This window comes from Bacteroides sp. 2_2_4 (genome assembly GCF_000157055.1).
In the GTDB taxonomy this organism is placed as follows: domain Bacteria; phylum Bacteroidota; class Bacteroidia; order Bacteroidales; family Bacteroidaceae; genus Bacteroides; species Bacteroides ovatus.
Genome location: NZ_EQ973362.1, coordinates 173015 through 230685, shown reverse-complemented (window position 1 = coordinate 230685; position 57671 = coordinate 173015). Strand labels below are relative to the sequence as shown.

Annotated in this window: 34 protein-coding genes and 1 pseudogene (1 of these 35 cut by a window edge); 27 read left to right on the top strand and 8 right to left on the bottom strand. The window is 42.6% G+C overall.

The features are described from left to right. The 7 genes from BSCG_RS10175 to BSCG_RS10205 all read left to right on the top strand — a co-directional run. Positions 1-2146 carry the 3' portion of an alpha-L-arabinofuranosidase C-terminal domain-containing protein gene (locus BSCG_RS10175; RefSeq protein WP_008776463.1) on the top strand. 320 nt of this gene lie to the left of the window's left edge, so the window shows 2146 of its 2466 coding nt (coding positions 321-2466); the start codon falls outside the window, past its left edge; it ends in the stop codon at positions 2144-2146. 35 nt (positions 2147-2181) lie between these two features. Continuing rightward, on the top strand, positions 2182-4128 hold the full coding sequence (locus BSCG_RS10180) for a glycoside hydrolase family 97 protein (protein ID WP_008776462.1): 1947 nt from the start codon (positions 2182-2184) through the stop codon (positions 4126-4128). Positions 4129-4336: 208 nt separating this feature from the next. After that, on the top strand, positions 4337-5197 hold the full coding sequence (locus tag BSCG_RS10185) for a TonB family protein (RefSeq protein WP_008776461.1): 861 nt from the start codon (positions 4337-4339) through the stop codon (positions 5195-5197). A gap of 949 nt (positions 5198-6146) precedes the next feature. Then, entirely contained in the window at positions 6147-9146 is a 3000-nt protein-coding gene (locus BSCG_RS10190) for a SusC/RagA family TonB-linked outer membrane protein (protein WP_008776460.1), read from the top strand. Positions 9147-9167: 21 nt separating this feature from the next. Beyond that, entirely contained in the window at positions 9168-10781 is a 1614-nt protein-coding gene (locus BSCG_RS10195) for a RagB/SusD family nutrient uptake outer membrane protein (RefSeq protein ID WP_008776459.1), read from the top strand. A 141-nt stretch (positions 10782-10922) separates the two neighbouring features. After that, entirely contained in the window at positions 10923-12914 is a 1992-nt protein-coding gene (locus BSCG_RS10200; RefSeq protein WP_008776458.1) for a beta-L-arabinofuranosidase domain-containing protein, read from the top strand. Positions 12915-13021: 107 nt separating this feature from the next. Continuing rightward, positions 13022-15892, top strand: a complete 2871-nt coding sequence (locus BSCG_RS10205) for a two-component regulator propeller domain-containing protein (protein ID WP_050428046.1) — start codon at positions 13022-13024, stop codon at positions 15890-15892. A 48-nt stretch (positions 15893-15940) separates the two neighbouring features. Here the strand turns inward: BSCG_RS10205 and BSCG_RS10210 are convergent, their stop codons facing one another. The 3 genes from BSCG_RS10210 to BSCG_RS10220 all read right to left on the bottom strand — a co-directional run bounded on the left by BSCG_RS10210 (position 15941) and on the right by BSCG_RS10220 (position 19807). Next, positions 15941-16513 carry a hypothetical protein gene (locus BSCG_RS10210; protein WP_008776456.1) on the bottom strand — a complete coding sequence of 191 codons (573 nt, stop codon included), beginning with the start codon at positions 16511-16513 and terminating at the stop codon, positions 15941-15943. A 91-nt stretch (positions 16514-16604) separates the two neighbouring features. Continuing rightward, on the bottom strand, positions 16605-18611 hold the full coding sequence (locus tag BSCG_RS10215; protein WP_008776455.1) for a glycoside hydrolase family 127 protein: 2007 nt from the start codon (positions 18609-18611) through the stop codon (positions 16605-16607). Between the two features lie 191 nt (positions 18612-18802). Continuing rightward, positions 18803-19807, bottom strand: a complete 1005-nt coding sequence (locus tag BSCG_RS10220; RefSeq protein ID WP_032849592.1) for a family 43 glycosylhydrolase — start codon at positions 19805-19807, stop codon at positions 18803-18805. Between the two features lie 217 nt (positions 19808-20024). Between BSCG_RS10220 and BSCG_RS10225 the strand changes: the two genes are divergently transcribed. The 4 genes from BSCG_RS10225 (at position 20025) to BSCG_RS10240 (ending at position 30335) form a co-directional block, all read left to right on the top strand. Continuing rightward, the gene (locus BSCG_RS10225) at positions 20025-22028 is read left to right on the top strand and encodes a DUF2264 domain-containing protein (protein WP_008776453.1); all 2004 of its coding nucleotides are present in this window, start codon (positions 20025-20027) and stop codon (positions 22026-22028) included. A 55-nt stretch (positions 22029-22083) separates the two neighbouring features. Further along, entirely contained in the window at positions 22084-23823 is a 1740-nt protein-coding gene (locus tag BSCG_RS10230) for a BNR repeat-containing protein (protein ID WP_008776452.1), read from the top strand. A gap of 58 nt (positions 23824-23881) precedes the next feature. Further along, positions 23882-26125, top strand: coding sequence for a S9 family peptidase (locus BSCG_RS10235; protein ID WP_008776451.1), 2244 nt, complete (start codon positions 23882-23884; stop codon positions 26123-26125). A gap of 70 nt (positions 26126-26195) precedes the next feature. After that, positions 26196-30335: a hybrid sensor histidine kinase/response regulator transcription factor gene (locus BSCG_RS10240; RefSeq protein ID WP_008776450.1), complete on the top strand. Its 4140-nt coding sequence runs from the start codon at positions 26196-26198 to the stop codon at positions 30333-30335. 33 nt (positions 30336-30368) lie between these two features. Here the strand turns inward: BSCG_RS10240 and BSCG_RS28865 are convergent. Then, positions 30369-30633, bottom strand: a pseudogene (locus BSCG_RS28865) (AAA family ATPase); the annotation flags it as partial. A gap of 426 nt (positions 30634-31059) precedes the next feature. Here BSCG_RS28865 and BSCG_RS10245 point away from each other — a divergent pair. From BSCG_RS10245 to BSCG_RS10275, 8 genes are all read left to right on the top strand, one after another. Beyond that, entirely contained in the window at positions 31060-34248 is a 3189-nt protein-coding gene (locus tag BSCG_RS10245; RefSeq protein WP_008776448.1) for a SusC/RagA family TonB-linked outer membrane protein, read from the top strand. A 32-nt stretch (positions 34249-34280) separates the two neighbouring features. Further along, positions 34281-36299: a RagB/SusD family nutrient uptake outer membrane protein gene (locus BSCG_RS10250; RefSeq protein ID WP_032849591.1), complete on the top strand. Its 2019-nt coding sequence runs from the start codon at positions 34281-34283 to the stop codon at positions 36297-36299. A 19-nt stretch (positions 36300-36318) separates the two neighbouring features. After that, positions 36319-37659, top strand: a complete 1341-nt coding sequence (locus tag BSCG_RS10255; RefSeq protein ID WP_008776446.1) for a BT_3987 domain-containing protein — start codon at positions 36319-36321, stop codon at positions 37657-37659. Between the two features lie 177 nt (positions 37660-37836). Then, on the top strand, positions 37837-38388 hold the full coding sequence (locus BSCG_RS0127575; protein WP_008776445.1) for a DUF4488 domain-containing protein: 552 nt from the start codon (positions 37837-37839) through the stop codon (positions 38386-38388). Between the two features lie 9 nt (positions 38389-38397). Continuing rightward, entirely contained in the window at positions 38398-40296 is a 1899-nt protein-coding gene (locus BSCG_RS10260) for a family 43 glycosylhydrolase (protein WP_008776444.1), read from the top strand. Between the two features lie 169 nt (positions 40297-40465). After that, positions 40466-41506: a glycoside hydrolase family 43 protein gene (locus BSCG_RS10265; RefSeq protein WP_008776443.1), complete on the top strand. Its 1041-nt coding sequence runs from the start codon at positions 40466-40468 to the stop codon at positions 41504-41506. A gap of 9 nt (positions 41507-41515) precedes the next feature. After that, positions 41516-42811 carry a BNR repeat-containing protein gene (locus tag BSCG_RS10270; protein ID WP_004322201.1) on the top strand — a complete coding sequence of 432 codons (1296 nt, stop codon included), beginning with the start codon at positions 41516-41518 and terminating at the stop codon, positions 42809-42811. 4 nt (positions 42812-42815) lie between these two features. After that, positions 42816-43949 carry a glycoside hydrolase family 88 protein gene (locus BSCG_RS10275; protein ID WP_004309679.1) on the top strand — a complete coding sequence of 378 codons (1134 nt, stop codon included), beginning with the start codon at positions 42816-42818 and terminating at the stop codon, positions 43947-43949. A 91-nt stretch (positions 43950-44040) separates the two neighbouring features. Here the strand turns inward: BSCG_RS10275 and BSCG_RS10280 are convergent, their stop codons facing one another. From BSCG_RS10280 to BSCG_RS10295, 4 genes are read right to left on the bottom strand one after another with little or no spacing between them, the layout of a single operon-like run. Continuing rightward, entirely contained in the window at positions 44041-45057 is a 1017-nt protein-coding gene (locus tag BSCG_RS10280; protein ID WP_032849590.1) for a GNAT family N-acetyltransferase, read from the bottom strand. A gap of 13 nt (positions 45058-45070) precedes the next feature. Further along, positions 45071-45988 (bottom strand): DUF2156 domain-containing protein, encoded by a 918-nt coding sequence (locus BSCG_RS10285; RefSeq protein ID WP_004305058.1) that lies wholly within the window; start codon positions 45986-45988, stop codon positions 45071-45073. Positions 45989-46044: 56 nt separating this feature from the next. Further along, on the bottom strand, positions 46045-46740 hold the full coding sequence (locus BSCG_RS10290; RefSeq protein WP_004305057.1) for an LrgB family protein: 696 nt from the start codon (positions 46738-46740) through the stop codon (positions 46045-46047). Next, positions 46737-47180, bottom strand: a complete 444-nt coding sequence (locus BSCG_RS10295; RefSeq protein ID WP_004305056.1) for a CidA/LrgA family protein — start codon at positions 47178-47180, stop codon at positions 46737-46739. The genes BSCG_RS10290 and BSCG_RS10295 overlap by 4 nt, the downstream gene beginning before the upstream one ends. A gap of 196 nt (positions 47181-47376) precedes the next feature. On the opposite strand from BSCG_RS10295, the gene pta reads away from it, so the two are divergent. The 8 genes from pta (at position 47377) to BSCG_RS10335 (ending at position 57590) form a co-directional block, all read left to right on the top strand. Further along, positions 47377-48396 (top strand): phosphate acetyltransferase, encoded by a 1020-nt coding sequence (gene pta, locus BSCG_RS10300; protein ID WP_004314422.1) that lies wholly within the window; start codon positions 47377-47379, stop codon positions 48394-48396. A 40-nt stretch (positions 48397-48436) separates the two neighbouring features. Further along, complete coding sequence (locus tag BSCG_RS10305; RefSeq protein WP_004314424.1) at positions 48437-49636, top strand: acetate kinase; 1200 nt, start codon at positions 48437-48439, stop codon at positions 49634-49636. Between the two features lie 204 nt (positions 49637-49840). Beyond that, on the top strand, positions 49841-50776 hold the full coding sequence (locus BSCG_RS10310; RefSeq protein WP_008776441.1) for a tyrosine-type recombinase/integrase: 936 nt from the start codon (positions 49841-49843) through the stop codon (positions 50774-50776). A gap of 374 nt (positions 50777-51150) precedes the next feature. Beyond that, on the top strand, positions 51151-53847 hold the full coding sequence (locus BSCG_RS10315) for a PL29 family lyase N-terminal domain-containing protein (RefSeq protein WP_008776440.1): 2697 nt from the start codon (positions 51151-51153) through the stop codon (positions 53845-53847). 497 nt (positions 53848-54344) lie between these two features. Continuing rightward, complete coding sequence (locus tag BSCG_RS10320; protein WP_008645146.1) at positions 54345-55334, top strand: glycosyltransferase; 990 nt, start codon at positions 54345-54347, stop codon at positions 55332-55334. Between the two features lie 250 nt (positions 55335-55584). After that, on the top strand, positions 55585-56280 hold the full coding sequence (gene radC, locus BSCG_RS10325; protein WP_004314429.1) for a RadC family protein: 696 nt from the start codon (positions 55585-55587) through the stop codon (positions 56278-56280). A 181-nt stretch (positions 56281-56461) separates the two neighbouring features. After that, the gene (locus BSCG_RS10330; RefSeq protein WP_004314431.1) at positions 56462-56773 is read left to right on the top strand and encodes an iron-sulfur cluster assembly protein; all 312 of its coding nucleotides are present in this window, start codon (positions 56462-56464) and stop codon (positions 56771-56773) included. Between the two features lie 52 nt (positions 56774-56825). After that, positions 56826-57590: a UDP-2,3-diacylglucosamine diphosphatase gene (locus tag BSCG_RS10335; protein ID WP_004314435.1), complete on the top strand. Its 765-nt coding sequence runs from the start codon at positions 56826-56828 to the stop codon at positions 57588-57590. Positions 57591-57671 lie beyond the last annotated feature (81 nt).

The window sequence follows — 57671 nt, the reverse complement described above, 5'->3', positions numbered from 1 at the left end:
ATACGGCCAAGCTACTTCCAAGGATTTAATCAACTGGACCAGTCAGAAATATCCCCGTACTACGCCGGATTTTGACGGAGTGAGAGTGAAAGCTATTGTTGCCGGAGAAGAGCAGAAAGGAAATATCAACCGGGTAGTTTGGACCTTGGTGGATGGATTGGATAAAAATTATGGCTGGAATCAATATCGGAACTCATTACATGGAGAACGTCCGATACAGGATGGAGAACGTTTTGCCGGTTTGAAGCCTGTAAAAGCAACGGTCACTGTACAACCGGAAGGCGCAAAAGCCATTAGTGATGTATTGCTGGGCGCTTTTTTTGAAGACATCAATTATTCGGCAGACGGAGGACTCTATGCAGAACTTATCCAAAACCGCGACTTCGAGTACGACCCTTCGGACAGGGAAGGAGATAAGAACTGGAACAGCACTCATTCCTGGGCACTGAAAGGAGAGAAAACGACTTTCACTATTGATACTACCGACCCTATTCATATCAATAACCCACATTATGCCGTGCTGAATGTAGAACAACCGGGAGCTGCATTAGAAAATACAGGTTTTGATGGAATCGCACTGAACACCGGAGAGAAATATGATTTTTCCATCTTCGCCCGGGTTCCGCAGGCTAAATCAAATAAATTGCAGGTTCGTCTGGTAGATGGAAAAGGAAATGTGTGTGGAGAGACTTCTCTAACAGTGTCTTCCCGTCAATGGAAAACATATAAAGCGGTAATAACTGCTAAAGCTACTGCGGACACTCATCTCGAAATCATCCCTCAATCTGTTGGTGAATTGAATCTGGACATGATTTCCCTATTCCCGCAGAATACATTTAAAGGACGTAAGAACGGGCTTCGCAAAGATCTGGCTCAAGTGTTGGCTGATATTCATCCCCGTTTCATCCGTTTCCCCGGTGGCTGTGTGGCTCATGGTGATGGCTTGAAAAACATTTATCAATGGAAAAATACAGTAGGTCCGTTGGAAACAAGAAAAGCACAGCGTAACCTTTGGGGATACCATCAAAGCATGGGATTGGGTTATTTTGAATATTTCCAGTTTTGCGAAGATATTGGTGCGGAACCGCTTCCAGTGCTGGCGGCCGGTGTTCCTTGCCAGAACTCTGCCTGTCACGGCGACTTGAGAGGAGGACAACAAGGTGGTATCCCGATGAGCGAAATGGGAGCTTATATTCAGGATATTCTTGATCTGATAGAATGGGCAAACGGTGACGCTAAGAAGACCAAATGGGGAAAGGTACGTGCCGAAGCCGGGCATCCGAAACCTTTCAATCTGAAATACATCGGTATCGGAAATGAAGATCTTATCACTGATATCTTCGAAGAACGCTTCACAATGATCTTCAATGCCATCAAAGAAAAATATCCTGAAATGATTGTTGTCGGTACAGTGGGACCGTTCAATGAGGGTACAGACTACGTGGAAGGATGGAAGCTGGCGGACAAACTGGGTATTCCGATGGTCGACGAACATTATTACCAGACTCCGGGATGGTTCCTGAACAACCAGGATTTCTACGACAAATACGATCGTTCGAAAAAGACAAAAGTATACTTGGGCGAATATGCAACTCACATACCGGGACGAAAGGCGAATATCGAAACAGCACTGACAGAAGCTCTTTATCTTGCTGCCTTGGAACGTAATGGAGATGTTGTACACATGACTTCCTATGCCCCTCTTCTCGCAAAAGAAGGACATACCCAGTGGAATCCGGATTTGATTTACTTCAATAACCGGGAAGTGAAACCTACCACCGGCTACTATGTTCAGAAACTCTACGGACAGAATGCCGGAAACGAATATTTGCCGTCAAAGATCACTCTTGATAATAGAGATGATCAAGTGCGGAAACGCATTGCCGCTTCTATTGTCCGTGACTCGGCAAGTGGCGACGTGATTGTGAAGCTGGTCAATTTACTTCCCGTAGAGGTGAATACGAATGTCGACCTTTCCGGAATCGGTGCTATACAGTCTTCTGCAAAAAGAACCGTACTGACCGGCAAACCGGCCGATACCCCGCTACCTGTTGAAGACACAATGGAAGTAGCAGAAAAGTTTGACTATCAATTACCTGCCTATTCTTTTACGGTGATCCGCATAAAGAAGGCAAATGAGAAATAACAGAAAAAAGTGAAGATAATAACGACATAAATAATATGAAGAAGATAATAAGTACCCTGCTGGCTAGTTGCTGTCTGACTTCTCTGATAGCACAGGAAGTGGTAGTGAAAGGGCCGGATGAAAAACTGCAATTGGTTGTATCTGCTTCTCCAGCCGAAAAGCCAAGTTATTCGATTACCTACAATGGAAAGACAATGTTGGAGAAATCTCCTTTGGGTATGAATACGAATATCGGTGACTTTGTAAAAGGAATGAAACTGACAGGACACGCTGTTACTCCGATTGACACTGTCTATCATCAGGATCGTATTAAAACCTCCAAAGTGCATTATCAGGCAAACGAACTGATTTGTAATTTTGAGAATTCGAAAGGGCAGAAAATAGATGTAGTCTTTCGTGTCAGCAATCACGATGTAGCTTTTCGCTATACTCTTCCGCGTCAGGATGGAAAAGGAAGTGTAACGGTAACTGCCGAAGAAACCGGCTTTCGCTTTCCGCAACAAACAACTACTTTCTTATGTCCGCAAAGCGATGCCATGATAGGTTGGAAGCGTACCAAACCCAGTTATGAGGAAGAGTATAAGGCAGATGCTCCCATGAGTGACCGTTCGCAGTACGGGCATGGCTACACGTTCCCTTGTCTGTTCCGTATCGGTGACGATGGTTGGGTATTAGTCAGCGAAACAGGTGTAGACAGTCGTTATTGCGGTTCTCGTTTGAGCGATGTAAGCGAAGGTAATCTGTATACGGTTGCTTTCCCGATGGCAGCAGAAAATAACGGTAACGGAACTTCTGCTCCGGCGTTTGCCCTTCCCGGTGCTACTCCCTGGCGTACCATAACTGTTGGCGAAACCTTGAAACCGATTGTGGAAACAACCGTTATCTGGGATGTCGTACGTCCTCTTTATGAAACGAAGCATGACTACCGTTTCGGACGCGGCACATGGAGCTGGATTCTCTGGCAGGATGGTAGTATTAACTATGACGATCAGGTGCGCTATATTGATTTTGCAGCTGCAATGGGGTATGAGTATGCCTTGATCGATAACTGGTGGGATACGAACATCGGCCGTGACCGCATGAAATCTTTGATAGAATACGCACGAAGCAAAGGAGTTGAACTCTTCTTATGGTATAGCTCTTCCGGCTATTGGAATGATATTGAGCAGGGGCCGGTGAATCACATGGACAATGCTATTATCCGCAAACGTGAAATGAAATGGTTGCAAAGTCTTGGAGTGAAAGGAATCAAAGTTGATTTCTTTGGTGGCGACAAGCAGGAAACGATGCGCCTGTATGAAGATATTTTGAGTGATGCTGACGACCACGGTCTGATGGTAATCTTCCACGGTTGCACCATCCCTCGCGGATGGGAACGTATGTACCCGAACTATGTAGGCAGCGAGGCTGTACTGGCCTCCGAAAATATGGTTTTCGGCCAGCACTTCTGTGATGAAGAGGCTTTCAATGCCTGTCTGCATCCGTTTATCCGCAACGCGGTGGGTTGCATGGAATTCGGTGGTTGTTTCCTGAACAAACGGCTGAATCGCAACAATGACGGAGGAACTACCCGCCGTACTACTGATATATTTCAATTAGCCACTACCGTATTATTCCAGAATCCGGTACAGAATTTTGCGCTTGCTCCCAACAACCTGAAAGATGTTTCCCCTGTTTGTGTGGACTATATGAAAACGGTTCCTACCACGTGGGATGAAACACGTTTCATTGACGGATATCCGGGGAAATATGTAGTCTTGGCACGTCGCCACGGTGACACCTGGTATCTGGCTGCTGTGAATGCCGGGAAAGAAATCGTAAAGTTGAAACTGGATTTAGATATGTTTGCCGGAAAAACCGTTTCTCTGTATAAGGATGATAAAAAAGGAGAACCTCAACTTGTGACGTTGAAAGTAAAAGAAAGCGGAAAAGTGCAACTGGAAATCCTTCCACAGGGAGGTGTTGTATTGGTGAACAACTAGATGATATTTCTTTTGGATGTGAGTTCGGGATAAATACCCTTATCCCGAACTCACATTTTTATTTGTTATTTACTTGTGGCTTGGTGGCAACAGTATTTATTGTGCAATAAATAACTGCTGTGTATGAGGAAAATAAACGATTTTTTTGTTGGTCTTTTAGCGTAAAGATGTTATCTTCGTTTATTGTTCAACCTTAAAACGGAAAACCATGCATACAAAACTAGTAAGTCTTTTCATAGTGTTGTTTCTGTGTTTGCCATTGTTTGCACAGAAAGAGTCAGTCCCCAGAATAGATAGTGAGGGAGTTTATTTAATTCCCGATGAGATGCCGAAGTTTCCGGGAGGCATGCAAGCCATGATGAAATACTTGGCAACTAACGTAAAATACCCTGTCGAAGCCCAGAAGAAAGGAGTTTCCGGTCGGGTGATTATCCAGTTCGTAGTGATGGAAGATGGAACGCCGGGACAGGGAAAGGTAGTGAGAGGAGTTGATCCCCTGTTGGATGAAGAGGCTTTGCGCGTGGTGAAAACAATGCCTAAATGGTCACCCGGAATGGCGGATGGCAAGGCTGTCAAAGTGCGTTTCACTATTCCTGTAATGTTCAGCCTGTCGAAAAAGCAAAATGGCAATACTCCGAATATGAATATTCCAGAACTTACTGTCCCTAGCGGTCAGGAAGTCACTAATAAGAGTCTGGAGGGAGTATGGCAAAGCTGTCTTGTGCAGCCCGGTGCACATGATTTTCGGATTGCATTATTACCGGTCTTAAAAGTAATTTCTGCCGATAAAACATTTATAAACATCATGACACGTGGCAGGGATGCGAAATCGAATGCCATTATATTTTCCCAGGGAGAGTATCGTTTGCCTTCAGACAGCGTGTATGTCGAGATATTGGGAAAATCGTCCGATCCTGTTTTCGTTCCGGGAACAGAGAATGAAATTAGTGTTGAACGTCTCCACGACAATCTGATTAAGTTATCGTTCTCAATGCCCGATAAAGAAAAACGATGGGTGGAGTATTGGTTCCGTGTTCCGTCGCCTGATGTGAAGATAATGGCTGATTGATAATTTCTCTCTGTATAGATTTGTCATTGTTGAAGGAAGAGTACATTCGTTTTAGAAGACTTATTTGAAACGATAGTTCCCGGAAAGTTCCGTTTTGAATCGTTGCGGGATCTTATGGAAATTCAAGAAAATACCCTTCACCTTTCACAATGCCCTATTCATCGGCATTAGCGGGTGAAGGGCAGGCTTTCACTTTCCTTTCACCTTTCTATCCGGGCTTTTACAGCTTGTCTAGTCTGCTAAATCTTTTATCTATAGTTGGCAGGAGAAGTATTAATAGATGGCTTCCGGACTATTATAGGAAAACTTTTTTTCTATAAGGGATAAACTTCCTTTGTATAGGACCTAAACTTTCTTTGCATTATAAGAAAACTATAAATGTAAGCTTTGATTATATAAATGAAACTTGCATTTATATAATCAAAGCTTTTGTTTTTATAAACGCAACTTGCAATTATAGATTGCATTTAATGAAAAACAAGTTTACATACTGGTAATAGGAAGTTTACCTATAATCAAAAGAAAGTTTGTTATTAATGAAAGAGAGGGTAGTTAGTAATGGATAAGGAAGCAGGTCAGGTATGTCTTCAGAAGCATAGATAGAGAAGTGCCATGTAGGATTAGGAAACCGATGGGTGAAAGACGGGTGAAAGTACAGCCTTCACCCACTAATGCCGATGAACAGGGCATTGTGAAAGGTGAAGGCTGTTCTTGTAAAATTGAGAAATAGGTGTTTGAGGAGATTTCTAGAAATAGCGAATACTCTGGGGAGTAATGATTCAAATAACGGGGAATAATGAATCAAAATCCCTCTGCTTCATTATTCCCCGTTTATTGGAACATATCTATGAATGTATTAATTTAGAATTTGCTTTTCTTTGTTGCAAAGAGATGAGCGGCCGTCATCCTTTTCAGAAGTAAAGAAATTGTTGATTTTAAACTTGATTTCATGAAAAACTATCATTTAAAGAACTTGTCTAAGAAAAGAATCTTTTCTATGATGATGATTTCAGCTCTTTGTACAGCTTATCCGTCATCATCTTTTGCAGATGTAAGTGAGGTACAGATAACTATGCAGACTGTTGCGCTGAAAGGGCAGGTCGTAACAGAAAGCGGAGAGCCGGTGATTGGGGCCAGTGTCATGCTGAAAGGTACATCCAACGGCACTATAACGGATCTGGACGGTAACTTTATCCTTAACGGAACGTCGAAAGGTACACTTGTTATCTCTTTCATCGGTTATATCACGCAAGAAATCCCGATGAACGGAAAAACATCATTGAAAGTCGTACTTAAAGAAGATACGAAAACGTTGGATGAAGTCGTGGTTATCGGCTATGGCACTCAACGTAAAGAAGAATTGACCAGCTCGGTTATGAGTGTGAAAGCGGAAAACTTCGTTCAGGTAACCACTCCCGATGCTGCCGGACTGATAAAAGGTAAAGTAGCCGGTTTATCCGTTATTAATCCCGATGCGAATCCTCTTTCCACTTCCGAAATCGTTCTGCGCGGTTCTACTACCCTGAAGTCGGGAACGAGCCCGTTGATATTGATTGACGGAGTTCCGGGAGAATTGAATTCAGTATCTCCTAATGACATTGAGCAGATAGACGTCTTGAAAGACGGGTCGGCAGCGGCTATTTACGGTACACGAGGTACGAACGGTGTTATTCTGATTACCACTAAAACCAGTAAGGGAGAGATGAAGCCCACGATAGAAGTGAATTCTTATGTCTCCTTTCAGAAGATTGCAAAGAAACTTCCGATGATGTCGGCAGACCAGTACTTGGAGAAGGTGAAGGAAGGATATACCGGAGCCGCTGATTATGGCAGTAAGACGGACTGGCTGGACGAAATAATGCAGACTCCTTTTAATCAGACTTATAGTATCAATTTGCGTGGTGGCTCGAAGAACACTAATTACATAGCCAGTTTTGACTATACCTCTAACGAAGGACTTGTCAAACGCTCTAAAGTGGAGACTATATTTCCGCGTCTGAACGTAACGCACCGGATGTTTGATAACAGGTTGAAGATAGACGCGGGGTTGAGCGGGTACCAGCAAAGTTACGGTATTCCTTATAATACCAATGTATATCAGAGTGCCTTGATTTACAATCCGACAGAACCGATAAAAGATGAAAACGGTAAATGGACGGAAGTTGCACGTGATTTATACTATAATCCGCTTGCGTTGCTGAATGAGACACAAGGGAAAAACGATGCGACCAATCTACGGATGCACGCCACTGTTACGGTTACTCCGATTGAGGGGCTGGATATCAAATGGTTGCTTTCCAGAGAAGTCTATAACAAATTCTCCGGCTATTATGAAACAAAGAATCACCGCTCTACCACTATTCAGAATAAAAATGGTTACGCGTCCCGTGAAACACATAAGAATCAGGCGGATATGACAGAATTCACGATCCAATATAACAAAGCTTTCAAGGGGGGACACAGCCTGAACGCATTAGCCGGTTATAGCTGGAACAAGAATAACAACCAGGAAGCTTTCATGGATAATTATAATTTCCCGACAGATGACTACTCCTATAATAATATGGCAGCCGGTACAGCTTTGAAAGATGGAAAGGCTACAGAGAAAACTTATCAGGAAGAATACAAACTCGTAGGATACTTCGGAAGAATCAATTATAATTATCAGGGTAAATATTATTTGTCAGCAAGCATCCGTCATGAAGGTTCTTCCAAGTTTGGGGCAGATCACAAATGGGGAACATTCCCTGCCGTATCTATTGGTTGGAATTTGAAAGAAGAATCATTCTTGAAGAATGTAAACTTCTTGAGTTTTTTAAAGTTAAGAGCCGGTTACGGAATAACCGGAACGATCCCCGGGAATCCTTATCTGTCTTTAAATACGCTTGACTTGGGCGGATATGGTTATTATGGAGGACAGTGGACTACTTTGCTCCGTGCATCCTCCAATCCGAATCCCGACCTGCGCTGGGAAAAGAAGAAAGAAACGAATATCGGCCTTGATTTTGCATTCTTCAATGACCGGATTTCAGGAAGTATCGACTGGTATAACCGGGATACGGACGATTTGATTTGGGATTATACAGTATCGGTTCCTCCTTATGTGAAAAATACGATAACTGCCAATGCCGGCTCTATCCGGAACAGAGGATTGGAAGTATCCTTGAATTTCATTCCCGTAAAAACGAAATCTTTCACTTGGGATACGGGAATCAACTTCTCTACAAACACCAATGAACTGGTGTCTTTGTCCAACGGCAAGTACTCTTCCAACGGTTATACTGACTTGGGAGATACATACGCCCCCATTCAGCAGAAGACTCATCGTGTGCAGGAAGGTATGGCTATCGGTAATTTCTGGGGCTATAAGAGCATAGACATTGACGAAAACGGTCACTGGATTATCGAAGGGGCCGACGGAAAACCGAAACCGATTGCGGAGCAACAGGCGGATGATAAGAAAGTGCTTGGCAACAGACTTCCTGACTGGTATTTAAACTGGAATAATACTTTTAGATATAAACAGTTTGATTTGTCAATCACTATGCGTGGAGCTTTTGGTTTCCAGATACTGAATATGCCTGAAATGAATTATGCGGCTCCCGTGTCATTAGGGTTGGGAAATGTGATGGAAAAAGCATTTGACAATGTTTATGGCAAACGTCCGTTGGCTGCCGATCAGGAATTACAGTATGTAAGTTATTATGTGCAGGATGGCGATTACTGGAAAATAGACAATCTGACTATCGGGTACACCCCGGTTATCAAAGAAAACAAATGGATTAAAGGGGTGCGTGTTTACGGAAGTATATCTAATCTGGCTACCATTACCAAATATTCCGGCATCGACCCGGAGGTGAACGTGACCGGACTGACTCCCGGTGTGGACAATATGTACCGATATCCTTCTGCCCGTACGTTTTCAATCGGCGTTAACCTGAATTTCTAACTCTAATAAAAAATGACTTATATGAAAAAGAAAAATATACATATCTTATGGATGGCACTGACCGTATGTGTTTCCGGTTGCAATGACTTGGACGAAGTGGTATATTCAGGTGTGACTGAACAGACTTATAGTTACTCGGTCAATGACTTTATTCCTAATATAGCAGGTGCATACGAACCGTTGCACGGCGATTTTGTAGGTGGCTATTGGCAAACCCAAGAGCTGACGGGTTGTTGTGTGGTGACTCCGCCGAATTCTACCGGTTGGGATGACGGTGGTATTTATAAACGCCTGCATTTTCATAACTGGAATTCCGAACTGGGACAGATTTCCAGTCTTTGGAACAACTACTTTAAAGGAGTGATTTTATGTAACGGGGCTATTGAACGTCTGGAAAAAGATATTATTCCCTCGCCTTCGCCCGAAAAGAAGCAGCAGGGAATATCAGAATTAAGAACTCTTCGCGCTTATTATTACTGGATTCTGATGGATAATTTCGGTGATATTCCTTTGGTTACTACCATGTCGCAGGAATTGCCGGGAAAGACTGCGCGTGCGCAAGTTTATGACTTTATTGTGAAAGAACTGGGCGAAGCTATTCCCGATTTGGCGGAGGAACAGGATGCAAGTACTTACGGAAAACTCAATAAGTGGGCGGGAAAAGCGATATTGGCAAATGTATATTTGAATGCGGAGGTATATACAGGCACTCCCCGTTGGGAGGAATGTATTACACAATGCAATGACATAATCACGGAGAATAAGTGTGACTTGTCTCCTGACTACAAAGATTCGTTCCGTGCAAGCGGAGTAGAAGGTTCGAAAGAAGTCATGTTTACTATTGTTTACGATTATAGCCGTGGGATAACCGGGAATTACCTGTTTATGAATTCCTGGCATAGTGAATTACAGAAGAAATATCTGCTCAATGCCGCCCCCAATATGGCTGGTGGCCCGAAGGGGATTACACAGTTTATCAATACCTATCAGGCAGGTGATACACGTTTGGAAGATTCGTGGCTGATGGGACAGCAGTTTGACGCGGAAGGGAATCCTTTGTATGGCGTTTACGATATGGCGGGCGAGCCTCTTGTTTTTACCAAAGAGCTTCCTGACGGAAACTTTACGAGTGAAATGGCTGGTTACCGCATGAATAAGTATGAAGTAGCTGCCGGGTCGGAGTGGAGTTGCGATACGGATATTCCTCTCATCCGTTATTCCGAAGTGCTGTTGATGAAAGCGGAGTGCTTACTACGTACCGGCAAACCCGGAGCCGGAGCACTCGTGACGCAGGTTCGTCAGAGAAACTTTAAGAGTACGCCCGACAAAGCTACGGTGACGGACGAACAACTGAAAGAAAACTCTGCCTACCAATGGGGGTATGTCGAAGATTATAATGTTGCGGAACCGGGAGACCAGACTCCGGTACAATTCGGACGTATGTTTGATGAACTTTGTTGGGAATTTGCTTGGGAAGGGCATACGCGCAGGGATATGATACGGTTCGGACTTTTCACAAAGAAAAGCTGGCTGTCACATAAGCCTATGGGAGACTACAGGAAGGTATTCCCGATACCGGAATCTACCTTGATTGCTAATCCGGAACTGACGCAGAATCCGGACTATGTGAAATGATCATTTATTTTTAGACATAAGAACAAAAGAACATAAAGGCTGCGCTTTGAAACTTATTTCTGTTGCTTATTGAACTGCTATTTTATTTTTTGTTCTTATGTTCTTTTGTCTGAATTATATAACTATTTTAGAATATCACTTATGAAATTAAAAAGCTTTCTAACAATCTTATTAGCTGTTTCGACGGCTACTCACTCTCTTGCTGCCCGCAACCATGATAAAGTAGCGGCACTGGAAAACCCGGTTCCTGTTTCTTTGGTTAAAAATGTAACCGGCTTCTATGGAGAACGTATGAAACTGAATCGTGACGTTTACCTGAAGAATTTCCCTATAGACAAATATGTTGATTTTATCGTGGAACGCCAACATACAACATGGGACTGGACGAAAGCCGAGCAACATGGGAAATGGCTCGAATCCGCTTATTTGTCTGCCATTCAGAGCGGTGACAGTGAATTGATGTCGAAAGCCCGTGCCGTACTCAAACGCATTGTTGAATCACAGGAAGAGAATGGTTATCTGGGTGCTACTGCCAGAAGTTATCGTTCGGACAAGAGACCAGTCAGGGGTATGGACGCTTATGAACTCTACTTTGTTTTCCATGCTTTTATTACGGTGTATGAGCAAACTGGAGATAAGGATGCTTTAGCAGCTGTTGAAAAACTGGCGGATTATTATCTGAAATACTTCGGACCCGGCAAATTGGAATTCTGGCCGTCTGACTTGAGAGATCCGGAGAACAAACATAAACAAGTGGATGCCTTGTCGGATTTTGCAGGACACGGAGTACACTATTCATGGGAAGGGACATTGCTCTGCGACCCTGTCGCACGGCTGTATGAACTTACAGGAAAGAAAAAATACCTGGAGTGGAGTGAATGGGTAGTCAGCAACATTGATAAATGGAGCGGTTGGGATGCTTTCTCACGGTTGGATTCTGTGGCCGATGGTACATTGGGAGTAGACAAACTCCAACCATACGTACATTCGCATACCTTCCAGATGAATTTTATGGGTTTTCTTCGTCTATATCGTATCACAGGAGACAAGTCGCTGTTCCGCAAAGTTGCCGGAGCATGGGATGACATTCACAAGCGTCAGATGTATATCACCGGTGGTGTCAGTGTAGCCGAGCATTATGAACACGATTATGTGAAACCAATTTCGGGTCATGTGGTTGAAACGTGCGCTACTATGTCATGGATGCAACTGACACAAATGCTGCTGGAACTGACCGGAGAGTCCAAGTATGCAGACGCAATGGAACGTTTGATGATTAATCACGTTTTTGCCGCGCAAGATTGTGAAACCGGTTCATGCCGTTATCATACCGCACCGAACGGTTCAAAACCTCATGGCTATTTTCATGGTCCCGACTGTTGCACGGCAAGCGGACATCGCATCATTTCCATGTTGCCCACTTTCATGTATGCGGAAAAAGGAAAAGAATTTTATGTGAACCAGTATGTTCCTTCCCAATATGCGGGAAAGGCTTTCTCATTTGAAATCTCCGGCAACTATCCGGAAGTGGAAAATATGGAATTGACCGTCACGTCGGAAAGGGTTGCAGACAGAGTGCTGAATCTGCGTATTCCCAGTTGGTGCGAGAAACCGCAAGTTTCTGTGAATGGAGAGAAAATGGCAGGCGTACAGCCCGGTACTTATCTGAAAATATCCCGGAAATGGGTGAAGGGAGACAAAGTCTGCATCGTTTTTCCTATGGTGGAAAAGTGGGTGATGCGCGAACATCATAGTAAATATACCACTTACACGCTGCCTAGAGGAGAGATTATGTATAGGGAAGAACCGACCGATAAAATACCATACGCTTTCTTACGCGGCCCTGTGGTTTATTGCCTGGATATGGTGTGGAATAAACAGCTTTGTAATGATGATGTAAATATGGAAAGGGATATTCAGGTGGATGTAGATGCAAAGCCTACGATTATGGACAAACCTTATTCCAACATATTGGGACCTGTCTATCGGACAAAAGCCCTGTATAAGGGGAGTGATGTGGAAGTGGTTCTCACACCGTTTGTAAATATCGGGCAGTGGTTCCGCCCGGATGGACAGAAACCGCTGAAAAATGCGGATATGTTTACTTATGGTATTTGGCAGTATAAGAAATAGGTAACTTTCAATAGGTATTAGTCATTAATAGAGAAAAGCTTCAACCTTGCACCAAGGTTGAAGCTTTTTTGATATATTTGCCGTATCAAATATTAAAGAATCAGACTATGAACACCAGACATATCTATTATTTTTCACGACTGAACTATATATTCCTCTTCTTATTACTTCGGACTTGCTTCATGAGTATCACTTGCGCGCAGGAAATTGTGGTGAAGGATATTCCCTCACTGGAGAAATTGCCGGTCAAGGCTATTCACCGCATATTTCAGGATAGCGATGGCTATATATGGTATGGCACTTTTAATGGGTTATGCCGGGATGATGGATATGATGTCCGTGTGTTCCGTTCCGACCTGTTTCATTACGGACTGCTGAAGGATAATTACATCACTTACATTAATGAAGACCATGAGAAACATATCTGGTTCGGAACATTCAAAGGGGCTTACATGCTGGATAAGGCAACATACCGGATTACTCCTGTCAATATGGAAGAACTGTCAGACAAAAATGTGTTCTCTATTAATGTAACCAAGGATGGCACGATTTGGGTAAGCGTGGCCGGGGCTTTATTCAGATACAAGGCTAATGGGGAAATGGTCAAACGGTATCCGATGACGTACAACCGTTCTCCACAGTTTGTTTATACTGTTTATGAAGATAAAAAGGATAATCTGCTGATATCCATTACACAGGGCGGAATGTATAAACTGAATAAGGCGACAGATAGTTTCGAACCTTATTTCCATAATGAAGAATATCGGGATATTGAGAAAATCATCTGGGACGAAACACATCAATGTTATTGGCTGGGGACTTGGGGAAAGGGTATTGTCCGTTTTAATCCGGAGGCACCATCTCCGGAACGCGCATATACTCCGCAACCGCTTCCTGTGGACGTGACAGGCGAAACCACGGGAGACACCTATCACATGGTACAGGACGACATCTACCATTATTTATGGGTTACTACCAAAAAAGACCTTTTCGCATTTTGCATCACAGAAGATAAGATGCTCGAACAGGTGGATACCTCTTCATTCCTTATTCCTGGCAATAAGATGCTTTATGAAATCTATAAAGACAGGGACGGAAAATTGTGGGTGTCGGCTTTTGATATGGAGAGTTTCATTATTGATATTCGTAAGCATTTTATAAAGAAATATACTTTACCGGCTTTAAGAGAACAGATAAAGGCAAATCCGGCTATCATCTCATTGTGTATGGATAGTAAAGGAGTGTTCTGGTTTTCGCAAGAACGTTATGGCTTGTATGTCTATGATGCGGGAACTGACCGGATGGGGTATTATTTAAGAAACGGGGGAACTAAGAATCTTCCTTTGTGGGAAGTGCGCAACCTGATTCCTTCTCATGTTCCGGGTATGGTATGGGCTATGCCTTATGGTTCTGTCATTTACGGACTAAGTCAGGAAAATATGGAAATGAAGGAGGAACTCTGCATACAAATCGGTGAGGTAACCGGAAATCCGGGAGAGACATCTTCTTTCTTCGAGGATTCGGCAAAGAATTTGTGGGTGGGTACCACGACCGGTCTATATGTATATCATATACCGACCGGAACGCTTGAAGTCATATCCGATGAACTTGGAAATGTGTCGGGGATTACGCAGACGAGTGACGGACGGATATGGGCGGCAGTCAGGGGAAAAGGAATATATAGAGTAGGACAGGATAAATATACGGAATTGTTTCCTTTGGAAAAGGACTTCACTTGTATGGATGCAACGACCGACGGCAAACTATGGTTGGGGACAAGCGAAGGAGAAATATTGATGTATGATGCCGGGCGCAAAGAAACTGCGGAGCATAGCATTGCTTGCGGCATGAAGGGGAATATCATTAATAATGTGATTGTGGACAACTATAATCATGTATGGATTGTAACGAATCAGGCTGTGAGAGAATATAATCCAAAGAATGGCGCTTATAGAAGTTACCGTACCGGTACTTCTGATTTTTTATTGAATCGTTTATTATCACATGCCTCTTATTATGACAGGAAAGGGGAACTCTATTTCGGAGGGATCTCCGGTATTATTTCTATTCCTTCCTCTCAACAGCTCGAAAGTATTCCGGAACAAGTGACTACTTATATTACAGATATTAAGATAAAGGGAAAGAGCATTTGGGATAACGACAGGAAGGAAAATCCATTGAGGCAGTCCGTTCGTATGAATCCCGATGACCAAAGCCTGGAAATTAATTTTTCTTCTCTTGATTACCATCATTTGCAGCAGGTGCGTTATGCTTATCGATTGGGAAGCGTCGATAATGACTGGGTATATTTGGAGGAAGGTAGAAACTCGGCCTTCTACACCAATTTGAGTAAGGGAGAGTATGTGTTTCAAGTAAAAGCTACTGATAAGAATGGATTATGGAGCGATAAAGTGACGGAATTTACCATTCATCGTTTACCTGCTTTTTATGAGACATGGTGGGCATATACATTATATGTCCTCATTGCTATTGGTATTTTATGGACCATGCTGCATCTCTATCTTCAGCGGATCAAACAGGAAAATAACCGGATGCTGGTAGAAAGGGAACGTATGCAGATACGACCGGAAATCAGTAAAGTTCAAGCGAAGGCCGGTTCGATATCGGATATTGGTTTTGTTTCGTCGGATGAACAGCTTATAGAGAAAGCTTTAAGAATCGTAGAGGAACACATGTCCGACCCTAAACTCGATGTCGTGATGTTGGCGGATAAACTGAATGTGTCACGTTCTACTTTGTCGAGAAAGATAAAAGCGATGACCGGACAGACACCGTTGGATTTTATCAAAGATATCAAGATGAGACATGCCTGCCGGATGTTGGAGAATAAAACGGTTACTATCGCCGAAGTGGTCATGGCGCTGGGATATAGTGATCACAAGCATTTTACGACTTCATTTAAAGAAGTGTTTGGCATTACGCCAAGTGAGTATCAAAAGAAAATGAAAACGCAATAACAAAGTACATTTACCGATAAAGCATCTTATTGGGGAAAGGGTATAAGGTTATGGATTGAGTACTATCCTGTAGATACATTTGTTATTTCCCCGCTGGATAGAAGAAATGACAGTTGCATTTACAGGATGGTTGCATACGATAGTGAACATTCTTTCAGCAAATCCTTCCGAACAATAACATAAGGCCGGGAACTTCTTTTCCTTCTCTTTTTGTAATAATGGACATACACAAAATGGCTTGTCCTCGTCAACAATAAGCACTTGCTTGTTACTGTCTTCATAACTGACTTTCCACCCCCATTTTTCTTCTATAAATTCAATAAAGTTATCCAGATGGCCTTTGAAGGGAGTTAACATAGTGTCCATTTCCAGATTGTGATGGTGCGCGATGGATGATGATTTGACAATTTGGCGCAACTGTGCCTCTGTCAAATGGCTATTCTCCAGATTCTCCAATAATTCAGTGATCCACTTTAGGAACATTATTTCGTTCTTATTGGGTGTTTCACTTGAGGGAGTCTTTGGTGTGAATGTTTCACTTCCAAGTATGGTACTGAATCCACAAAGGCAAATTCCACTTATACAGGCCTTTTTCAAAAAGTTTCTTCTTGTTGTAGTCATAGTTCGACATTTTGTTTGATTCTGTCAAGTACCGTGCATAAGCAAAGGTACTTGACAGAATGGAGTTATATTCATGTCTGGTTTGTAGTCTTTAGTTCTTGAAGAATCCGTTATCTTCCCATTTCTGAACTTCCTGCGGGAGTGCGGAAGCGGCACTTACGTCAATCGGTAGCCATACTTTCATATCGCCTTCGCCACGGTGAGCCCAGGCATAATAAGGAATAAGTGTAAGTTCTGTATCTTTGGTGATTAATTTACCGTTCTTGTCGTAACTTAAAGCCTGCGCGTCAGTTTTTAGTTGGCTGATACCATAGAGAAGTTCCGGTTTCTCAACGACCTTAAATTGGGGATGCTGATTTAAAAGTACGGTATGTACATTGCATTTGTTGTCCGGCCATTCTGCACAATATACAATCGGTCCACGTTCGACGGAGACTCTCCCTTTGTCATCAACTACCTTCTCATTTGCCTTTACGATACGGGGAAGCATATCAAAATGAATTTTCACCACATCTCCCTTTTTCCATTTGCGTTCAATACTTAAATAACCGTTATTTAGCGTGTTTGCAGTCTCTTGTCCGTTCACGATTATTCGATAAGTCGGCTTCTGATTGTCTGCATAGCTATACAAGCCGCTTGGAAGAACTTCGTTGCGTACCCATCCCGGGATACGGAGCTTCAGGGCAAACTCTTGATTGCCTTGTGCCACTTTTACACGGATGTCGCCATTCCAGGGATATCCTGTTTCCTGCTCCAACACGACTTTCTTCTTATTGACTATCAATTCGGCTTTGTTGGAAAGATATAGATTGACATATACCTGATTGTCTTTGACTGCATACACATAGCCGGGAAGTGACGGGATGAAACGGCTGACATTGGAAGGGCAACAGGCGCAACCGAACCACGGCTTGCGACTATATTTACCATTGGAAGCCAGCGGATTAGGATAGAAGAAGGAACCACCGTCCAATGATACTCCGGAAATTAAGCCATTATATAATGTACGTTCCAATACATCGAAATACTTCGCATCGCCGTGCAGCAGGAAAAGGCGATAGTTCATATATACGTTACCGATGGCTGCGCAGGTTTCACAATAGGCAGAAGAATTAGGGAGTTCGTAATTGTTGCCAAAAGCTTCTCCGGCGTGTCGTGCGCCGATGCCGCCTGTGACGTAGATCTTCTTGGAGACGATGTTATCCCAAATCTTGTCAATGGCTTTGATATAGCTACTATCACCTGTAATGGCCGCCACATCTGCCATGCCGGAATACATATAGGCGGCACGGACTGCGTGCCCGACAGCTTCATCTTGTTCTACAACCGGTTTGTGCGCTTGGCTATAGGCATCTTTCCGACTGGTATATCCGCGCGCATCCAAAAAGAACTTGGCTTGGTCGAGATATTTCTTGTCACCTGTCACGAGATACAGTTTAACCAGTGCCATTTCTGCTATTTGATGTCCGGGAACCAGCTTTTTCTGTTGTGCTCCGTCTCCGATTTCCCGGCAGACGCAGTCAGCATATTTGATAGCAATATCAAGAAAATTACGTTTTCCCGTAGCTTGATAATGTGCAACCGCACCTTCTATCATGTGTCCTAAGTTGTAAAATTCGTGACTAAGGTTTTCCACGGCTACCCAACGTTCTTTTCCCGCCCAATTATGCGGGTGTTTGGGATTCATCGTACGGGCAGTATATAGATATCCGTCCGGTTCTTGTGCAGCAGCAACGATCACAAGTACGCTGTCAATGTACTTTTGCAATTTCTTGTCCGGGTAAGTCTGCAACGAGTAACTGGCTCCCTCGATGGTTTTGTAGACATCCGTGTCGTCAAAGGAGAGTCCTTCCACTTTGTATGTATCGCTTGGATGGGCTGCTTTCACGAAATTCTCATATCTTCCGGTTTCTTCACATTTGCTGAATGCCAGAGGTATGGTCACTTCACGGCTTGCTTTGAGGCGTTGTCCCCAAAAACTGTCTGTCACTGTCACGGAAGTGAAGGATACCGGGTCTATCGGATAACCATGATTAAGTTGCGCATTCCCTACCATATTGGTAGAAATAAGTAATGCGATAGTCAGAACATTTTTCATCTGATATTATTTTAGGATTAATATAGTATGATGATTTTAACTTTGCAAATAAAAGGAATATCTATGGAAACGCCGTCTTGTGCTTTTGTCAGATACGGGAGAAGATTTATTCATTTAAAATTTGACTGAATCTTCCCCGCGTTTTGGGCCAAATCCCCCTATTCCTTTTACCATAAAGCTAAATAACGGGATTAGGGTGTAGGAACTACCTGTCTGATTGTTCCGTCTTCATTAAATTCCATCCAATCCATGCACACTTCTCGGTGCCATCCCGGTCCATGTTTCAGATACTCCTTATTAATACGGTGATAGACGATAATCCACCTGTCTTTCTTGTTAGGAATTTGAAGAACCGAGCAATGTGCCGGACCATAAACTTCTTCTTTAGGAGATTGGATCAGGATAATCGGTTCTTTGGCAACTTGGATAGGTCCTAATGGAGAGTCGCTTGTACCGTAAGCTACATGATAATTTGGGGAACCTGTGTCATCCACAGACCATAAGAAATAATAAACTCCTTTTCTGAAGAATACATAAGGAGCTTCCCGGAATGCATACGTTTCTAAAGTCCCGCCTTTGGGAGTCATCACCGTGATGGTTTCTTCTTTGACAGACATCATGTCGTCATTGAGTTCGGCTCCTGCCATATAGCCGTTCCCCCAATAGAGATAACTTTTACCTGATATAGGGTCGGTAAATACGTCCACATCAATTTGCTGTCCCCGCCCTACGGGAGAAGAAGTGATAATTGGTTTCCCCGAATCGGTGAATGGGCCTAAAGGGGAATTTGCCGTGGCTACTCCTATTTGCTTGCCTTTGTTGGTGACAGGATTTGCGCTATAATAAAAGAAGTATTTATATTTTCCGTTTATTTTCTTTTCTTCGATGCAAGGTGCCCATGCATTGCCATTCGCCCATGATACATCTTTGTTCATGTCTAAAATGACTTTCTCCTCTTTCCATGATTTCAGATTCTTCGATGAAAAGACTTTGAAATAACTCCCGCCCCAACCGGGAAATCCATCGCTTGTGGGATAGATATAGTAATGCTTCGTCTGCTGTGAATATAATATTTCAGGATCAGCATGGAAACTGGGTAATATCGGATTATGCGATTTTCTGTTTTGCGCTGTCATTTGTATTGTCCCGATGAGGCATAAGCAGAATAGGAAGAGTTTGAAATGCAAATGTTTCATGTTCAATGTATTGGTTTAATTATTGTATTGCAAAGATAAATGGTCTTTTCTGGAAAAAAGGATGTATATCCGTCAAAGAGGGCTGATTATCGTTCAATTGATGCTAGAAACGATATTTTGACTTAAAATTGGATTTAAATGAACGGTTATTGGACGGAGTTCTGTTTATAAAGCTTTACTTTTGCGATGAATCTAACATTATAAACATATAGCTGCCATGAAAGCAAAACTCGCGTTACTATTATCGTTCTTAATTTTGTCAGCAGGAATTTCTGTCGTTATTGCACAAGAGAATATATTCACTGTTCGGCAACCGGACTATCAAAAAAGCCCTTATACGGGTATGACACGTCGGCACTGGATTCAAGCGGGCGAATATCTGTTAAAAGGCGCATTCGATTATATACATACACTGGACGACCAGATGTATTTCCCGAAACAGCTGGAAAAGACATATCCGCGAAATGAAGAGCAGATTCCGGTAGCAAAACTGGAAGGACTTGCACGTACCTTGTTCGTTGCTGCCCCCCTTTTGAAAGATAATCCCGAACTGGAAATGAACGGGATAAAGGTGACGGATTATTATCGCCATCAACTGATAAATATATCTAATCCGGAAAGCCGGAGCTTTATTCCGCATCGTAAGGGGGGACCCAGTCAGACATTACTGGAACTGGGCTCGTTGGCAATCTCTATGAAAGCGGCACAGGAAGTGTTATGGAATCCTCTGACAAAAGAACAGAAAGATGCGTTGGCTGCTACCATGTTGAGTTATGGAGAAGGACCTACTATCGGTTCCAACTGGATGTTTTTCAATGTATTTATTTTGAGTTTTCTGAAAGACCAGGGATATGTTGTGAATGACAGCTATCTGGAGTCGAATCTGGAGAAACTTCTGGCTCGATACCGGGGTGAAGGTTGGTACAATGATGCTCCGGCATACGATTATTATAGTGCATGGGCTTATCAGACTTACGGACCTGTCTGGGCGGAAATGTTCGGAAAGAAACAATATCCTCAATACGCAGCGCAGTTCTTGAAAAACCAGCATGATATGGTTGGCAATTATCCATTCATGTTTAGTCGTGACGGGCGAATGAATATGTGGGGGAGAAGCATTTGCTATCGTTTTGCTGCAACCGCTCCTTTATCCTTATATGAATATGACGCGACCGGTGATGTAAATTACGGATGGATGAGAAGAATTGCCTCTGCTACGTTGATGCAGTTTTTGGAAAGTCCTGAATTTCTGGAAGAGGGTATTCCGACTATGGGCTTTTACGGTCCTTTTGCTCCTGCTGTTCAGATTTATAGTTGTCGGGGAAGTGTGTATTGGTGCGGAAAGGCTTTCCTTAGTCTGTTGTTGCCGGAAAGTTCCAAATATTGGTCGGCTACAGAAAACAACGGTCCTTGGGAGAAAGAACTGGAAAAAGGAAAGGTGTATAATAAGTTCCAACCGGCAACAAACTTGTTGATAACCAATTATCCGAATTGCGGTGGCTCTGAAATGCGCTCATGGTGTCATGAGACGGTGGCAAAAGACTGGCAGAAGTTCCGTAGTACGGAGAACTATAACAAATTGGCTTATCATACGGAATTCCCCTGGATGGCAGACGGAAAGAACGGAGAAATTTCCATGAATTATGGAACAAAGAATAAGAAAGGAGAATGGGAAGTGTTGCGGCTGTATACTTTCAAAAGCTTCGAGAATGGTATTTATCGTCGTGATGCTGTGCTCGAAACGGATAGTTGCGTGAAATATCAGTTGGCGGATATTCCTCTACCGGATGGAATTCTGCGGGTGGATAAAGTATCCGTTTCGGAACCGACAGAGATTTGTCTGGGGCATTACTCATTGCCTCGCTTGAACACGGAACTGAAGGAAACACATTGCAAGGTGAATAAGAAGGAGATTCCGGTGATTTCTAATGGAGAGTATGAATTGGCGATGATACCATTGGCAGGTTGGGAGAAAGTATATACGGTATATCCGGAAGGATTACATCCTGTCAGTACTAAATGTGCATTGAATATGGTTTCCGACCGGTTGTCCGGTGACAAAATCTACGTGACACTCCAGTTGTGGAAGAAAGGAAACGGAAAGAAAGGCTTTTCTAAAAAAGAACTGAACCCGGTGCAGTCCGTCAACGTATCAGAAGATAAGAGACAAGTGACAATCAGTTTGACTAACGGAGAGCAGAAAAACATCTCGTTCGAGTAATTGATATAAAACTCGTTCGAATATTTGATATATAATAAGGAAACATACTACTACCATGAAAAGAAAGATTATTCTGATTTTATTATTTTTCTGTATATCCATTATTCGGCTGTATGCTGAAAATATAGAAAATGTTCCTACCGGCGGAGGCTATCCGGTGACTACCGAGGGAGCCTGGTGCTGGTTTGCCGATCCTCGTGCCTTGCATTATGAAAACAAGGGAGGGACTATCAATATGACATATATCGGCTATATCGACATTCATGGCAATATCAAGGCGATGCAGTATGACTTTAAAAAGAAGAAACAGGATGAAGTGTTGATTCGCTCCTACTTCCAGCCGGACGACCATAACAATCCCACTTTCCTTGTATTGCCCGATGAAAGGATTATGATTTTCTATTCGAGACATACGGATGAGCCTTGTTTCTATTACAGGGTTTCCCGGAATCCGGGAGACATCACAACTTTGGGAGAAGAAAAGATGATCAAGACGAAAAATAACACAACCTATCCCTCTCCGTTTATTCTTTCGGACGACCCCGAACACATTTATTTGTGTTGGCGTGGAATCGGATGGCATCCCACTATTGCCAAACTGTCATTGCCGGATGAGAAAGATGAAGTCAATGTCGTGTGGGGACCGTATCAGATGGTGAAGTCCACCGGAGCCCGCCCGTATGCCAAATATATGTCCAACGGAAAGGACAGAATTTATCTGACCTATACAACCGGACATCCTGACAATGAACTTCCCAATTACCTTTATTTCAATTATATCGATATTCATACGTTACAGTTGAAAGATGTCAAGGGAACCGTTCTTTCGACGATTTCCGACGGTATGTTTAAAGTGGACAAGACTGCGGAGTATCTCGCCCGATATCCTTTGACGATAGTGGACAATCCGTCCGGACAACGTGACTGGGTATGGCAAGTTACTTCCGATAAAAAAGGCAATCCGGTGATAGCTATGGTGCGTATCAGTAATGACAAGGAATCTCATGATTACTATTACGCAAAGTGGAACGGACAGGAGTGGAAAAAGACTTTCCTTGCCAATGCCGGAGGACATTTCCATCAGACTCCGAATCTGGAGAAATGCTATAGTGCCGGTATGGCTATCGACCCTGCGAATACAAATATGGTATATTGTTCGTTACCCATCGAAGGAAAATATGGCAGGGTATATGAGATTGTGAAGTTTGCCTTGAATGAGAAGGGCGGGATTCATGCTAAAGAGGTGGTTACGGAAAACTCGCAGTTGAATAATATCCGTCCTTATATGCTGCCGGATTCGGAGCATTCTCCGCTACGGTTGACTTGGATGTATGGTGATTATTATGATTGGATTGTCAGCCAAATCCGCCCGCAGGGATATTCTACGGGAATTGCTTGCGATTTCAAGGGATTCTCCGGTAAAGAACGAAAGAGAGTAACAGCATCCGCGACGGGCAAGGTGCCGGCTTTCAACCCGGCAAAGTCTTTTGTTTGGGAACGGACGATTACGCTTGATGCGGACAATTATCAAGGCAGGCTGTTGCAGGCCGGTGATCTGGAATATTACCTGAACGGGCAGACGATGAAACCCGAAATCAGATATAAAGGAAAATCATACGTCAGTACGAATGTATTCGGAACATCGGATTGCTGGAATACAAAACCACGTGGAACTGGTGGCCATTGGTATGCTCCGCAAAAGTATGAGAACGTTCGTTTGCGGATAGACTATAAGAAAGGAGTTTTATGTGTGTATATCAATGGACTGCTGGATCAGAAAATTATCATCAAGTGAGATGCCGGACGGACTGGAAGTTGTTTGTAATAAAATAATGGGACTGTTAATAAAAAATATGAGTTGTTCTAAATGGATATTATTCATCGGATTATTGTTCTGTACATCACTATTGTCTGCACAGGGAACGGTAGAGGATTATCGTCGTGCCTATTCACTCGGCAGTAAGTTTAGTGCAAAGAAGGTCTATTATTCCAATGTGAATCCGAACTGGATTCAGGGAACGCATTCTTTCTGGTATGTGAAAAATACGGAGCAGGGTCCCCTCTATGTGATAGTCGATGCGGATACACAGACTAGGAAAGAACTTTTTGACCATCAGAAGATGATTGTTCATTTGAATCGGATTTCCGGTCAGGGAATAAAAGCCAATGCAGTCTATTTGGAACAATTGTCGTTTGACCATTCGCCCAATGTACTTAGGTTTGTGTTTAGAGGAAAGAGATGGCAATATACAATCAGTAGCGACCTTCTAGAAGAGAAAGATTACGCGCAGGCTCCGTCCAGGCAACGTCATTGGATGGATAGGGATGATGAGAAAGTAGCGGCTCCCGTATTCTCTCCCGACCATAAATATAAAGCATATATCAAGAATGATAACATCTATGTGCAGGAGGCTGCCACCGGAAAAGAACGACAACTCAGTTTTGATGGTACGTTGGGAAACTATTACTCGGCATACATCCGTTGGTCGCCGGATAGTAAAAAGGTTGCTTCTTGCAAAATCCGCCCTGTGGAAAAGCGTTATGTCTATTATGTAGAGTCTTCGCCGGCAGACCAACTGCAACCAAAACTCCACAAGCAGGAATACGCAAAACCGGGCGACGAACTCCCTTTCCGCGTCCCCTGTATCTACGAAGTGGAAACTGGACGAAGCATTATTCCCGAGACGGCACTGTTTGACAGGCAATACGAATTGACAGGGCTTATGTGGAATACGGATAGTCGTGCCCTTACTTTTGAGTACAATCAGCGTGGACACCAGATCTATCGTGTACTTGAACTTTCGGCCGAAACCGGGACAGTTCGCGCACTAGTCGAGGAAACCAGCGATAAGTATGTGAATTATAGTCGTCGCTTTCGTCATGACCTGAAGGATGGCAAGCGCATGATTTGGATGAGCGAGCGTGACAACTGGAATCATTTGTATATGTACGATCGTGCTACAGCGCAGCCGGTTCGTCAGATTACCAAAGGAGAATGGTATGTACGTGAAGTGCTTCGTGTCGATGAGGAACGCCAACAGATTTATTTTTCGGCCAATGGCATGCGGAAAGGTGAAGACCCGTATCTGATTCATTATTATCGCATTGATTTTGAAGGAAAAAAACTGGTTTGTCTTACGCCGGAAGAAGGAATGCACAAGGCCTGGTTTTCTGATGATATGAACTATCTGGTAGATGTGTATTCTATGGTTGATAAAGCTCCCGTAGCCGTATTGCGCAATGTCTCGGATAATGGTAAGGTGGTGATGCCCCTCGAAACGGCGGACATCAGCCGGCTGAAAGCGGCAGGTTGGAAAGCACCGGAGGTTTTCTCCGCCAAAGGGCGTGACGGGAAAACGGATATGTGGGGAATTATTATCCGGCCTACCAACTTTGACCCGCATAAGAAATATCCTGTACTCGAATATATTTATCAAGGTCCCGGCGACCAGTATGTTCCTAAAACCTTCACTCCGAACAATTATTATATGTCGGCCATTGCCGAATTGGGATTTATCGTTGTCATGGTAGATGGAATGGGGACTTCATTCCGGTCGCGTGCTTTCGAGAATGTGTGCTACAGGAATCTGAAGGATGCCGGTCTGCCTGACCATATCGCGTGGATAAAGGCAGCGGCTAAGAAGTATCCGTACATGGATATAGATCGTGTCGGCATTTACGGATGCTCTGCCGGAGGACAGGAGTCGATGACTGCCGTGTTGTTCTATCCGGAATTCTACAAAGCTGCTTATTCCGCTTGCGGATGTCATGATAACCGGATGGATAAGATTTGGTGGAATGAGCAATGGCTGGGGTATCCTGTCGGTGAGCAGTATAAAGAGGGGTCTAATGTGGAGAATGCTCATCTGTTGAGTCGTCCGTTGATGCTGGTGGTGGGCGAATTGGATGACAATGTTGACCCGGCTTCTACTATGCAGGTGGTGAATGCTTTAATAAAGGCGAATAAGAATTTTGAGTTGGTGGTGGTCCCTGGTGCACGCCACACAATGGGGGAAAGCTACGGCGAACACAAACGTTTTGATTTTTTTGTACGTCATTTGATGAAGGTGAATCCACCTGAATGGGAAAAATTATAAATAGATACTCTGCCGGTATTGTTTCTTTAAAAAATATTTGTAGTTTTGACTTTATATAAAATTTGATAATATGAGAAACACAAATATCTTTGATCTTATCCATAAGGTAGTTCTCGTAATCTTGCTTATGGGAACTCTGCCTTTGGCGTTGCCGGCGGCAGAGAATCTTATATATAACTTGAAGTTCAAACAACTTTCCGCTCCGTATGCCTTGCCCACCAATGAGGTACAGAAGGTTTATCAGGACAAAGACGGATTTATGTGGTTTGCCACCCGTAATGGCTTGTGCCGCCACAACGGTTATGAGACCAGGGTCTATAAATCAAACCTTTACTCTCCGGAATTGTTGACAAACAATAGTATTTCCGCTCTTGTCGACGACAATAATTATAATCTGTGGATAGGAACCAATGAAGGGTTGAACGTGCTTGATAAGAAAACCGGTGTGATTCGTAAATACCTTTATCCTTCCATTCCCAATAATGTTGTCTCGTCTATCTGCGTCACGCGTGATAATACGGTTTGGGTGGGTACGGACGCGGGGCTGTGCCGCTACAATCCTGAAAAGGATATATTTGAGTCATGTGGCTATGATTTCGGGGAGGGAAAGGTGCAATATGCTACTATCAAATCTCTGGTAGAAGATTCCGAAGGTGATCTTTGGATTGGTACATGGGCACAAGGGCTGTTCCGTTATTCTTCTTCCACCGGCAGGGTAGAAGCGTATCCTAAAGTCAATGAACAAAATTCGTCGCATGTGATTTACGAAGACAGCAGAAAGAATATTTGGGTAGGTAGTTGGGGATACGGGCTGTTCAGGCTTGAACATCCCAAAGACATGGAACGGGTTTCTTATGTTTGTTATTTGCATGAGAACGGAAATGACACCAGTCTGTCCGATAATATTGTATATGATATATCCGAAGATATACATACAAATTCCTTATGGGTGGGAACGCGTAGCGGACTGAGTATTCTGGAACTCGGGAATCTCGAATCATTTATTAACTATAAATCAGGAAAGTCCGTTTATCTTTTACCTACTGATGAGATTAATTCCATCTTGCGCGACAATCAGGATAATATGTGGCTGGGAACAATTGGCGGAGGAGTTTTGATGACTGATACTCGTCGACCGTTGTTCAACCTTCATACTCTTCATATAGGAGATGAAGATATTCCCGCGACTTCAGTACGTGTGTTATTTGCAGATTCCGACAGAAATTTGTGGATTGGAGTGGGAACCTACGGTCTCGCTTGTCAGGAATATGCTACGGGAAAGCTGAAAATGTATACCCATATACCGGAGTTTTCGGAGATACCCACATTATCTTCACTCACCACTGTGATGCAACGTAAGAAGAACGGAGAACTTTGGTTTGGTATCTACAACGGAGGAGTGCTTGTCTATCGAAAAGGTGAAAAAGTACAGAACTTGACAAGCGAGAATACGGATTTTATCCATTCATACAGCGTTTCGGCATTGTATGAAGATTGGGAAGGAAACTGCTGGGTTGGTACGCGCAGTGGGCTGGGCGTACGATTGGCAAACGGAACAGGCTATTGTTTTGATAAAATGCAGTTTACCGATAGTTTGACTGCCGGTCAGATTTATGTCCGTGAGATTATTCGGGACACGAACAATAGTTACTGGGTGGCAACTTCCAATCTGGGATTGATCCATATCACCGGAGATGTGCACCATCCTTCCACTTTGAAATTCGAGAACTTCAGTTTACGAAACGGAAAGTTGAAAACCAATGCCGCATTCTGTCTGCATATCGACCGTTTCAATCGTCTTTGGGCGGGCACGGAAGGTGGCGGACTGTATATGTACGATAGAAATAGCAATCAGTTTGAAGAAAAGAACCGGCAATACAGTATTCCGGGTGATGTTATTCTGAGCATTGAAGAAGACAAAGGCGGAGGCCTGTGGCTGGGTACCAATTCTGGTTTAATTAATCTCATGGTGGCAGCTGTGGGCACTGATTTTTCTACCCGTGTCTATACGGCAGCCGACGGATTGCAGGATAATTTCGTAGTTAATGCATCCTGTAGCCGCGACGGCGAACTCTTCTTTGGCGGGAACAAAGGATATAATAGTTTCTCACCCGACAAGATGGAAATTTCATCCCGTGAGACCAATTTCCTGATTACTGACATCAAAGTATTCAATCACCCGTTTGGCAGCCTGCCTGTCAATTTGCAGCAAGAGATATCTCCAGTAATGCCTACCTATACCAACCAAATAAAGTTACCGGCAAAATACAATAATTTCAGTATTGAATTTGCCGCCCTCACCTATAAGAATCCCGAACTCAACCGATATGCCTACCGCCTCGTCAACTTCGATCGCGACTGGCAATACACTGATGCCAACCGCCGCTTTGCCTATTACAACAACTTGCCGAGCGGAACCTATACTTTCCAACTGAAAGCTACCAACGAAAACGGAGTGTGGAGCGGATATATCCGCGAGCTGACCGTCGTTGTGCTGCCACCGTTCTGGGCCACCTGGTGGGCTTTTCTCCTCTATGCCATCTTAACTTTAGGCATTATCTTCTTTTTCTACCGGATGGCGCGCAATCGTATGTTGCTGAGGAATCAATTGCAGCTTCGTGAGATGGAGAAGGCGAAAGCAGAAGAGCTGAACCATGCCAAGCTACAATTTTTCACCAACATTACGCATGAACTGCTCACTCCTCTTACCATTATCTCGGCTACAGTGGATGAACTGAAAATGCAGGCTCCTTTGCACAATGACCTTTACGTTGTGATGAACAGCAATATCCAGCGGTTAATACGCCTGCTTCAACAGATTCTTGAATTCCGTAAGGCGGAGACGGGCAATCTGAAACTTCGTGTTTCTCTGGGCGACATTGCGGCTTTCGTCAAGAATGAAGCGGAAAGCTTCCACCCGTTAGTCAAGAAACGCAAAATCCACTTCTCTATATTGTGTGTGCCCGAATCAATCACCGGATATTTTGATACGGACAAGCTCGATAAGATTCTTTATAATCTTCTTTCCAATGCTGCTAAATATAACAAAGAAGGAGGATTTATACAAGTCACCCTGTTGTATGACGAGAATAAAGATTTCGTCTTGCTGAAGATAAAAGATAATGGAAAAGGTATCTCTAAAGACAGGCAAAAGACGCTGTTCAAACGTTTTTATGAAGGCGATTATCGTAAGTTTAATACCATCGGCACAGGTATCGGACTTTCCTTAACTAAAGATCTGGTAGAACTGCATGAAGGTACCATTAGTGTAGTGAGTGAAGTCGATGCGGGAACGGAATTTATTGTGCGAATCCCTATAGACCGTTCTTATTACCGCGATGAACAAATAGATGATGAAGTTATCCTGCCGATTCAGCATACGGCGGCTCTTGGAGAGATAATGGACGATGCGGAAGAAACGGAACAGGAAAATGAAGCGAAAGCACATTCCATCCTGGTGGTAGAAGACAATGAAGAATTGCTGCAATTGATGGTGAAACTTTTAAGTCGTGAGTACAATGTGTTCAAAGCCGAAAACGGGAAAGAAGGCGTCACTATCCTTGAGAATGAAGACATAGACCTGATTGTGTCCGACGTGATGATGCCCGAAATGGATGGCATCGAATTCTGCAAATATGTGAAAGGCAACCTTGAAATCAGCCATATCCCGGTTATTCTGCTGACGGCAAAGAACAAGGAAGAAGACCGTGCCGAAGCTTACGAAGTAGGTGCGGACGCTTTTATAGCCAAGCCTTTCAACTTGGCAGTGCTTCATGCGCGTATCCGCAATCTGCTGAAATACAAGGAACGCATGGCGCACGACTTTAAAAACCAATTGGTATTTGAAGTGAAAGACTTGAACTACACTAGCTTGGATGAGGACTTCATGCAACGTGCCATTGATTGTGTGAACAGTCATCTGGCAGATAGCGATTTCGACCAACCGCGATTTGCGGAAGAAATGCTGACCAGCAAGTCTACTTTATATAAGAAACTGAAATCGCTTACCGGACTCAATACTTCGGGCTTTATCCGCAACGTCCGGCTCAAGGCAGCTTGCCGGATTATGGAGGAAAAGGGAAATGTTGTTCGTATCTCCGAACTTGCATACGCTGTCGGGTTCAGTGATCCCAAGTATTTCAGTGTTTGTTTCAAAAAGGAGTTCGGCATGTTGCCTTCCGAGTATATAGAGCGCTTTTTATCAACGTAGGTGTTCAAGATCCATTACGGCATCTGTTATCTAACTTGTTACTTCCTTGCTTTTCGGCTTCATATAGTTGGTAGCCAGTATGGAAAGGAATCCCTTTCGTACTTCATTGTTTGGGAAGTCGAGCAGATAGGTCCCCATTCTTTTATTATATTCTTTGATTGTGAGGTATCCGCTTTGGTAAATCATCGGTAGCGAACCAGTAATCGCGGATTTTATTCATATCAAGGGCATTTAGTATGCTGAACGGATTATAGATATTCGTCATGTTCGTGCTAAAATGATAGCCGTTGTACTGTCGTGTTCCGGATTTTGGCTGATATCTATTCGGTTGTTTGGCTAGTATTCGTTCGATTGCGGCATAGGAACAGTATTAGCCGGAATATGTAGTTCCTTCCTTTTATTTCATGTCGAATTATAATTCAAAGAGGTGGAATAACGTAAATTCTACCTATAATACACATGATCGGAATCGTTTGTTCTTTATCCTTTATACTTTTGTGTCAGTAATTCGTGAAAGAACATAATAAATAAACGATCAAGTTGAATCTTAAAACAATGTATCATGAAAAATCCAAAGAAGAACCAGCTATCGTGTCAGATATGCAAAAGGTAAATTCCATTTTTCAGTTTTCAATAGGCATTAATTGTTTGACAGGTAAAAAATGACAGGTATTGACAGGTAGAATTTTAGTTAACCTTTTTATTAATCTTTATATAAACAATCATGAAACTAAAGAAACAAAGTGTTCGATCATGGCATATAGTTCCCCTGGGTTTGGCTATATGTTTTATGAGTAGTTATCCTTTCTGTGCCATGGCCGACACAACAGGTCCGTCTATCTCGTCAGATAAGAATCTGACAGAATCCGTTCAACAGAACCAAAATACCCCCACCCGTACGCTGACGGGAACCGTGATCGATGCTTCCACCGGTGAAGCGCTGATTGGCGTAAATGTGCGGGTGAAAGGAACGACGGTGGGGACCATCACCGACCTTGACGGTAACTTTTCCATTAAAGTGACAAGCAAATCCGAACTCGAAGTCTCTTATATCGGCTATAAGAAACAGACGGTGATGGTAGGTGACCTCGGAGTCTTGACAATTAAAATGTCGTCAGACAACGAAATGCTGGATGAAGTCGTCGTCGTAGGTGCAGGTACACAGAAGAAAGTCTCCGTCACTGGTGCTATCACCACTGTAAAGGGAGCAACTCTGAAAATGCCTTCTTCTTCATTGACCAGTTCGTTGGCTGGTAAACTGTCAGGAATCGTTTCGATTACCAAGAGTGGTGAACCGGGTTCTACTTCCGATTTCTATATTCGCGGTATTAATACGTTCGGTGGCAGGGCTACTCCGTTGATATTGCTGGACGGGGTTGAAATATCAGCAGGTGACCTGAACCGTATTCCGGCAGAGACCATCGAAAGTTTTTCTTTGCTGAAAGATGCTTCGGCAACTGCTATTTATGGTAATCGCGGAGCTAACGGTGTGATGCTGGTAACTACGAAAAATGGTATAGAAAATACGAAGGCCAGAATCAATGTTTCACTTGAAGCCTCTTATTTCCGTCCGATGAATGTAGTAGAATTTGCTGACGGGGCAACCTTTATGCGGACTTATAATGAAGCGGCACAAGCCCGGAGTCTGACGAAAATTACGAATCCTAAATATAGTGACGAACAAATAAAGTATACAGAGTTGGGAACCAATCCATACGTGTATCCTGATGTAGATTGGTATGACCTGATTTTCAAGAAAGGGAACTTTAACCAACGTGCCAACATCAATCTGCAGGGAGGTGGCTCGCGTGTTACTTACTATATGAGTTTGCAAGCTAATCATGATACAGGCTTACTTGATGCTCCTAAAGATTATTTCTATAATAGTAATATCAATAACTGGTCATATACTTTTCAGAATAATATCTCATATAAAGTGACGAACACCACAACACTTGATTTGAGAATGAATGCGCAGATCGGTAATTCTAAAGGCCCTAACTATACAACTTCGGACATGTATGCGAAGGTGATGCGTGCCAATCCGGTAGACTTCCCCGCTTATTATCCACAACAAGAAGGTGACGAAGGCTTCATTCGTTTCGGTATGGCAGAAATAAAACCGGGTACTTTTGGCGTCAATCCGTATGCCGAAATGATGAGCTCGTTCAAAGAAACTAATTTCAACACATTAAACACGTCTTTGAGTGTGAACCAGAATCTGAAGTTTATAACGGAAGGGTTGAGTTTGAAAGCACTGGTAAACTTCAAGAATTGGTCGCAATCTTCCTACAACCGTTCTATCAAACCTTATTTTTATAAAACCAAAGACGGTTCGTGGAATGCGGATACAAATGAATATGATACTCAACTGTTGCAGACGGGTGATCCGTATCTGAGCCAGTCCGGTATCAGTCGTGATACGGATCAGACTTTCTATTTCGATGCTCGTCTGGACTGGAAACGCAGTTTTGGTGACCATAACCTGACAGCTATGATGATGTATATGATGCGTGAATATCGTCATGATGTATTACCAAATCGTAACCAGGGCTATTCCGGACGTATCACTTATGACTATGCCAATCGTTACTTGTTAGAATTTAACTTCGGTTATAACGGTTCCGAACGTTTGGCTTCCGGTACCCGTTTTGAATTCTTCCCTGCAGCCTCTATCGGTTGGGTGGTAAGCTCGGAAAAGTTTTGGGAACCATTGTCGCAGTATGTCAATCATTTGAAGGTAAGAGCTTCTTACGGTTTGGTAGGAAGTGATGATTTTAACGGAAAAGCTCCTCATTTCCTCTATCAGAATCAGATTGGGATAGGAAAAGCGTATGATTTCTGGACTGGGCTTCCGACCAATGAGCAGAAACGTAATGGAGCCAACTTTGAAATATTGTCTATACAAGATGCCGGATGGGAACATGTGAAGAAATTTGATATCGGTGTGGACTTGTCTTTATTTAATCAGGTGAATATTACGTTTGATTACTTCCATGATGTCCGCGATCGCATCCTGATGTCACGTGCTTCCTGGCCGATCATGTTGGGATATTGGGGTTCGACTCCTTGGAGCAATATCGGAGAAGTGACGAATAGCGGTGTTGAATTGAGTCTCAACTGGTCGAAGCAATTTGGTAAGGATTGGGCTGTAGATTTCAGGAGTAACTTTACTTACAATCAAAATGAATATAAGTATGTGGATGAGCCAGCTTATCCTTATGTGTGGCAGACTAAGACCGGCAAACCGCTGAATACGTTGACAGGTTATGTGGCTGAAGGGTTATTTACAAGTGAGGAAGAAATAGCCAACTGGGCAGATCAGTCGCAACTCGGTACCAATATTATGCCCGGTGATATCAAGTATCGTGATATCGATGGTAACGGCAGAATTACCGAAGAAGATAAGGTAATGCTTTCACCATATAATAATATACCGCGTATTCAATACGGTTTCGGTTTGAATGTCACTTACAAGAAATTGGATTTTGGCGTGTTCTTCAACGGTTCTGCCAAACGCAAGATTATGATTGACAGTGGTTTCGCTCCTTTCCTTGTAAGTGGAGGCGACGGAATGGAAGGCGAAACACTAGCCAGGAACCTGATGCAGTGGATTGCAGATGACCACTGGTCGGTTGACAATCCGAATCCGAATGCTACCTATCCCCGCTTGGGTACTACCAAGTCTGATGTGTCTAATAATACACAGGCCAGTTCTTACTGGGTGCGGAACGGAAATTTCCTAAGATTTAAAACACTGGAAGTCGGATATCGTTTTCCGATGTGCCGCGTATATTTCAGCGGAGACAATCTGGCTGTATTTAGTCCGTTCAAATTATGGGATCCGGAACTTTCATGGAATTCCTATCCTTTGCAGCGTACTTTCAATCTGGGCGTACAATTTACATTCTAACTCGAAGAAACCTATTTTAATATCATTGAATTATGAAACTTACATCTAAAATATCACGAATGGCACAGGTCCTGATCGTTTCCTGCTGCCTTGCATCATGCAATTATCTGGATGTCATTCCGCCTGCACAAGCAGATTTTGACGATACAATGAAGGATGAAGAAACAACATTGGGCTTTTTGTATTCCTGTTATGCCGGCGTGCCTCGCACGAATCCGTTCTATCTTAAGTCTTTTGAACAGGCAACCGATGAGAAAGTATTTCCACCCGAATATGTGTATTGGCCGCAGTTGGTGGCATGGGGAACAATTTCTCCTTCAAGTAACAATGAAGACCGGGCAAACTTGAATATATGGAGTGCCAGTTATAATAACATCGGTTATGTGCACCATTTTTTGAGCTTGATTGATGAATTACATCCGACCGGAGTGACAGAGGATGATAAAAACCAATATAAGGCAGAGTGTTACTTTTTGGAGGCTTATTATCATTTCCGGGTATTGCAAGCTTTCGGACCCTGCAGTATTATACCAGAGAAAGTAGATCCGAATATTTCTAATACAGAGATTCCCGGACGTTCGCATTTTGATTATTGTGTGGACTACATTGTGAAGAAACTGGATGATGCTGCTTATGTGCTTCCGCCGCAACGTACTAATGAGAGAGAGCTGGGACGCGCAACTTCTACCATTTGTAAGGCGTTAAAGGCCCGTGTATTGTTGTATGCTGCTTCGCCGCTTTGGAATGGTTCATTCCCTTATCCGAATTGGAAAAACGTCAATTATGAAACACCGGGATATGGCAAAGAATTGGTAAGTCAGACTTATTCTAAGGAGAAATGGGACCGTGCTTTGGCGGCTTGCCAAGAGGCCTTGACGGCAGCGGATGATGCCGGTTATGAACTCTTTGACCTTGCAGCGGCGAATGCTAAGGCTGAACTTGATAAAGTGGAACTTCCTTTTATTCCGGGAAAAGAAGCGGATGAAGAAGAAAATACGGAATTTAAGCAAAGAGTGCGTATGTTCCAGTATCTATCAACCGCCAACGAAGGAGACGGAAACAAAGAATTGATATGGGGACTACGCATCAGCCAAGATGGGAACAATAGCGGAGAAGCGACAGAAAGCCGTTTGCCCAACAAAGTAGTGAAGAGAAGCAATGGAGTATATATGGGAGGCTGGGCAAGCCACGCGCCTACTTTATACGCTGCACAGCATTTTTATACCGAAGACGGTAAACTTCCGGAATTGGACGATAGTTTCTACGATAAGAATGAATGGTATACACGTTATTATTCCGACAAGCAAAGCCCCGAGCTTACAACCGACCAATTGGATAAAGAAGATGTGAAAAACGATATCATCAAATTGCATGTAGGACGTGAGGCCCGTTTTTATGCCTGGATTGCCTTTGACGGAGGCGAATATATGACGAAAATCAATAACGGAAATTCATTGTGGCTCAATCTGAAAAACACCAATACAAACGGATGGAATTCGGGAAGTACCCGCAACTGTGCCGGCACAGGTTATCTATCAAAGAAATATATAGATCCTAAAATCAGATACGGAAGTGATGGCAGCAAATCTTTTACTGCCATTAGATGGCCGTTTATACGGATGGCAGAACTTTATTTGAATCTGGCTGAATGCTATGCTGCTCTAGGCGAGACGCAACCTGCTTTGGACAATCTGAATGTTATTCGTAAACGTGCAGGATTTAAAGATCTGAAAGAAAGTGATATTACTCCTGCAATGACATTAATGGACTGGGTTCGTAATGAACGTTTTGTTGAACTGTATGAAGAAGGACACCGCTATTACGATCTCCGTCGGTGGGCGATTGCTCCGAATATGCTTAAAGCGGGAGTACGCTATGGCTTGAATGGCCTTGGTGCGGCCAATCCGAGTTTCGAACAATTTAATCAACCGACTTTGATTAATCAACCGTTTACATGGGATAACCGACTTTACCTGTTACCGGTTTGGACAGGAAATGGAATTGATGAACTTTACAGCAATCCGCAAATGGTGCAGGCACCTAATTATTAATTATTAAAAGCTATACTTTATGAAAATAAATATGATATTGTTGGCAGGATGCCTGATTTCATTGGGTGCTTGCGACGAGTCGAAATATGATTTGGAACAATTAGTTCCGGAACAGTATCACAAAATATTACGTGTGAATAATGGTGGTAAGCAGGAACTTACTTTGTATGATACAAATGACGATTTTGTGTATACATTTTCGGTAGTAAAAACCGGTGGACAACCGGATCAGACGGCAACTGCCGATATACATGTATTAACGCAAGAAGAACTCGACCGGAAGTATAGCACTCCGGAAAGTGTGAACTATAGGAAGATATCAGAAGATAGTTATTCGCTGGATGTTTCTCAAGTGGCTTTTTCTGTGGAGGACCGTTATAAACTAGTCCATATATCTTTGAATCAGCAGAGTGTGAAAGCGTCTATGGAAAGTGAACCTGATGCAACATGGGTGCTACCCATACAAGTGACGAGTACGACGGATTCGATAAACGCGGAAATGAATAGTTTGTTTTTGCAAATCAATGAAATAGTAATGCCTACTATGGGATTCAGCAGTACGCTTGTGAATACGAAAGAATACAAGTATGGAGAGGTTAGCACTATCTCAGAGTCTATAGAGTTTAAATTGGATACGGATAATAAATGGGATATTGATTGTGGATTTACCGTAAATGAAGAATATGTAAATACATATAATTCGGCCAATGGAACATCTTTCCGGTTACTTCCGCAAAGTGTTTATTCGATGGCGGAAACGATAAGTCTGCCGAATGGTACGACAAGCGGCAATTTGGGAGTAGATATCAATGCCGGCGAATTGGAACCAGGAGATTATATGTTGCCCGTCCGCATTAGTTCAGTTTCTCAGTTCGAAATATCTCCTACTGCGAACTTTTATCCGTTGAGTATACGAATTTTGGCGCCTCAGTTAGATAGAACCGGCTGGACGGCGGAGGCAAATTCGGAGGAGTTGTATGGTGAGACATCAACGAATAGCGGACCTGCCGCTCGTGTGTTGGATGGTGTCACGAGTACATTCTGGCATTCAAAATGGCAGGGTGGTAGTCTTCCCATGCCGTATGAGTTGATTATTGATGCAAAAGATACTTATACTTTCGCTCAATTCGCGTTACTGCATAGGGCGAACTATACGGATGTAGGTAGTGGAGAATTCTTCGTCAGCACGGATGGAATAGATTGGACGAAAGTAGGAAACTTTACAATGAAGAAGGAACAGTCTGTTCAGGTGTTTGGTGTCATTCCTACTGAAGGTCGTTATTTCAAAGTGAAGATCAACACTAGTAACCGGGATACTAATTGTGCTTTAGCAGAGATTTATGCATACGGGTTGAAATAGCTCGGTAGTTTGTAAGCATAACTAGTCAGACAACGTAGGGGACAGTTTTTTAGCTTGTCCCCTTGTATGTTTGAATTGGGTTTCGATAATCAAATCCGTATGTGAAAACGGATGGAAAGGGAGAAACTTTTATTTGGTGGAAAATGAGTATTAATATTTGTAATAAATTGTAGCATCATGAAATCACTTGCTTTTGCTTTAATCTTACTTTTATCGTTTTTCGGCACTAATCAATCTGTCTGGTTTAGCCCAATTCAAGCAGGAATGGATGAAATGAACATGCTTTCTGCGGTCTCCAATCTGTCAGAGAATAATAAAATAATAGTAACCCTGTTGAAGTCGCAAGGTGAAATAAAAAACAAGTCACTAGTTGGTATCTGGCAGATTTGCGAGGTTGCCAAGGATAGTGCGGATAATTATATCGTCACTTCCGGAAATGCTTTGAAAATTATATCTTCTGATAAGACCTTTAAGAATCTATTGTTAAGTGCAGGCTCTGCTAATTCTACTATTTTTATGGAAGGCAATTATGAATTACCTTCCGATAGTATATATGTGGAATCTTTGACCTATTCGGCAACTCCGGTATTTCCTCGCGGTGCCAGAAATGAGATGCATGTTAAGTTTCTACATGATAACTTAATTCAGATTAGTTTTGATTTGCCGGGGCAGGGGCGACGTATAGATGAGTTTTGGGTACGCGTTGTTACTCCGAAGCCTAAAATGTAATTGATTTGTATGAAGATAAAAAGACTTTTAAATTTAATCTTATGCTTGCCGATTACATTGAATGTATTGGCACAAGATAACTGGCAACTGGTTTGGAGTGATGAGTTCAATACGGATGGGGCATTAGACTCATCCGTGTGGAACTTTGAGCAAGGATATGCTCGCAATGAAGAAGCACAGTGGTATCAGGCGGACAATGCCGTTTGCAAAGACGGCTGTCTGGTGATAGAAGCCCGAAAAGAGGAAAACAGGAAGAATCCTCTTTATGTGTCCGGCAGTAATGATTGGCGCAAGAGACGGGAGCTTATAGAATATACATCCTCTTCTGTGACTACTGCCGGAAAGAAGGAGTTTCTTTACGGTCGTTTTGAAGTAAAGGCACGCATTCCGGTGGCAAAAGGAGCATGGCCTGCTATCTGGACGTTAGGTAGTGGCATGGAATGGCCTTCTTGTGGTGAGATAGATATAATGGAATATTACCAGATAAAAGGAGTTCCTCATATCCTGGCAAATGCCGCATGGGGAAAGGACAGGCAATGGGATGCGCAGTGGGATAGCCAAGCTACGCCTTACTCTCATTTCACGGATAAAGACCCCGACTGGGCGTCCAAATTCCATATCTGGCGTATGGATTGGGATGAAGAAGCCATCAAGCTTTATCTGGATGATGAACTGCTCAACGAGATTCCTTTGAAGAACACGGTTAATGGTAAAATAGGTAAAGGAACAAATCCGTTTACCCGGCCGCAATACTTGTTGCTGAATCTTGCGATTGGCGGCATCAACGGCGGACCGATTGACGAAGCAGCCCTGCCGATGAAATATGAAATAGACTATGTGCGAGTCTATCAGAAAGAAAAGGAAATTGTTTCCGGAAAAGTCTGGAGAGATACGGACGGGAATGTGATTAATGCACATGGAGGAGGTATCCTGTTTCACAAAGGAACTTATTATTGGTTCGGAGAGCATCGCCCGGATACAGGATTTGTCACGGAAAAAGGAGTGAACTGTTATTCTTCTACCAATTTATGCGACTGGAAATATGAAGGTATTTCTTTATCTGTATCGGATAAAGCGGGAAGCGACATTGAAAAAGGTTGCATCATGGAGCGCCCGAAAGTAATCTATAACGAAAAGACGGGCAAATTTGTGATGTGGCTGCATTTGGAATTGAAGGGACAAGGGTACGGACCGGCACGGGCGGCTGTTGCTGTCAGTGATTCGCCTGTGGGACCCTATCGTTTCATCCGTTCCAGTCGTGTAAATCCGGGCGTTTTTCCTATAAATATGACGAAGAAGGAACGGAATACGAAATGGAATTTTGAAGAATATAAAAAGTGGTGGACACCGGAATGGCATAAGGCTATCGAAAGCGGAATGTTCGTACACCGTGATTTGAAAGGCGGACAGATGTCACGGGATATGACTTTGTTTGTGGATGATGACGGCAAGGCTTACCATATTTATTCATCGGAAGATAATCTGACATTGCAGATTGCTGAACTGACGGATGATTATTTGAGCCATTCCGGGAAATATATCCGTATCTTTCCCGGCGGGCATAATGAAGCACCGGCTATTTTCAAGAAAGACGCGACATACTGGATGATTACTTCCGGTTGTACAGGTTGGGAACCGAACAAGGCACGGTTATTAACCGCTACGTCTATCATGGGAGAATGGAGACAACTTCCAAATCCTTGCATCGGGAAAGATGCGGAGAAAACATTTGGCGGGCAAAGCACTTATATCTTGCCCTTGTCCGGGCAGAAAGACCAGTTTGTATTCATGGCGGATATGTGGCGTCCCCAAAGCCTTTCTGATTCACGCTATATCTGGTTGCCTGTCCGATTTGATGAGAAAGGAACTCCTTTTATCGAATGGATTGATAGGTGGAATCCCTATTAATATCGTATTATATGGTAGATGAACATTAAATTCAAAGTGCAAATATTCCGTAATATCGTACAATCAGTGCAAATGACTGTTTTTAGCCCTTTTTTGACACAAATGTGAACCTTTATGTTTAATGTATCATCTATCTTTGTAAGCGAGAAATTAATTTAATATCATGAACATGAGTAGACATTGTAGAGTTCTTAAGTTTATATTAGTAGGACTGGTTTGCGTATCGTTACTGCCGGTGAAGGTACAAGCGCAGAAGAATACGGAATTTATTCCCGGACAAGTTTGGAGTGATACGGATGGAAATCCGATCAATGCCCATGGTGGCGGCCTTCTTTATCACGATGGTACTTACTATTGGTATGGCGAATACAAGAAAGGGAAAACCATTTTGCCTGACTGGGCTACGTGGGAGTGTTATCGTACGGATGTGACCGGAGTAGGTTGTTACTCTTCTAAAGACTTGCTGAATTGGAAATTTGAGGGTATTGTACTTCCGGCAGTTAAAGACGATCCGAATCATGACCTGCATCCCTCCAAAGTATTGGAACGTCCGAAAGTGGTTTATAATAAGAAAACGGGCAAATTTGTAATGTGGGCCCATGTGGAAAGTGCTGATTACACTAAGGCTTGTGCCGGAGTGGCAGTTTCCGATTCTCCTGTCGGTCTGTTCGTTTATCAGGGAAGTTTTCGTCCGAACAATGCGATGAGCCGCGATCAGACTGTTTTTGTGGATGATGATGGACGTGCTTATCAGTTTTATTCTTCAGAAAATAATGAAACGATGTATATCAGCCTTCTGACTGATGATTATCTGAAACCGAGCGGACGTTTTACACGCAATTTCGTAAAAGAATCGAGAGAGGCTCCGGCAGTATTTAAATATAATGGTAAATATTATATGTTAAGTTCCGGTTGTACTGGCTGGGATCCTAATATAGCCGAGATCGCAGTAGCCGATTCTATTATGGGAACATGGAAGACAATCGGAAATCCTTGTACGGGACCGGATGCGGATAAAACGTTTTATGCCCAGAGTACTTATGTCCAGCCTGTTGTCGGAAAGAAGAATGCATATATTGCCATGTTCGACCGTTGGAAGAAGAAGGATTTGGAAGATTCCCGTTATGTATGGCTGCCTGTATTGGTAAAAGATGGGAAAATAACTATCCCTTGGCATGAAAAATGGAACCTTTCTATCTTTGACAAATAAAAAATAAATATGAAACGGATACTGCTACTACTTTGCGGAATAATGCTCGTTCCCGTTATTGCCTGTTCCCAGCATTTGGTTGAAGTGGGAAAGGGGTATAGCTGTACTTCGGTCAATACGACGGTCTTTCGGAATAATTCGCTGGTTACACACGGTGATGAACAATATATCAGTTATTACGATAACGATGGCTATCTGGTACTTGGAAAGCGGAAACTGGATTCGGAACAATGGACATTACATCGCACCCAATATCAGGGAAATGTGAAGGATGCTCATAATATAATTAGTATGATGATAGATGGAGAAGGATACATGCACGTATCTTTTGACCATCACGGACATCCATTGAATTACTGCCGGAGCATTGCTCCCGGTTCTTTGGAACTGGGGGATAAAATGCCCATGACCGGAGTTGACGAAGGAAATGTCACCTATCCGGAGTTCTATCCTTTATCCGGAGGAGATTTATTGTTTGTTTACCGCTCCGGTTCTTCGGGTCGTGGAAATCTGGTAATGAACCGTTATTCGCTGAAAGAACACAAATGGACTCGTGTGCAGGATATACTGATCGACGGAGAAAATAAACGGAATGCCTATTGGCAGTTATATGTTGATGAGAAAGGGACGATTCATCTTTCATGGGTATGGCGCGAGACCTGGCATGTGGAAACAAACCATGATATTTGTTATGCCCGTTCTTTTGATAATGGGGTAACTTGGTATAAGACGAGTGGAGAACGATATGAACTCCCGATCAAATTGTCCAATGCGGAGTATGCCTGTCGTTTACCTCAAAACTGTGAGTTGATTAATCAGACGAGCATGAGTGCTGATGCAGGAGGAAATCCGTATATAGCTACTTATTGGCGGGAATCCGACAGTGATGTTCCTCAATACCGCATCGTCTGGAATGACGGGAAGATGTGGCATCAACGGCAGATAACCGATCGCCAGACACCTTTTACCTTGAAGGGGGGAGGTACGAAAATGATCCCTATTGCCCGTCCGCGTATTGTGGTAGAAGGTGGAGAAGTCTTTTATATTTTCCGTGACGAAGAACGGGGAAGCCGTGTGTCGATGGCACATGCGACTGATGTGGGTACGAGTAAGTGGACGATAACGGATCTGACGGATTTTTCGGTGGATGCCTGGGAACCCTCTCATGATACGGAACTTTGGAAAAAGCAGCGGAAACTGCATCTCTTTGTACAACACACCCGTCAGGGAGACGGTGAACGCACAGCGGAAATTGAGCCTCAAATGATATATGTATTGGAAACGAATATGGATACAAATAAATAAAGATATGAAGAAACTATATGTAACTCTTTTTTCTGCACTCTTTCTAGGCGGTGCAATCTGTGCAAGTTGTACGGATAAGAAGGATGCTTCTGCTGAAGAAGTGATAAACACTATTCATAAAGTGAATAATTATTGGCAGACGAATCATCCGGAACACGGACGTTCTTTTTGGGATAATGCCGCCTATCACACCGGAAATATGGAAGCTTATTTTTTGACTAAGCAGCCGGAGTATTTGGAATACTCGAAAGCCTGGGCGGAACATAATGAATGGAAAGGGGCAAAATCAGATCATAAGGAAAACTGGAAGTACAGTTACGGTGAAAGTGATGATTATGTGCTTTTCGGTGACTATCAGATTTGTTTTCAGACGTATGCCGATCTCTATAATATGGAACCGGATACACAGAAAATAGCCCGTGCCCGCGAAGTGATGGAATATCAGATGAGTACCCCCAATCATGATTATTGGTGGTGGGCAGATGGCTTATATATGGTCATGCCGGTCATGACAAAGATGTATAACATTACTAAGAATCCGCTCTATTTGGAGAAACTGCATGAATACCTCGCCTATGCTGATAGTATTATGTATGATGAAGAGGCCGGACTTTATTACCGGGATGGAAAATACGTGTATCCTAAACACAAAAGTGTGAACGGCAAAAAGGATTTTTGGGCACGTGGAGACGGCTGGGTATTGGCCGGATTGGCAAAAGTCTTGAAAGAACTTCCTGAAACAGATAAGTATCGTCCGGAATATATAGATCGTTTCCGTACCCTGGCTAAGTCGGTTGCTGCTTGTCAACAGCCGGAAGGTTACTGGACACGCAGTATGCTCGATCCATTGCATGCACCGGGACCGGAAACCAGTGGAACGGCTTTCTTTACCTATGGTTTACAATGGGGAATCAATAACGGTTTCCTAGATGCTGCAGAATATCAGCCGGTGGTTGAAAAAGCATGGAAATATCTCTCAACAGTTGCTTTGCAGCCTGATGGCAAGATTGGTTATGTGCAACCGATTGGTGAGAAAGCGATACCCGGTCAGGTGGTAGACGCAAACTCCACTTCGAATTTTGGAGTAGGTGCGTTTCTATTGGCAGCCTGCGAACGGGTTCGTTATTTGAATAAATAAATACAGGCACGGATTACACGGGTTTCGCAGCTCTTAGAGGCATGCCTTAATATAAGTCAACAGCGTAATCCGTGTAAGCCGTGCCTAAAATTTAATTCAGCATCAAGCTCATATATGGCTTTAACGGCTGGAGTATTCTATCGGTTAGTTCACTAATATTCATCTGTATATGTGTACCGGGCAGTCGCTCGGTACTATACATGCATTTCCCTTTACACAGATAATAATAACCGTTATTTACCGACAGTTGTTTATCCGATAATTCCAACTGCATTTCATCTTCGGGGAAAGCCGCGGCATAGATTTGCAGCACTTCTTTGGCATTGATGATACGTGCCATGCCCAACGGATGTTGAGGCTGTTGATCTTCGGGAGGTAAGAGTTGAACCATGCACTTATATCCGGTGTGTTGCCTGATAGCATACAATAGGCTATATTCCACATCTTTATCTTCAGCGCAAAGCTCATTGATAATGATATGTTTGTCTCCTTTATATATAATAGTCACCCCCTTGATTTCGTTTTCTTGTCTGGCTACAAATAAGTATCCTCCGCTGATGGCAAGATCAGTCATAATAACCTGAAAGTCTTCCAGCGTGTGCTGAATACAGCAAGCCCGTTCGGAAAGCTTCTTATTCAAATAAGAATAGATCTCCTCCTGAAACTCTGATACCACACTGACCGCTATCTCTTTAGCAGGAATAAACTCCGGCAAAACGATCTCTTTAGTTGAATACTTGAATACGGAAGCATATCCCATGCGGGCATAATAGTCGAACAACCAGGGCTCTGCCGGTATCAATGTACTGAAATATACTCCATTCCGCAGCATCCGGGCGAAAGACTGTGATAAGAGCTCTCGCATAACCCCTTTGCTTCGGAAATCGGGATGCGTACAGGCTCCTGAAATATAGGAGGTCTGTACAGTCTCTCCACCAAAAGTCATCGGATAAGGAAGCATCTGAAGCGCAGAGATTACCTCATCGCCACTTTGGATGGCGACATTCACCTCTGTTTTATAGCGCAGTCTGAAGTACATTTCAACGAATTCTTCACTATCGTCAAAACAGATTTTCCACAATGCTTTTACTTGCTCCTTTATCATCATATTTATAATGGATTTACCATTTTACCATATTCATGGGATGCTCTTTGAGGCAAGCCATATATTTTTCCAGAATCGTTGCCGGCTGGTAAGACAGTTTGGCTTTGCGTAAACCCTCAATACCTAAATCCTCTTCCCGGTTGATATAGATATATTGTTCGGGAATCCGGTTGGCAAATTCATAATTAATCATGGCATACGCACCTTCAATACTGGTATCCGCTTTTTCTACATGTACGCCGAATGTTTCATGATTGATAGGCATACCGAATGTGAATGCGACAATTTTACCGTTCACATGCAAGATACCTCCCGTCAGTCCGAGTGCCTCGAAGTTGTGGAGAGCATAAATCAGGGCGCGACGTTCGTTGCCTGTCCCCTCCTGTTGGTCACAGTTATTCACTTTACACCACTCTGCTTCCAGATCCAGACATTCCTGAATACGGTCCGGGGTAATCGGTGTGTATTCGTAATCCGGATAAGTGTTGCGGAACCGGTTGATATGATTTCTTTTCGCTTGGAATTTCTTCCCTTTCAGCGTAGATAGATCACTTCTCAAATAAATATAATCCGCATAGTCGCGGTCTTCTGTGAAAGTGAACTGTTCCGGAAGGATAGCTTCGAGATCAGCGCGCATATTGCTGCACACTCCCAGCATACAGAAATGCTGGTTCTCTTTGCGGGCATCTTCTATCAGTTCCCACAATACTGCTTTCAAATCTCCTGTGCCTACGGGCATCATATAAGCAAGTTGTTCTCCCGCCCAGAACTTGAATACCAAAAAGTTGTCGACCACTGCGAATTGAGTGTCATATAAGAACCTCCAACTGCAAAGATTGGAGAATGAAAGATCGCAATTGCGGCGATCACTTTTCATCGTGAATGAGGTGATTGTGTCTTTGTCTGCTAATGTGATATCTTTAAATGGAATCATAAAATTGCTTTTTGCGTTTAACTCTTTATATAACGGAAAATCAAGAGATTTTGTTTTTACAAGACACCTAATAATCGAAGGATTGTAGGTGTGAGCAGTGCGGTGAAGATTCCATTCAGTGTCAGTCCCAGACTGGCGTATGCTCCATATTTGCTGCTGATATCCATTGCGGTGGAAGTTCCGACAGCATGAGCGGCTGTCCCCATCGAAAGCCCTTGGGCGATCGGACTGCCTACACGCATGATTTTCATGGTCTTAAAACCACAGATCGCTCCTAATAAACCTACTGCCACAACAACTGCCGCCGTCAGTGACGGAATACCGCCAATGGCTTTGGTTACTTCCATCGCAATCGGAGTCGTAACCGATTTGGGAGCCAGAGACAGGATTACTTCTTGGGAAGCTCCCATGAACTTCGCAATCAGCACTACTGAAATAACTCCGACAATGCAGCCTGCCAGTTGAGACAGAAGGATAGGCAGTAACTGCTTTTTTATCATTTCCAATTGAAGATATAAAGGTACGCCTAAAGCAACAACAGCCGGGCGGAGCCAGAACTCGATCAAATGTCCTCCTTTATTATAGGTCTCGTATGAGATATTTGTCATTTTAAGGAAGATGATTAATAGGGCGATGGTCAGCAATATAGGATTTAATAATACCAGTCCTGTTTTCTTCTGAAGCAATTTGGCAAAGAAGAAAATCCCGAAGGTGATAGCCAGCAGGAAGAAATTATTCTCTAAGAAGCTCATTTGTCTTTATTCGTTAAGTTGATTTTATCTTTAAGGTGCAGTTTCTCCGACAGATGGAAATCCGTCAGGTGAAGTTTGCGCGCCAGCTTAATCTGACGTGCCAGCCTGAACTTGCGGACGATTTGATGTACCCATCCCGTAACGACAAGTACAAGCGCGGTGCTGATAATGGTCGCTGTCACTATCGGCCAGAACTCTGCCGCAATGACATCAAAGTATAGCATAAGAGCCACACCGGGCGGAACGAAAAAGAATCCTAAGTTGGCAACCAGAAAGTCGGACAATCCCTGTACCCAGTGTAACTTAATCCAACCTAATTTTAAAAAGAGGGTGAGCAGCAGCATACCGATGATGCTGGAGGGGAGCTTGATACCCGTAAGATAAACTATTAATTCACCCAAAGCCAAACAGCCAAATAAAATGGCGCACTGACGTATCATAACTAATAACCTATTGATTTTGTTTGAAAACGCTGCAAAGGTATGAAAAATAGGAGTACAGTGTTAAATATTACAATATTTTAGACTTGGAAGAGAAAAATAGGCGAAATTGTAATGTGGATATTGCAAAATTGAGTACTTTTGCACCGCAAATTACAAATTGTAAGGACGTTTTATAATAATATTCAATATATCTATGCTCAATTTAATCAACCAAATCGTGGCGCGTGCGAAAGCAAATCGCCAACGTATTGTTCTTCCGGAAGGAACTGAAGAACGCACATTGAAAGCTGCCAATATGATTTTGACAGACGAAGTAGCCGATCTAATTTTACTGGGTAAACCGGCAGAAATTAATGAACTTGCTGCAAAATGGGGATTGGGAAACATCGGTAAAGCTACTATCATTGATCCTGAAACTTCTCCGAAACACGAAGAATATGCGCAGTTGTTGTGTGAACTTCGTAAAAAGAAGGGGATGACTATCGAAGAAGCCCGCAAGTTAACGAATGATCCTTTATTCTTTGGTTGTTTAATGATTAAGAGCGGTGATGCTGACGGTCAGTTGGCTGGTGCCCGTAACACTACTGGTAATGTATTGCGTCCTGCTTTGCAGATTATCAAGACTGCGCCGGGAATCACTTGCGTGTCTGGTGCTATGTTGCTTTTGACTCATGCTCCTGAATACGGAAAGAATGGCATTTTGGTCATGGGTGACGTGGCCGTAACCCCGGTTCCTGATGCTAATCAATTGGCGCAGATTGCAGTTTGTACAGCGCAGACTGCCAAGGCGGTTGCCGGTATCGAAAATCCGAAAGTAGCTATGTTGAGTTTCTCTACCAAAGGCTCTGCTAAACATGAAGTGGTAGACAAAGTAGTAGAAGCAACTAAAATAGCTAAGGAAATGGCTCCGACTCTTGATTTGGACGGTGAACTGCAGGCAGATGCGGCTCTTGTTCCTGAAGTAGGTGCAAGCAAAGCTCCGGGTTCGGAGGTAGCCGGACAAGCAAATGTACTGATTGTTCCGAGCCTGGAAGTAGGTAACATTTCTTATAAGCTAGTTCAACGTTTGGGACATGCTGATGCTATCGGCCCGATCCTTCAGGGTATCGCTTGCCCGGTAAACGACTTGTCTCGTGGTTGTTCTATTGAAGATGTATATCGTATGATTGCTATCACGGCTAACCAGGCTATTGCTGCAAAGGCAAATAAATAAGTATTAGATATAAAGTAGTAAGTATTAAATCGACAACGACATGAAAATTCTGGTATTGAACTGCGGAAGTTCATCTATTAAATATAAATTGTTCGATATGACCAGCAAAGAAGTGATTGCGCAAGGTGGTATCGAAAAAATCGGTCTGAAAGGATCTTTCTTGAAACTGACTTTACCGAATGGTGAAAAGAAAATTCTGGAAAAAGATATTCCTGAACATACAGTAGGAGTTGAGTTTATCCTGAATACGTTGATTCACCCCGAATATGGCGCTATTAAATCTTTGGATGAAATCAATGCCGTAGGTCACCGTATGGTACACGGAGGCGAGCGTTTCAGCGAATCTGTATTGCTGAATAAGGAGGTATTGGAAGCCTTTACAGCTTGCAATGATCTGGCTCCGTTGCACAATCCGGCTAACTTGAAAGGTGTGAATGCAGTTTCTGCTATTCTTCCTAACATTCCGCAGGTAGGTGTATTCGATACGGCTTTTCATCAGACCATGCCGGATTATGCCTACATGTATGCTATTCCTTATGAATTGTATGAAAAGTATGGTGTGCGTCGTTATGGCTTCCACGGAACATCTCATCGTTACGTGTCCAAACGTGTATGCGAATTCTTGGGTGTAAATCCGGTAGGAAAGAAAATCATCACTTGTCATATTGGTAATGGTGGTTCTATTGCCGCTATCAAAGATGGTAAATGTATAGATACTACTATGGGCTTGACTCCATTGGAAGGCTTGATGATGGGTACTCGCAGCGGTGACATTGATGCCGGTGCAGTGACGTTTATCATGGAAAAAGAAGGCTTGAATACTACGGGTGTTTCCAACCTGTTGAACAAGAAGAGCGGTGTACTCGGTATTTCAGGTGTATCAAGCGATATGCGTGAACTTTTGGCTGCTTGTGCGGCTGGCAATGAGAAAGCTATCCTTGCAGAGAAGATGTATTATTATCGTATCAAGAAATACATCGGTGCTTATGCTGCTGCATTGGGCGGTGTAGATATCATTCTGTTTACAGGTGGTGTAGGTGAAAATCAGATGGAATGTCGCCGTGAAGTTTGTAAGGATATGGAATTCATGGGTATCGAGCTTGACAACGATGTGAATGCTAAAGTTCGTGGTGAGGAAGCAATTATTTCTACTCCTGCTTCTAAAGTGAAAGTAGTAGTGATTCCGACAGACGAAGAATTGTTGATTGCGTCCGATACAATGGATATTCTGAAGAAGTAATAACTGAACTGATTTATATTGTACGGGGATGTGCCAAGATTGGGACATCCCCGTCTTTTTTTGTATTAGTTTTACCTCATGGTTCCTTTCATTTACTTCCAAGAAACAACATTGTTATTATTATTGTTATTTGTAGCTAACAGGTTTGCTTGTTCTTAAAAATACCTGTATGTTTATTGTGTAATTAAATTAAGTAATAGTAACATGTTAAAAGTAGTAGCATTTATGAGGCAAGTGGCTAATGGGCTACAAATGGGGGGAAACTTTGGGACGGCTCACGTATATCGTAGTAGTCTCAATGCCATTATTGTTTATTGTGGGAAAGGAGATTTCACTTTTGATAAAGTAACTCCGGGATGGTTGAAAGGCTTCGAGGTACATCTTCGTAGCCGTGGTTGTAGTTGGAATACAGTTTCAACTTATTTGCGCACATTTCGTGCAGTCTATAATCGTGCGGTCGATCTTCGAAAAGCACCTTATGTGCCGAATTTGTTCCATTCGGTTTATACCGGTACTCGCGCTGACCGTAAGCGAGCTTTATGTGAGGAAGACATAAAAAAGGTATTTGCAAAATTACATTCATCGGTTGCAACTCCGGCTTTGCGATGTACACAAGAGCTATTTACTCTGATGTTTTTACTTCGTGGTTTACCTTTTGTCGATCTCGCATATTTGCGTAAGAGTGATTTGCATGATAATGTGATTACTTATCGTAGGCGTAAGACGGGGCGTACATTGTCGGTGACATTGACTCCGGAGGCAATGCTTTTGGTGAAGAAGTACATGAATTGTGACCCTTCTTCTCCATACCTTTTCTCATTGTTGAAAAGTCGTGAAGGAACAAAAGAAGCATATCGAGAGTATCAGTTAGCATTGCGCACATTTAATCGGCAATTAATGTTGTTGGGTGAATTGTTGGGACTGGGGGATAAATTGAGTTCATACACCGCCCGCCATACATGGGCCACAACAGCGTATTATTGTGAAATTCATCCGGGCATTATTTCCGAAGCGATGGGGCATTCGTCCATTACAGTGACGGAGACTTATCTGAAACCTTTTCAGAATAAGAAAATAGATGAAGCAAACAAGCGGGTTATTGATTTTATCCGATATTCAGTTCGAAATGCAATTTGCTGAATATAAGTCTGTTACTTCGTAGGTAACGGGAATAAATACCGGTGCAAATATGAGCATATTTCTTAAAACAACCAAACGAAATCACACATTTTTTTCTAATAAAGCATTCAAAAGAAGAACATAAACAGATAAAACACGTAGATTCTTTGTATTAGGGCATGTCAACCTCTAAATTTTGCATAAGATTTCTCTCCCCTCTACCTCTTTCATGAAGTAGGGGTTAAAATGTTTCATTGTATATTATATCATTTTCTAGTATTGACTACTCAAGAAGAGCAGGAACAAAGGTTTGCCGTTACCTACGAAGTAACGGGTATGCTATTATTGAAACTTAGTGTTTAATAATATATTATTAATGTAATTTTTAAGTAGTTATGAAGAAAAAGTTTGTAAAAGTGATGCTCTTCGGGGCGCTGGCGCTTTCTACTATCAGCTACGTAGGATGCAAAGACTACGATGATGATATAGATGGTTTGCAACAGCAGGTCGACGCCAATAAGAGTAAAATTGAAGAGGTGGATGCTGCAATGAAAGCCGGTAAATTTATTGTCAGTTATACTCCTGTAGCAAATGGTTATGAGTTGTCTCTTTCTAACGGTTCTAAATTGACTATCACCAATGGTAAAGATGGAGAGAACGGACAGCCGGGACTAAATGGTGAAACGGTCATTCCTAAATTTAAAGTATCAAGTGACAACTATTGGCAGGTAAGTACTGATGATGGCAAAACCTATGAGTATGTTTTAGATGCAGATGGAAATAAGGTTAATGCTACTGGGAAGAAGGGAGAACAAGGTGAACCTGGTAAGCCTGGCGAACCAGGTCAGGATGCATCAGCTAACGTGTCTATTAATAAAGATGGGTATATCGTTATCGGTGATGTGGTAACAAGCTTGAAAACTGATACTAAAGTTCCTTCTATTGTTATAAATGAGGTAGATGGTTTGTACGTCATCACTCTTGACGGTAAAGAATATAAAATGTTGGCAGAAGGTTCTGCCTATAATGGTTTGCAAAGCATTATTTACAGAAGACAAGCTGCTAATGATAAAGATGATTTTGTAAAATCAATCGGGTTGATGTCGTCCAATGATCCTGATGCGGAATTATTGGCAACCAGTGCTTCTGTAGCTACTTTCAAAGTATGGCCTACTACACTGGATCTAGGTAAAGCTGTATTTGCATTTACCGATACATATAAAACCAGAGCACTTGTTCCTGCACTGAAATATGTAGAAGGTAGTGCAAAATGGGTGGATAACCGACAAGGTATCTTGAGTGTAAATATGATTTCCGAAAACATTGAAGTTGATAAACCTTACGCTTCTTCTCTGGATGTAACAATTAACGGTTATACAACAGCCTCTGATTATTTCAACTTCAAAGCTGAAAAATGGACTCCGGCTGATTTGAGTTTTGTGCATACAAAAGATGCAGTTGAAGTTCCTACTGATGTTTTGGCTGATGCAACTACCGAATCCGATTTTTCATCTTATGTTGAATATACATTTGTTTATAACAAATCTTATAATTTGAATGATTCTGTAGCATTGGGACATGATGTGGAAGAGGATTTCATTTCAATGGCTGATTTAGGATTTAGTGGTATCACTGTTGAATTCAAACAAACAGCTGATAAGGCAAAAGGTATCTTTGAAATTAAAGACGGTGTTATTACAGCTAAATCTAGTGAGCAAGCTTCGGCTATCAATGAATTATGCTATGTGACAGCAACTTATAAGAATGAAAAAGGTACGGAAATCATTTCTTATGACTTTGCAGTGAAAGCTGTTCGCGAGCAGCAAGTGGCTCCGGCATTGGTTGATATTGATGTAGAAACGAAAGATGCAGCTGCAGCTGATAAGTTAGCTAAATTGCAGTATAGCACAAGTGAACAAACTATTGACTTGAATGTTCGTGCATTCTTGAATTCACTGGGTGGACGTGACTATATGTCTGACAATGAAAACGTAACTCCTGTTAAATATGGTTTGTATTACTTGACTAATGAAGATGGTAAAACTTATGCTAACAAGGTTGATGCATATATTGAATTCACACCGGGTACAAGCACAGATTTGGATAATCTTAAATTGATATTCCCTGCCGAAACTGTTATCAATGGAGATCAGCAATTGTATTCATTCGAAACATGGCCAGGTGGTGGAAACTCAAAATATGAAATTACAAATTCTGAAGAATATGCATGGCGTAAATCCACAACAACTCATCGTGTTAACGGTTCTAACAAACAGTATACTTTGAAATTGAAGGATCTTGTTAAGTGCGAACGTAAAGTGATCATCAAGCAAAATAGTGCATTTGTTGTGAATGGTAAGACAACTATTACCGGTGCATGGACTGAAGCTGATAAGTCATTCAGTATGACGGCTGATTTGACAGTTCTTTATGCTGCATATAATACAGATAACAGTACTTCTAGTGAAGTTATTGAATATTATCTGGCTCCGCAAGCAAAACAGTCTGATGCTGTTAAAGCTGTTTATAGTCAGATAAGCATTGCTGGTAATGTTATTACTGTAACTCCGGATGTAGATGTGAAGACTTTAGGTGCTATCAAGATCGGAGCTAAAATACAAGGAACTGATATTGAAGCTACTATTCTTGATATAAATGGAAAAGAAGTGACTTATTGTGAACCTGTATTGCGTTCTCCGCTTGATGTCTTGTCTTACAAGTCTTCTATTGATTGGAATATAGATGGTGATCAGAATAAGACTATCAATGTAGGAACGAAAGCAGAAATCAAGATGTCTGACAAAGATATCAATGTAACCAAGAAGAATGTAGTTATTGAAAATGGAGTAGCAAAAGCTCCTTGGGCTGCAGCTTATGGCATTGATGCTGCTGGCGCCATTACTTATGCAATTGATGGATATAGTGCTACTGTAAATGAGGGTACCTATACTATTAATCCGTCAACAGGTGTGATTACATGTAACAATACAGCGATTGTTCAGTCATTGGACATCTATGTGAAAGTAACTGTAAATCATAACTGGGGTACAGAAACTATTAATAAGATCACTGTGAAAGCTTCTTTGAAATAGTCCTATTTTAAATAAGAAAGAAAGGGTAACTCTTTTCCTTTGTGTAGAGTTACCCTTTTATTGATAATATAATTGTCCGATATGGTGGTATCGGATATTATTTGTCGAATTATTCATCTTTGTGAAAAGATGAATATGTTATTTCCCACTAAGGATTTTTGACATCCTTAATTTGTTAGATGAAAAAAGGTAAAGACTGCACTTGTGAAAGACCAGTCTAATAATAAACCTTTATTTCGAAGGGCGTTCCAATTTTCCCTTATTTCCCAGGAACGCCCTTTTTTATTCTGTAAGATTTATCAAAACTAATATAGTTGGAGAAACTCAATCTCTTTTTATAATGATTCTAACGGAGAATAGAAAACTTTTTGAGGGAATCTTGATAAAAAGTAGATAGGAAATATAGTTAGTTCTTTTGTTTTTCTGGAGATTTGGGAGTAGTTTCCCCTTTTTTGTCTTAATTTGCATCTCAAATTCATTCTTAAAACGAATTTACTATGCGTTACTCCGTCATAATCCCCGTTTATAATCGTCCCGATGAAGTGGATGAATTATTGCAAAGTCTTACCATGCAACACTTTAAAGATTTCGAAGTCGTTGTTGTAGAAGATGGTTCCTCCATTCCCTGTAAAGAAGTAGTAGACCGTTATGCAGACCGGTTGAATATAAAATACTTCTCTAAACTTAACTCCGGTCCGGGACAAACCCGCAATTACGGGGCAGAACGTAGCGAAGGAGAATACCTTATTATATTAGATTCTGATGTCATTCTTCCCGAAGGATACTTCGATGCGGTAGAGAAGGAACTTCTCGCTTCTCCTGCCGATGCTTTCGGCGGTCCCGACCGTGCGCACGATTCTTTCACGGATATCCAAAAGGCGATAAACTATTCCATGACTTCTTTCTTTACAACCGGAGGGATCCGTGGCGGGAAAAAGAAGATGGACAAATTCTATCCCCGTAGTTTTAATATGGGAGTTCGCCGGGCAGTGTATGAGGCTTTGGGCGGATTCTCAAAGATGCGTTTTGGAGAGGATATTGACTTTAGTATCCGTATCTTTAAGAACGGCTATACTTGCCGGCTTTTTCCGGATGCCTGGGTGTATCACAAACGCCGTACTGATTTGAAGAAGTTCTTCAAGCAAGTGCATAACTCCGGCATTGCCCGTATTAATCTTTATAAGAAATACCCGGACTCTCTGAAACTGGTGCATTTACTTCCTGCTGTATTTACGCTGGGAGTGGCACTCTTATTATTAGGAACCCCATTCTGTCTTTTCAGTTTTACGCCGATCATTCTTTATGCATTGCTGGTATGCATGGATTCTACTATTCAGAATAAGAGTCTGACTATTGGCATATATTCCATAGCCGCTGCATTTATACAACTTATCGGCTATGGTACAGGCTTTTGGCGTGCATGGTGGCAGCGTTGTGTCAGAGGGAAAGATGAGTTTGAGGCTTTCCAAAAGAATTTTTATAAGTAATCTACTTTTAATTTGTTTACTACCATTCCTATTTTTACTTAAAAGGAATGTTGCATGACACCCGGGTCTCAATACGTCTGACACCCGGGTCTCATGCTACTCAACACCCGGGTGTCAGGTATGCTGAGACCCGGGTGTCGTACAACTTGTCTCTGCATAGAAAAAAGAAGAAGCCTGCAACCAATTTTTTTCCCATTGCCTCTATCATTAAATTAAATAAGCCTACCTTTACACCTTCAAAACATAGTAAATGGAAAGTAAACACAAACTATCCATCAACCAATGGGCACTGGAGGACCGCCCACGGGAAAAAATGATGGAAAAGGGAGCAGCAGCATTGAGCGATGCCGAACTACTCGCTATATTAATCGGCTCCGGAAATACGGAAGAAAGCGCTGTTGAACTGATGCGACGCCTGCTCCTGTCTTGTGATAACAATCTCAATTCTCTGGCAAAATGGGAAGTCTGCGATTATTCCCGTTTTAAAGGTATGGGACCGGCGAAGAGTATTACAGTGATGGCAGCATTGGAACTTGGAAAGCGTCGGAAACTGCAAAACACAAAAGAAAGGCCTCAAATCACCTGTTCAAAAGATATTTATGATATCTTTCAACCTTTGATGTGCGACCTCGAACAAGAAGAATTCTGGGTTCTTTTATTGAATCAGGCAACGAAACTGATTGATAAGGTGCGTATCAGTACCGGTGGAATAGATGGAACATACACCGATGTACGCACCATCCTTCGGGAAGCATTGCTGCAAAGAGCCACCCAAATAGCTGTGGTCCATAATCATCCTTCAGGGAATATCCGTCCTAGTCAGCCTGACAAAACACTGACAGAACATATTCGTAAAGCGGCAGATACAATGAATATCCACCTGATAGATCATGTCGTCGTTTGCGAAGACGGGTTCTTTAGCTTTGCGGATGAAGGATTGCTTTAATTTCCTCTACATCTTTATTCCCTGTTTGCAACAATTTACCATCTGGGTACGTTTTTCATATTAGTGAAGATGGAGAATAGATGTAATATTCTTTAGGTACACGATGCTCATTCCGTACCTAATTTTTTATGTTTCATTTTTTATCTCTATCTTTGCGATACATAACAAAATGAGAAGACGTATGGAAAAGATTGAAATAGAAGAAAAGATTGTAGCCATGCTAAAAACGGTGTACGATCCGGAAATTCCGGTGAATGTATACGATCTTGGACTGATTTATAAGATAGATGTCTCCGATACTGGAGAAGTGGTACTTGATATGACATTGACAGCCCCTAACTGTCCGGCTGCTGATTTTATCATGGAAGATATTCGTCAGAAAGTGGAATCGGTGGAGGGTGTGACTGCGGCTACCATTAATCTGGTGTTTGAACCGGAATGGGACAAAGATATGATGAGTGAGGAAGCGAAACTCGAACTCGGTTTTCTCTAGTTACGAGTGATAACCTCATAATCAATCTCTTATAACTAACAACTCAAAACTCATGAAGAACGTTTATTTCCTTTCCGATGCGCATCTTGGGTCCCGTGCTATTGAGCATGGACGCACGCAGGAACGGCGTTTGGTGAACTTCCTTGATAGTATAAAGCACAAGGCTTCTGCTGTTTATCTGTTGGGAGATATGTTTGATTTCTGGTATGAATTCCGGCTGGTCGTCCCCAAAGGATATACCCGTTTCTTGGGAAAAATCTCCGAACTGACGGATATGGGAGTGGAAGTGCATTTCTTTATTGGCAACCATGATATATGGTGTGGGGATTATCTCACCAAAGAATGTGGTGTCATTATGCACCGTGAACCGCTGACTACCGAAATATACGGAAAAGAGTTCTATCTTGCTCATGGTGACGGGCTGGGCGACCCGGACAAGAAGTTCAAACTGCTTCGTTCCATGTTTCACAGCAAAACATTACAAACATTGTTTTCCGCTATTCATCCCCGATGGAGCGTGGAACTTGGTTTATCATGGGCGAAACGCAGCAGGCAGAAACGGACTGACGGAAAGGAACCGGATTATATGGGGGAAAATCAGGAGCATCTGGTACTATATACAAAAGAGTATTTGAAAAGTCATCCCAATATAAACTTCTTTATTTACGGACATCGCCACATTGAACTTGATTTGATGCTAAGTGTCACTTCACGTGTGCTGATACTTGGAGACTGGATTAATTTCTTTTCTTATGCCGTATTCGACGGCGAGAACCTTTTTCTTGAAGAATATATAGAAGGAGAGACGCAGGTTTGAGGCGGATAGTTTCATCCCGGTTTGAAACAAAAAGTTTCCCGGTGTGAAACGAATGGTTTCTCGGTGTGAAACACTTCGTTT

Coding starts and splice junctions, on each gene's coding strand:
- pta (WP_004314422.1), top strand. CDS start 47,377: ATGCTCAATTTAATCAACCAAATCGTGGCGCGTGCGAAAGCAAATCGC.
- BSCG_RS10240 (WP_008776450.1), top strand. CDS start 26,196: ATGAGAAACACAAATATCTTTGATCTTATCCATAAGGTAGTTCTCGTA.
- BSCG_RS10305 (WP_004314424.1), top strand. CDS start 48,437: ATGAAAATTCTGGTATTGAACTGCGGAAGTTCATCTATTAAATATAAA.
- BSCG_RS10320 (WP_008645146.1), top strand. CDS start 54,345: ATGCGTTACTCCGTCATAATCCCCGTTTATAATCGTCCCGATGAAGTG.
- BSCG_RS10270 (WP_004322201.1), top strand. CDS start 41,516: ATGAAACGGATACTGCTACTACTTTGCGGAATAATGCTCGTTCCCGTT.
- BSCG_RS10235 (WP_008776451.1), top strand. CDS start 23,882: ATGAGTTGTTCTAAATGGATATTATTCATCGGATTATTGTTCTGTACA.
- BSCG_RS10185 (WP_008776461.1), top strand. CDS start 4,337: ATGCATACAAAACTAGTAAGTCTTTTCATAGTGTTGTTTCTGTGTTTG.
- BSCG_RS10190 (WP_008776460.1), top strand. CDS start 6,147: ATGAAAAACTATCATTTAAAGAACTTGTCTAAGAAAAGAATCTTTTCT.
- BSCG_RS10260 (WP_008776444.1), top strand. CDS start 38,398: ATGAAGATAAAAAGACTTTTAAATTTAATCTTATGCTTGCCGATTACA.
- BSCG_RS10255 (WP_008776446.1), top strand. CDS start 36,319: ATGAAAATAAATATGATATTGTTGGCAGGATGCCTGATTTCATTGGGT.
- BSCG_RS10215 (WP_008776455.1), bottom strand. CDS start 18,611: ATGAAAAATGTTCTGACTATCGCATTACTTATTTCTACCAATATGGTA.
- BSCG_RS10195 (WP_008776459.1), top strand. CDS start 9,168: ATGAAAAAGAAAAATATACATATCTTATGGATGGCACTGACCGTATGT.
- BSCG_RS10205 (WP_050428046.1), top strand. CDS start 13,022: ATGAACACCAGACATATCTATTATTTTTCACGACTGAACTATATATTC.
- BSCG_RS10290 (WP_004305057.1), bottom strand. CDS start 46,740: ATGAGCTTCTTAGAGAATAATTTCTTCCTGCTGGCTATCACCTTCGGG.
- BSCG_RS10250 (WP_032849591.1), top strand. CDS start 34,281: ATGAAACTTACATCTAAAATATCACGAATGGCACAGGTCCTGATCGTT.
- BSCG_RS10265 (WP_008776443.1), top strand. CDS start 40,466: ATGAGTAGACATTGTAGAGTTCTTAAGTTTATATTAGTAGGACTGGTT.
- radC (WP_004314429.1), top strand. CDS start 55,585: ATGGAAAGTAAACACAAACTATCCATCAACCAATGGGCACTGGAGGAC.
- BSCG_RS10245 (WP_008776448.1), top strand. CDS start 31,060: ATGAAACTAAAGAAACAAAGTGTTCGATCATGGCATATAGTTCCCCTG.
- BSCG_RS10225 (WP_008776453.1), top strand. CDS start 20,025: ATGAAAGCAAAACTCGCGTTACTATTATCGTTCTTAATTTTGTCAGCA.
- BSCG_RS10315 (WP_008776440.1), top strand. CDS start 51,151: ATGAAGAAAAAGTTTGTAAAAGTGATGCTCTTCGGGGCGCTGGCGCTT.
- BSCG_RS10335 (WP_004314435.1), top strand. CDS start 56,826: ATGAAGAACGTTTATTTCCTTTCCGATGCGCATCTTGGGTCCCGTGCT.
- BSCG_RS10285 (WP_004305058.1), bottom strand. CDS start 45,988: ATGATTCCATTTAAAGATATCACATTAGCAGACAAAGACACAATCACC.
- BSCG_RS10210 (WP_008776456.1), bottom strand. CDS start 16,513: ATGACTACAACAAGAAGAAACTTTTTGAAAAAGGCCTGTATAAGTGGA.
- BSCG_RS10295 (WP_004305056.1), bottom strand. CDS start 47,180: ATGATACGTCAGTGCGCCATTTTATTTGGCTGTTTGGCTTTGGGTGAA.
- BSCG_RS10220 (WP_032849592.1), bottom strand. CDS start 19,807: ATGAAACATTTGCATTTCAAACTCTTCCTATTCTGCTTATGCCTCATC.
- BSCG_RS10180 (WP_008776462.1), top strand. CDS start 2,182: ATGAAGAAGATAATAAGTACCCTGCTGGCTAGTTGCTGTCTGACTTCT.
- BSCG_RS10280 (WP_032849590.1), bottom strand. CDS start 45,057: ATGATGATAAAGGAGCAAGTAAAAGCATTGTGGAAAATCTGTTTTGAC.
- BSCG_RS0127575 (WP_008776445.1), top strand. CDS start 37,837: ATGAAATCACTTGCTTTTGCTTTAATCTTACTTTTATCGTTTTTCGGC.
- BSCG_RS10200 (WP_008776458.1), top strand. CDS start 10,923: ATGAAATTAAAAAGCTTTCTAACAATCTTATTAGCTGTTTCGACGGCT.
- BSCG_RS10230 (WP_008776452.1), top strand. CDS start 22,084: ATGAAAAGAAAGATTATTCTGATTTTATTATTTTTCTGTATATCCATT.
- BSCG_RS10275 (WP_004309679.1), top strand. CDS start 42,816: ATGAAGAAACTATATGTAACTCTTTTTTCTGCACTCTTTCTAGGCGGT.
- BSCG_RS10330 (WP_004314431.1), top strand. CDS start 56,462: ATGGAAAAGATTGAAATAGAAGAAAAGATTGTAGCCATGCTAAAAACG.
- BSCG_RS10310 (WP_008776441.1), top strand. CDS start 49,841: ATGTTAAAAGTAGTAGCATTTATGAGGCAAGTGGCTAATGGGCTACAA.